The sequence below is a fragment of the Pseudomonas sp. F8002 genome, assembly GCF_013385495.1.
Classification (GTDB): Bacteria; Pseudomonadota; Gammaproteobacteria; order Pseudomonadales; family Pseudomonadaceae; genus Aquipseudomonas.
The window spans coordinates 112295-164853 of the sequence record NZ_JACAPW010000029.1 but is presented as its reverse complement, the minus strand read 5'-3'; the positions used below and the strand labels follow the sequence as shown (position 1 = coordinate 164853).

Annotated in this window: 38 protein-coding genes (1 of these 38 cut by a window edge); 20 read left to right on the top strand and 18 right to left on the bottom strand. The window is 63.0% G+C overall.

The annotated features are described in order from the left end of the window. Nucleotides 1-158: 158 nt before the first annotated feature. From HX811_RS32135 to HX811_RS21495, 3 genes are all read right to left on the bottom strand, one after another. Nucleotides 159-1859: an aspartate:alanine exchanger family transporter gene (locus HX811_RS32135; RefSeq protein WP_043224664.1), complete on the bottom strand. Its 1701-nt coding sequence runs from the start codon at nt 1857-1859 to the stop codon at nt 159-161. A gap of 69 nt (nt 1860-1928) precedes the next feature. Next, on the bottom strand, nt 1929-3359 hold the full coding sequence (locus HX811_RS21500; protein ID WP_008436222.1) for a glutamate decarboxylase: 1431 nt from the start codon (nt 3357-3359) through the stop codon (nt 1929-1931). 190 nt (nt 3360-3549) lie between these two features. Continuing rightward, on the bottom strand, nt 3550-4572 hold the full coding sequence (locus tag HX811_RS21495) for an AraC family transcriptional regulator (protein WP_087692663.1): 1023 nt from the start codon (nt 4570-4572) through the stop codon (nt 3550-3552). 168 nt (nt 4573-4740) lie between these two features. Between HX811_RS21495 and efeU the strand changes: the two genes are divergently transcribed. The 4 genes from efeU to efeO (HX811_RS21475) are packed head-to-tail and all read left to right on the top strand — an operon-like array spanning nt 4741 to nt 8970. Continuing rightward, on the top strand, nt 4741-5589 hold the full coding sequence (efeU, locus tag HX811_RS21490) for an iron uptake transporter permease EfeU (protein ID WP_003218412.1): 849 nt from the start codon (nt 4741-4743) through the stop codon (nt 5587-5589). Between the two features lie 10 nt (nt 5590-5599). Then, complete coding sequence (gene efeO, locus HX811_RS21485; RefSeq protein WP_008436219.1) at nt 5600-6802, top strand: iron uptake system protein EfeO; 1203 nt, start codon at nt 5600-5602, stop codon at nt 6800-6802. A gap of 14 nt (nt 6803-6816) precedes the next feature. Then, a complete protein-coding gene (gene efeB, locus HX811_RS21480; RefSeq protein WP_177047282.1) occupies nt 6817-8124 on the top strand; it encodes an iron uptake transporter deferrochelatase/peroxidase subunit in 1308 nt (435 codons plus the stop codon). Nucleotides 8125-8151: 27 nt separating this feature from the next. Then, nucleotides 8152-8970: an iron uptake system protein EfeO gene (gene efeO / locus HX811_RS21475; RefSeq protein WP_003218415.1), complete on the top strand. Its 819-nt coding sequence runs from the start codon at nt 8152-8154 to the stop codon at nt 8968-8970. Nucleotides 8971-9017: 47 nt separating this feature from the next. Here efeO (HX811_RS21475) and HX811_RS21470 read toward each other — a convergent pair whose 3' ends face one another. Genes HX811_RS21470 through HX811_RS21430 form a run of 9 tightly spaced genes read right to left on the bottom strand, consistent with a single transcriptional unit; the run spans nt 9018 to nt 26572 of the window. Continuing rightward, a complete protein-coding gene (locus tag HX811_RS21470; RefSeq protein ID WP_177047280.1) occupies nt 9018-10427 on the bottom strand; it encodes an isochorismate synthase in 1410 nt (469 codons plus the stop codon). Further along, nucleotides 10420-10734 (bottom strand): isochorismate lyase, encoded by a 315-nt coding sequence (locus HX811_RS21465; protein ID WP_003218417.1) that lies wholly within the window; start codon nt 10732-10734, stop codon nt 10420-10422. The genes HX811_RS21470 and HX811_RS21465 overlap by 8 nt, the downstream gene beginning before the upstream one ends. A 12-nt stretch (nt 10735-10746) precedes the next feature. After that, entirely contained in the window at nt 10747-11526 is a 780-nt protein-coding gene (locus HX811_RS21460) for a thioesterase II family protein (protein ID WP_003218418.1), read from the bottom strand. Further along, on the bottom strand, nt 11523-12611 hold the full coding sequence (locus HX811_RS21455; RefSeq protein ID WP_177047278.1) for a saccharopine dehydrogenase NADP-binding domain-containing protein: 1089 nt from the start codon (nt 12609-12611) through the stop codon (nt 11523-11525). Before HX811_RS21455 ends, HX811_RS21460 begins: the two co-directional genes overlap by 4 nt. After that, nucleotides 12608-18031, bottom strand: a complete 5424-nt coding sequence (locus tag HX811_RS21450) for a non-ribosomal peptide synthetase (protein ID WP_177047276.1) — start codon at nt 18029-18031, stop codon at nt 12608-12610. Before HX811_RS21450 ends, HX811_RS21455 begins: the two co-directional genes overlap by 4 nt. After that, the gene (locus HX811_RS21445) at nt 18028-21435 is read right to left on the bottom strand and encodes a non-ribosomal peptide synthetase (protein WP_177047274.1); all 3408 of its coding nucleotides are present in this window, start codon (nt 21433-21435) and stop codon (nt 18028-18030) included. Before HX811_RS21445 ends, HX811_RS21450 begins: the two co-directional genes overlap by 4 nt. Then, entirely contained in the window at nt 21425-23182 is a 1758-nt protein-coding gene (locus tag HX811_RS21440) for an ABC transporter ATP-binding protein (protein WP_003218423.1), read from the bottom strand. Before HX811_RS21440 ends, HX811_RS21445 begins: the two co-directional genes overlap by 11 nt. Further along, nucleotides 23179-24927 carry an ABC transporter ATP-binding protein gene (locus HX811_RS21435; protein ID WP_177047271.1) on the bottom strand — a complete coding sequence of 583 codons (1749 nt, stop codon included), beginning with the start codon at nt 24925-24927 and terminating at the stop codon, nt 23179-23181. The genes HX811_RS21440 and HX811_RS21435 overlap by 4 nt, the downstream gene beginning before the upstream one ends. Then, a complete protein-coding gene (locus HX811_RS21430; protein ID WP_177047270.1) occupies nt 24920-26572 on the bottom strand; it encodes a (2,3-dihydroxybenzoyl)adenylate synthase in 1653 nt (550 codons plus the stop codon). The genes HX811_RS21435 and HX811_RS21430 overlap by 8 nt, the downstream gene beginning before the upstream one ends. Nucleotides 26573-26924: 352 nt before the next feature. Between HX811_RS21430 and HX811_RS21425 the strand changes: the two genes are divergently transcribed. The 8 genes from HX811_RS21425 (at nt 26925) to HX811_RS21390 (ending at nt 35803) form a co-directional block, all read left to right on the top strand. Next, a complete protein-coding gene (locus HX811_RS21425) occupies nt 26925-27827 on the top strand; it encodes an AraC family transcriptional regulator (protein WP_003218429.1) in 903 nt (300 codons plus the stop codon). 133 nt (nt 27828-27960) lie between these two features. Continuing rightward, nucleotides 27961-30189 (top strand): TonB-dependent siderophore receptor, encoded by a 2229-nt coding sequence (locus HX811_RS21420; protein WP_003218431.1) that lies wholly within the window; start codon nt 27961-27963, stop codon nt 30187-30189. Nucleotides 30190-30215: 26 nt separating this feature from the next. After that, nucleotides 30216-31046 (top strand): PepSY domain-containing protein, encoded by an 831-nt coding sequence (locus HX811_RS21415; RefSeq protein WP_008436204.1) that lies wholly within the window; start codon nt 30216-30218, stop codon nt 31044-31046. Beyond that, a complete protein-coding gene (locus HX811_RS21410) occupies nt 31043-32158 on the top strand; it encodes an ABC transporter substrate-binding protein (RefSeq protein ID WP_003218435.1) in 1116 nt (371 codons plus the stop codon). Before HX811_RS21415 ends, HX811_RS21410 begins: the two co-directional genes overlap by 4 nt. Further along, complete coding sequence (locus tag HX811_RS21405) at nt 32155-33222, top strand: iron ABC transporter permease (protein WP_023658859.1); 1068 nt, start codon at nt 32155-32157, stop codon at nt 33220-33222. The genes HX811_RS21410 and HX811_RS21405 overlap by 4 nt, the downstream gene beginning before the upstream one ends. A gap of 26 nt (nt 33223-33248) precedes the next feature. Then, entirely contained in the window at nt 33249-34028 is a 780-nt protein-coding gene (locus HX811_RS21400; RefSeq protein WP_003218440.1) for an ABC transporter ATP-binding protein, read from the top strand. 3 nt (nt 34029-34031) lie between these two features. Next, complete coding sequence (locus tag HX811_RS21395; protein WP_003218442.1) at nt 34032-35252, top strand: MFS transporter; 1221 nt, start codon at nt 34032-34034, stop codon at nt 35250-35252. A 107-nt stretch (nt 35253-35359) separates the two neighbouring features. After that, entirely contained in the window at nt 35360-35803 is a 444-nt protein-coding gene (locus tag HX811_RS21390; RefSeq protein ID WP_008436193.1) for a hypothetical protein, read from the top strand. Between the two features lie 18 nt (nt 35804-35821). On the opposite strand, the gene pssA is transcribed toward HX811_RS21390, so the two are convergent. Continuing rightward, entirely contained in the window at nt 35822-37165 is a 1344-nt protein-coding gene (pssA, locus tag HX811_RS21385; protein ID WP_177047269.1) for a CDP-diacylglycerol--serine O-phosphatidyltransferase, read from the bottom strand. Between the two features lie 125 nt (nt 37166-37290). Here pssA and HX811_RS21380 point away from each other — a divergent pair, with 125 nt between their 5' ends. Both HX811_RS21380 and HX811_RS21375 read left to right on the top strand, forming a co-directional pair. Continuing rightward, nucleotides 37291-37842, top strand: a complete 552-nt coding sequence (locus HX811_RS21380; protein WP_177035623.1) for a TetR/AcrR family transcriptional regulator — start codon at nt 37291-37293, stop codon at nt 37840-37842. 32 nt (nt 37843-37874) lie between these two features. Then, on the top strand, nt 37875-38354 hold the full coding sequence (locus HX811_RS21375) for a nuclear transport factor 2 family protein (protein WP_177047267.1): 480 nt from the start codon (nt 37875-37877) through the stop codon (nt 38352-38354). A gap of 126 nt (nt 38355-38480) precedes the next feature. On the opposite strand, the gene HX811_RS21370 is transcribed toward HX811_RS21375, so the two are convergent. Then, nucleotides 38481-39641 carry a PQQ-dependent sugar dehydrogenase gene (locus HX811_RS21370; protein WP_177047265.1) on the bottom strand — a complete coding sequence of 387 codons (1161 nt, stop codon included), beginning with the start codon at nt 39639-39641 and terminating at the stop codon, nt 38481-38483. A 30-nt stretch (nt 39642-39671) separates the two neighbouring features. Continuing rightward, nucleotides 39672-39992: a hypothetical protein gene (locus HX811_RS21365; protein WP_003218454.1), complete on the bottom strand. Its 321-nt coding sequence runs from the start codon at nt 39990-39992 to the stop codon at nt 39672-39674. Nucleotides 39993-40188: 196 nt separating this feature from the next. Between HX811_RS21365 and HX811_RS21360 the strand changes: the two genes are divergently transcribed. Together HX811_RS21360 and ligD are read left to right on the top strand one after the other, a co-directional pair. After that, complete coding sequence (locus tag HX811_RS21360; protein WP_003218456.1) at nt 40189-41037, top strand: Ku protein; 849 nt, start codon at nt 40189-40191, stop codon at nt 41035-41037. Between the two features lie 11 nt (nt 41038-41048). Then, entirely contained in the window at nt 41049-43547 is a 2499-nt protein-coding gene (gene ligD / locus HX811_RS21355; protein ID WP_177047263.1) for a DNA ligase D, read from the top strand. 18 nt (nt 43548-43565) lie between these two features. On the opposite strand, the gene lpxO is transcribed toward ligD, so the two are convergent. Both lpxO and HX811_RS21345 read right to left on the bottom strand, forming a co-directional pair. Further along, on the bottom strand, nt 43566-44465 hold the full coding sequence (gene lpxO / locus HX811_RS21350; protein ID WP_008436177.1) for a lipid A hydroxylase LpxO: 900 nt from the start codon (nt 44463-44465) through the stop codon (nt 43566-43568). 262 nt (nt 44466-44727) lie between these two features. Then, complete coding sequence (locus HX811_RS21345; protein ID WP_177047261.1) at nt 44728-46071, bottom strand: LPS O-antigen chain length determinant protein WzzB; 1344 nt, start codon at nt 46069-46071, stop codon at nt 44728-44730. A gap of 403 nt (nt 46072-46474) precedes the next feature. On the opposite strand from HX811_RS21345, the gene HX811_RS21340 reads away from it, so the two are divergent. The 4 genes from HX811_RS21340 to HX811_RS21325 all read left to right on the top strand — a co-directional run bounded on the left by HX811_RS21340 (nt 46475) and on the right by HX811_RS21325 (nt 51768). Then, nucleotides 46475-46861, top strand: coding sequence for a TIGR03067 domain-containing protein (locus HX811_RS21340; protein ID WP_003218460.1), 387 nt, complete (start codon nt 46475-46477; stop codon nt 46859-46861). A gap of 384 nt (nt 46862-47245) precedes the next feature. Beyond that, nucleotides 47246-48484 carry an MFS transporter gene (locus tag HX811_RS21335; protein WP_177047259.1) on the top strand — a complete coding sequence of 413 codons (1239 nt, stop codon included), beginning with the start codon at nt 47246-47248 and terminating at the stop codon, nt 48482-48484. 162 nt (nt 48485-48646) lie between these two features. Next, nucleotides 48647-50236, top strand: a complete 1590-nt coding sequence (locus HX811_RS21330; RefSeq protein WP_008436174.1) for an ABC-F family ATPase — start codon at nt 48647-48649, stop codon at nt 50234-50236. Between the two features lie 347 nt (nt 50237-50583). Continuing rightward, nucleotides 50584-51768, top strand: a complete 1185-nt coding sequence (locus HX811_RS21325; RefSeq protein WP_102369155.1) for an MFS transporter — start codon at nt 50584-50586, stop codon at nt 51766-51768. On the opposite strand, the gene HX811_RS21320 is transcribed toward HX811_RS21325, so the two are convergent. Next, nucleotides 51762-52559, bottom strand: the 3' portion of a protein-coding gene (locus HX811_RS21320; RefSeq protein WP_008436172.1) for a dienelactone hydrolase. 240 nt of this gene lie beyond the right edge of the window; 798 of the gene's 1038 nt are visible here — the last part of the coding sequence; its start codon lies off the right edge, out of view — the gene reads right to left on this strand; its stop codon occupies nt 51762-51764. The genes HX811_RS21325 and HX811_RS21320 overlap by 7 nt on opposite strands.

Genomic DNA, 52559 nt, shown 5'->3' with positions numbered 1-52559 from the left:
GTGCCGGAGTGCGGGCATGCCGAGCCTAGGCGAGGCACCGAGTGGTGGGGCAAAGCGTTTTTTGGTTACTTTTTTAGGCGTTTGTAAAAAAGTGACCCGCTGTAAGAGCGGAACCATAAGTGGCCGTTACCGCAGCAACGGATATGTACCCAATACAGCTACCGCGCCAGCACCATGGCAAAATACCCAAACACCGTGAGCAAAATCCCCGACACCGCATACGCCACCGGAAACCCGATCCACGGCACCGTACTATCAATTTCCTTGGCCGCCTCCCGCGCCGGCCCCGAGTGACTCCGCGCCCCCGCAACACCGCCCATGAGAATCGCCGGGTTGATCTTGAACACATGAAAACCCACAGCCCAAACAATAAACGGTGGAATCGTACAAGCCACGAATCCAAGCAAAAAGATCTTCAACGCAATGATCGCGCTAATCTGCGAAACCAGATTAGCCCCGGCATTCACCCCCACAATCGCGACAAAGAATATCAACCCCATGTCCTCGAGAATGTTGCGGGCCGCATTCGGGGTATTGCCAAAGAACCGCACCCGCGACACCAGCGACGAGACGATAATCCCCGACACCAGCAACCCGCCCGCATTGCCCAGCCCCACCGCCGCACCGAACGCCGGCACCTGAATCAGCCCGATCAACAACCCCAGCACCATACCCAGCGACAGCGTCAGCAAATCCGTCGCCGTACTCGCCCGCCCCGCCTTGCCCAGCAACGCCGTGGCCTTGTCGATGGCACTGCGCAAGCCAATCAAGTGCATCACATCCAGGCGCTGCAACCGCGTTTCCAGCCCCACCGGAATCGGCGCACCACCCCGCTCAATCCCCACCAACTGCACCTGCCCGGCAATCGGCGACTGGCTGAATTCCTTGAGCGCCCTGCCCACGGCATCCTTGTGGGTCACCAGAATCACCGCCTCATCCAGCGGTATATTCAACGCCCGGGCATCCGGTACTTCCGGCCCGATCAAGCCCATGTGATCGGTCAGCGCATCCAGGCTGCCGCCCAGGGCGATCACATCGCCCAGCTGCAACACCAGCGTCGGATCAGCCCCCAGCAACTCTTCACCACGCTCGACGTTCTCGATCTGGTACAACGCAAAGCGCTGGCGAAACTGCGCGATGCTCTGCCCCACCAGCTCCGGGTTCACCAGGCGATAGGCCCGCAGGTCAAACGGCCGATACCCACTGAGCCCGGCATCGTCGACGTTCGGCACACCGTGCTCCACCTCGAATGCCTTGGCCGCCTTGCGCGCATCCACACCCCACCAGCGCGGCAGGTATTTGCAGATCAGGATGATGCCGACCGTGCCCCAGATATAGGTGATGCCGTAAGACAGCGCGATCATCGCGGTGGCCGCCGCCGCCGTGGTGCCCGGTGGCAGCGGCACTACGCCCGAGGTAATCGCCTGTTCGGCGGAGCCAATCGCCGCCGACATGGTTTGCGAACCGGCAAGAATCCCGCCCGCCGCGCCCACCGGCAGGGATAACAGCCGCACGCCGAGCACCACGATACCCAGACCGAGGAACGAGGACAGGATCGCCAGGAAGGTGAATTTCAGGCCATCACCCTTGAGACTGTTGATGAACGAAGGCCCGACCCGCAGCCCGACGCCGTACATGAACAGGTAATAAAACAGGCTCTTGGTAAAGTTATCGAGTTCGAAATGCACGCCGTAGTAAGACGCCCACGTCGCAATCGCGCAGCCGATCACGATGGCCCCGGCCACCGCGCCCAGGCCATAACCCTTGATGGTGCCGCGCCCGACCCAGACGGACAGGCCAACCACCAGGAACAGCAGGATGTAGGGGTTGTCGTGCAGGAAAGTAAAGAAGGCAGTCACGATGATTCGTACCTGGCGATGCAACGCTAAAGGCACCGGGCCTCGAGGCCCGGTGAGTGTTCAGTGCGTTCAGTCGAGGTTCGGGGTGTCGGCCGGGATGACCGGGTCGGCGATGGCGCCATGGCTGAAGCTGGGGCCCGCGTCGGAATGCTCCACCGGGTTTTTCTGCAGGTGGGCAACGGCCTTGCGCAGGTCTTCCAGCAGTAACGCCACCAGGTCACGACTCACGCCATGCCGTACCAGGATGCGCTGTACCACGACGTTCTGCCGATCGGACGGCAACGGGTATGACGCGATCTGCCAGCCGCGCATGCGCACGCGCTCCGACAGGTCGTAGAGGCTGAAGCCGTGGTCGACGCCGTCCTTGAGCTTGTAGCAGACAGCCGGCAGCCCATCCTTGCCGTCGTACACCAGTTCCAGCGGGGCAAACTTGGTGATTTCCGAGGCCAGCCATTGCGCCGTGTCGGAGCACGCTTGTTGAATCCGCGTGTAGCCGTCGCGCCCCAGCCGCAGGAAGTTGTAGTACTGGGCAATGATTTCACCGCCGGGCCGGCTGAAGTTCAGGGCAAAGGTCGCCATGTTGCCGCCCAGGTAGTCGACGTAGAAGATCAACTCTTCCGGCAGGTCTTCGGTGGAGCGCCAGATAACCCAGCCGACGCCCAGCGGCGCCAGGCCGTACTTGTGGCCGGAAGCGTTGATGGATTTGACGCGCTCGATCACAAAATCCCATTGCAGCTCTTGCTGGATGAACGGGGCGATAAACCCGCCGCTCGCCGCGTCGACATGGATCGGGATATCCAGGCCGAGGTCACGTTGCATCGAGTCCAGCTCGGCCGCCAGGGCTGCGACCGGTTCGTAGATCCCGGTGAAGGTCACGCCCAGGGTCGCGACGACACCGATGGTGTTTTCGTCGCAATATTCCCGCAGGTCGGCCGGGCGCAGGCCCAATGCGTCACCGCGCAACGGCACTTCGCGAATTTCCACATCGAAATAACGGGCGAATTTTTTCCAGCAGATCTGCACCGGGCCGCACACGAAATTCGGTTTGTCGGTGGGCAGCCCCGCCGCTTCGCGGCGCTTTTTCCAGCTCCACTTCAGGGCCAGGCCGCCAAGCATCGCCGCTTCGCTGGAACCGGTGGTGGAGCAACCCACGGTTTGCCACGACTTCGGCGCGTGCCACAGGTCGGCAATGATGTGCACGCAACGGTTTTCGATCTCGGCCGTCTGCGGGTACTCATCCTTGTCGATCATGTTTTTGTCGAGGGCATCGGCCATCAACTGCTGCACTTCGGGCTCGACCCAGGTGGTGCAGAAGGTCGCCAGGTTCTGCCGGGAATTGCCGTCCAGCAGCAGTTCGTCGCGCACCAGGTTGTAGGCGGCCGACGGCGTGGTCGAGTGGTCCGGGAGGCGGTACTTGGGCAGTTTGTGCTGGGCGGAGCCACTCGAATAGACGTCTTCGATGGCTTGGTCCTGGGTCTCTACGGTTCTGTGAAGTGCCATGAAATCCTGCTCTTGAATGAGGGAAATGGCGTAGACGTTGATCGCGACAAATGCCGATCAGGCTGCGTCAGGAAACGAACGATGGAGCGGTGGCGCCGAATATCACACGCACGGCGGCGCAGGAAAGTGACCCAGATCATTAAAGGCGTGGATAAGCAGGCAAACGTGCCGGGGGGTGCCTGGCAGTGACCTACTGGCTCAGTGCTTCGTTCAATATCAGGCTGCGATAGTGCCCGGGGTTGGAGCCCGACCACTTGCGAAACGCCTTGTAGAACGAGCTGGCATCGGCAAACCCCAGGCGGGTGGCGATCTCGGCAAAGCTGATGTCGGAATCGGCCAGCCAGACGATCGCCAGCTCCTTGCGCACGCTGTCCTTGAGGCCCTGGTAGGTCTGCCCCTCTTCCGCCAGGCGCCGGCGCAGGGTCGAGGCCGAAATGCACAGGGATGCGGCCAGGCCTTCGGTTTCCGGCCAGGTGTCGGCGGGCATGTGCCGCAGGTCGGTCTTGATGCGGGTGGCAAGGCTGTCCGGGTCGCGGTATTTGACCAGGATGTTGGCGGGCGCATGGGCCAGGAAGCGCTTGAGCTCCTCCGGGCTGCGCTTGATCGGCAGGTCGAGGCAGTCGGCGGAAAAGATCATCCGGGTACGCGGCCGGTCAAAGCGCAGGTTGTCGGAAAACATCACCTGGTAGTCGTCGCAGAAGTCCGGCTGCGGGCAACGCAGTTCAATCGCCAGGATCGGGATCCGGCGCCCCGCCAGCCAGCAGGCGACGCCGTGGACGATCATCCAGTAGGCGAAATAGGTGAAGGCGCGCCTGGGTGCGGGCTCCGGCTCCAACAGTACGATTTCCGCCAGGCTCTGCTGGCGCACCAGTTGCGCCGGCAGGCGCTCGAGCATCAGCGACAGGAACCCCAGGCCGGTTTCCAGCGCAGTGGCCAGGCTCGGTTGTGCCATGGAGGCCCGGCAGAGGAACTCCAGGCTGCCGGACTTGAGCTTGCGCGGGTCCATGCCAAAGAATTCATCGTCCATTCGCCGTGCCAGCAAGCGCCATAAGCGTGCGTAAGCGGTTGCCGGGACGCGTGCGGTTGGCTGGCCCAGCAGTGCTGGATCAATCCCGACCTTGGTCAACACTTCATCGCTCGCCGCACCCGGCGCACAGCTCTGCAACAGGGCTTCACGGACCAGTTGGATGGAAATCGTGTCTTTTTCCGACATGGGGAATGGCGCAATCCGGTGGCTGGGACGATGCCGCGCATTCTAGTGTCGGATGCGGTTTGCCACCACCGTTCAGTCAAGGTTCAGTAAAGGTCAATATTCCCTGTTTAGTAATGAGTATCATTATGTTACAACTTAGCATCCTATCTAGTGACGATTCGGTGCCGAATGCTTGTTCCCTTTTTAATCATGCTGCGCGAAGGCATAGAAGCCGCCTTGATCGTTGGCATTATTGCCAGCTACCTCAAGCAAACTGGCCGTGGCCAGTACATGCCCGCAGTGTGGATCGGCGTATTTCTGGCAGCGGCCCTCGCGCTGCTGGTCGGCGGTGGCCTGGAACTGGTGAGTGCCGAATTCCCGCAGAAACAACAGGAACTGTTCGAAGGCATCGTCGGCCTGGTGGCCGTGGGTATTCTCAGCTCCATGGTGTTCTGGATGCGCAAGGTCGCGCGCTCCATCAAGCATTCCCTGCATGAATCCCTCGATCATGCCCTGGCCGGCTCCAAACACCAGGTCACCGCACTGATTGCCATGGTGTTTTTCGCCGTGGCCCGTGAAGGCCTGGAAACCGTGTTCTTCCTGCTGGCCGTGTTCCAGCAAAGCGAAGGTCCGGGCGCGCCGATTGGCGCCCTGCTCGGCCTGATCCTGGCGATCATCGTCGGCTTCCTGATCTACACCGGCAGCATGCGCCTGAACCTCGGTGCGTTCTTCCGCTGGACCGGCCTGTTCATCCTGGTGGTGGCCGCCGGCATCCTCGCCAACTCGGTACAAGCCCTGCACGAAGCCGGAGTATGGAACCACCTGCAAACCGTACTGTTCGATTTCAGCGCGACGCTGCCGATGGATGGCCCGCTGGGCTCGGTGCTGGCCGGCATGTTCGGCTATCAGGATGCCCCGACCATCAGCACCCTCGGTGCCTACCTGATTTACCTGGTGGTGGCCCTGGTGATGTTCTTCCTGCCGGCGCCGCCGAGCAAGCCGGCTACCCGCACAACCTCTTCCGTTTCCAGCCAGTAAGGACCGCATCTTGTCCAACCAAACCCCTCAACCGGCTCCGCCCTCCCGCGCCTTGCGCTGGGCGGTGGGCGGCTCGGTGGTCGTGATGATCGCCGCCGGTGGCCTGTTCTACTACGCCTCGCAACTGGCCGCCTCCAAGCGCCAGGCCAACCACAATGAAATCGCCGTCACCATCCACGCCCACAGCTGCGAGCCGAATGCGCTGACGGTACCGGCGGGACGCGCCAGCTTCCGCATCATCAACCGCTCGGACCGTGCCGTGGAATGGGAAATCCTCGACGGCGTGCTGGTGGTCGAAGAGCGCGAGAACATCGCCCCGGGCCTGAGCCAGGTGATCAACGCCAACCTGCTGCCCGGCGACTACCAGATCACCTGCGGCCTGCTGAGCAACCCGCGTGGCACCTTGAAGGTGACACCGACTGCCGAGTCTGACGCCCAAGCCAAGGCCAAGCCGTCGATGGTCGCGTTTATCGGCCCGCTGTCGGAATTCCGCGTGTACCTGAGCAGCCAGGGTAGCGCCCTGGTCAAGGCCGTTACCGCGCTGGACCAAGCCATCGAAGCTGGCGACCTCGCCCAGGCGCAGGCGCTCTACGTACCGGCCCGCGAGGCTTACCAGCGCCTGGCCCCGGCCTCGCAACGCCTGGCGGAACTGGACAACGCGATCAACGCCCGCGCCGACTACTTTGAAAAGCGCGAGCAGGACCCGGCCTTCAGCGGCTTCCACCGTCTCGAATACGGCCTGTTCCAGCAACGCAATCTCGACGGCCTGGCGCCGATTGCCCAGCGCCTGGTCACCGACGTCACCAGCCTCAAGCAACAGCTGCTGGCCCAGTCGCTGCCGCCGGAGCAACTGGTGAGCATCGTGGTGCGCAACCTCAACAGCCTGGCCGACGTACGTGCCGCCAGCGGTGAGGAAGAACGCTACAGCCATACCGACCTCAACGGCTTCGCCGCCAACCTGGACGCCGCCCGCAAAGTGGTCGACCTGATGCGCCCGCTGCTGACCAAATCTGCCGCGCAATTGCTGCCGGGGATCGACAGCGCGATCACCGCCCTCGATGCCGAACTCAACGGTTTGAAAGTCGATGGCCGCTACGCCTCGTATGACAGCGTTACCGCCGATCAGCGCAAGCAGATCGCCGACAAGGCCAAGGCTCTGGCCGTTGCACTCGATGGAATCGACCCCGCCCTTGGCCTTTCCGGCCTGAAGTGAAGACGACCGTAGACATGAGTGATTCAGAACAATTTTCCGCCCAGCGTCGTCGTGTATTGCTGGGTATGGCCGCCACTGGCGCGGCCATTGCCGGCAGCAGCCTGAGCTGCCCGGCAATGGCTGCCAACGCGGCGGCACAAGTGACCACCGCGCCAAGCAGTGAAAAGACCCAGGACCACCACGATTTCCATGGCAAGCACCAGACCGGCATCGTCACTCCGCGCCCGGCCTGCGGCATGCTCGTGGCATTCGACGTATTGGCCAGCGACCGCGAGGACCTGGAGCGGCTGTTCCGCACCCTGAACGAGCGTATCGCGTTCCTGATGACCGGCGGCACCGTGGTGCAAGTCGACCCGAAACTGCCGCCTACCGATTCCGGCATCCTCGGCCCGGTGGTGACGCCAGACAACCTGACCATCACCGTATCGGTGGGCGAGTCGCTGTTCGACGAACGCTTCGGCCTGGCCGCGGCCAAGCCCAAGCGCCTGATCCGCATGGTCGGTTTCCCCAACGATGCACTGGAACCGGCGCAGTGCCACGGCGACCTGAGCCTGCAGTTCAGCTCCAACACCCCGGACACCAATATCCACGCCCTGCGCGATATCGTGAAAAACCTGCCGGACCTGCTGCTGGTGCGCTGGAAGCAGGAAGGCAGCGTGCCGCCCCAGGCCCCTGCCCGCCCCGGCGAGCCGGCGCAAAGCGCGCGCAACTTCCTCGGTTTTCGCGACGGTTCGGCCAACCCGAACTCCAACGACAACAAGGCGATGGATCAGATTGTGTGGGTCCAGCCAGGCAGCGACGAACCGGCCTGGGCCGCCAACGGCAGCTACCAGGCGGTGCGGATCATCCGCAACTTCGTCGAACGCTGGGACCGCACCCCGCTGCAAGAGCAAGAAAGCATCATTGGCCGGATCAAGACCAGTGGCGCGCCCATGGATGGCCAGAAAGAAACCCAGGTCCCGGACTACAGCAAGGACCCGGAAGGCAAGTTGACCAAGCTCGATGCCCACATCCGCCTGGCCAACCCGCGTACTGCACAGACCCAGGCCAACCTGATCCTGCGCCGGCCGTTCAACTACTCCAACGGCGTCAACAAAAACGGTCAGCTGGACATGGGGCTGTTGTTCATCTGCTACCAGGCTGACCTGGAGAAAGGCTTTATCAGCGTGCAAACCCGGCTCAACGGCGAGCCTCTGGAGGAATACCTGAAGCCGGTTGGCGGCGGTTACTTCTTCACCTTGCCAGGCGTCACCGAGGCCCAGGATTTCATCGGGCGCACGCTGCTTGATGCGACACATCCACAAACCACTGCCAAAACCTAAAACAAACCCCAGAGCGGAAATCGTCCCATGAAGAAGTCGTCTCTCGCATTGTCGTTGTTAATGAGCCTTTCGCCGCTGGCCGCCTTCGCCGCCACCGCGCCGCTGGACCTGGTAGGGCCGGTGTCGGACTACAAGATCTATGTCACCGAAGAAATCGGCGAGCTGGTCACCCAGACCCAGGCGTTCACCGACGCCGTGAAAAAAGGCGACCTGGCGACCGCCAAGAAGCTGTACGCGCCAACCCGCGTGCACTATGAGTCGATCGAGCCGATCGCCGAACTGTTCAGCGACCTCGACGCCTCCATCGACTCCCGCGTGGACGACCACGAGAAAGGCGTGAAAGCCGAAGACTTCACCGGCTTCCACCGCATCGAGTACAGCCTGTTCTCCGAGAACACCACCAAAGGCCTCGACGCCCTGGCGGACAAGCTAAACAGCGACGTACTGGACCTGAAAACCCGCGTGGACGGCCTGACCTTCCCGCCGGAAAAAGTCGTCGGTGGCGCTGCTGCCCTGCTGGAAGAAGTCGCCGCGACCAAGATCTCCGGTGAAGAAGACCGCTACAGCCACACCGACCTGTATGACTTCCAGGGCAACATCGACGGCGCGAAGAAAATCGTCGACCTGTTCCGTCCGCAGATCGAGAAGCAGGACAAGGCCTTCGTCGCCAAAGTCGACAAGAACTTCGCCACCGTGGACAAGATCCTGGCCAAGTACAAAACCAAGGATGGCGGTTTCGAGACCTACGACAAGGTCAAGGAAGCCGACCGCAAAGCCCTGGTTGGCCCGGTCAATACCCTGGCGGAAGACCTGTCCACACTGCGTGGCAAGCTTGGCTTGAACTGATCCAGACGCTGCATGCTCTCGCCCGGCCTGCCGGGCGAGAGCCTTCCTCAGGCTGACGCCACCTGCACTCCGTCCGAAGGCCGCAAGGCATCGCGGATAGTCCGCAGCTTCAAGCACGTTTCCTCGTACTCACTCCCGGGATCCGACTCGGCGACAATGCCGCAGCCGGCGAACAGGTGCGCCTCACAGCCTCTGATCAACGCCGAGCGCAACGCCACGGCAAATTCACCATCACCCTGCGCATTCATCCAGCCCACTGGCGCTGCGTACCAGCCACGGTCGAGCTGCTCGTGCTCTCGGATATAGGCCATCGCCTCACGTCGCGGCAAGCCACCCACCGCCGGCGTCGGGTGCAGGGCCTGCACCAGTTGCAGCAATTGCACCTGGGGATGCAAGCGGCCCATCACCGGCGTCAACAGGTGCTGCACGTTGGCCAGCCGGTGCAACTGCGGCTGGCTGGCAATGTCGAGCATCGCGCAATAGGGCTGCAATGCTTCGCGCAGGGTTTGAACCACCAGGGTGTGTTCGTGGCGGTCCTTGGGGCTGTCCATCAAGGCCTGGCCAAGTTCGGCATCGTGCTGCTCGTGACGACCACGCGGGCAAGTACCGGCCAACGCCACCGTGTTCAGCGTGCCACGAGTCACCCGCACCAGCCGCTCCGGCGTTGCGCCGAGAAAGCAGCTGTCACCACGGCTGAACGCAAACAGGTACGCCTGGGGATAGGCCGCCTTGAGGTTTTCCAGCAGCGGGCCACAGGGGATCGTCCGTGAGGTGGTCAACCGCACTTCGCGGGCCAGCACCACCTTGCGCAGGTCGCCGGCGTTGATGCGCTGCACGGCCGTCGCCACGGTGTCTTGCCATTGCTGCGCGCTGATGGTGTTTTCGTCGCTCGGTGTGCCGAGGGGAATCTCCTGGCGTGGCGCACTGGCGTAGCGGGACAGAAGCAACGTCCACTGGGTTTCCAGGCTCTGGGCGCAACGCACCGCGTCCGCCCCGGGCTCCAGCCACTGGCTGAAGATCACATGATGTTGCTCGGCTTCCCGCAGCAGCAGGATGCGCGACAGCACCAGGGAGGTGGCGGCGAATGACTGCCATTTGAGCGAGCGTGGGCCCTTCGGGTCAAACGCAAAGCCGCCACACAGCAACGGCTGGCGCGGCCCCACCTGATGGGCCTGGCTGAGCAACGCCTGCCACGCCAGGGCACTGGCGTTGAAGCGGTCATCGGCCCCGGGGCTGATTTCCTCGGTACAACCAAAGCCGGCCATGGCCAGTGCGCCCCGGTCACTTGACCAGAACAGGCTTTGCCCGAGTACCTGGCGGTTGGCGGCAAATAACCGCAGCGGGTCCAGGCGCTCCGAGGCCAGGCTGAACACCACCAGCACTGCGCCGCCCTTCTCGCGCGCCAGGCGTTCGCCCTCGGTCAGCGCCTGAAGCAATCCCGGCAGACGTTCACTCATGCTCCGCTCCTTGATGCTGCTGGCGCCAGTGGCGCACTTGCTGGTCGATATTCCATTGGATGATCTGCGCAAACAGCGGGACCACGAACATCGGGTCCAACCCTTCGCGCTCGGCCCAGCGGCGGCGATGGGGCAGCATGGCGGCCACCCGCTCGGGGGCGGCGATGCTGGCTTCGTCAGGCTTGAACTGCGCCGCAGCTTTCACATAGGCCAACCGCTGGCCGAGAGCGCGGATGATCTGTTCGTCCAACGTGTCGATACCCAGGCGGACGTCTTCCAGCCCGCTGCACTGCTCAGGTGTTTTCATAGGATTCTCCGGTCATGGGGTCGACGGCCAGCACTGCCACGCCGGTTCGGCGGGGCTGCCCAGCAACAGTTCCAGGTGCTCGATCAGGTCGGCCTGGCTGTCGCGCAGGTAAAAATGCCCGCCGTTGAAGGTTCGAAAGTCGGTGACCTGGCGCGTCACTTCCGACCAGGCATGGGCTTCCTCCCGATCGACTTCGCGGTCGGTGCTGCCCAGGCATACGCTCACGGGCACGTCCAGCAGCTCGCTGATATCGCCGCAGTAGTTTTCGATCAGGCGGTAATCATTGCGCAATGCGGGCAGGTAAAGTGCCTGCATCTCGGGTTCGTCCAGGGGTGATGGCGCACCACCCGACAGGCGCCGCACATCCGCCAGCAGACCGGCATCCGGGCCCTGGTGCAATTGGCTGTGACGTTGCCGGTGAGGGGCCGGATGGGCGGAGACGATCAGCCGTTGCAGGTCCTTGCCCTGGCGGTTCAGGCGCCGCGTCACCTCATAGGCCAGCGCCGCACCCATGCTGTGGCCGAACAGCACCAGCGGCCGGTCGGACAGGTCCCACAGCGCCCGGGTAATAGTGCCCGCCATCCATTCCAGGCTGCCGGGCCAGGTTTCACTCAGGCGCTCTTCGCGGCCGGGGTATTGCACGCTGACCAGTTCGATGTCAGCCGGCAACAGTGCCTGCCAACCGCTGAAAAATCCCGCGCTGCCGCCGGCGTGGGGCAGGCAGACCAATCGGCAACGCGGCGTTTGATGCTGCGGGTAACGTCGCAGCCATGGGCTGGGGATTTTCTTCATAACACGCCCTCCTCCAGTTCAGTGGTGACGTGGATCCGGGTCTGCGGCAACCAGCGCAGCACCTGGGGCAAGCAGTCATCGGCGTCCATCACCTGGGCAGCGTAGTGCGTGCCTTCGGGCAGTTTGGCCAGTTGCAGGGCGCAGATTGCCGCCACTGTGCCGGTCAACGCCGAGCCGTCGGCGGCACGCAACCAGGCGGTGGCCTGCTGCGGTTCGCCGTGTTGCAGGCCTGCCATTTCGACTGCGAGCAACTGGTAAGGCGTGCGCCCTGCCAGGTCCAGCGCACTGGCCTGTACCAGGGCGGCAATGTTCTCTGCCGTGTGTCGCAGAGCCGGTGGCGAGCCCTGAATGCGCCCGAGTGCGGCCCGCAGGTGGCCGCCGTCGAACAGGTTGTAGGCCTGGGCTTCGCGCACCCGCAAGTCAGTAAACAAGCGCTGTTGCTCAGTGGTTAGATACGGGTGGGCCGTTACGGGACCGCCCACCAGCCAGGGCCGCTCGAAGTGTTCATCGACGAGTACGGCGGACTTGATTGCACGGCCATCGCACCAGCCCATCGAGGCCTGGCCATAGCCGTTGCCGAGGCTCAATAGAAAGTCCTCGGCCGCCGTTGTCGACAACCGCCCAAGTCCGACGGCATAGCAATGCACGGCATCGACGCGCTCGAACGACGCCGCAAGCACCTTGGGAAACAACCCCGACAGCCCGGGCAACATGCCGGCTGATAACACCACACGACGACCCGGCGGCAACTGAGCGGGCAGCAACTGATGCAGCGGATCATCGCCGCCGACATCGATGTAATCGGCGCCACTGGCCAAAGCGGCCAGCGCCACCCGGTCGAGCACCTGGTAGCTGGGGCCCGCGCAATTGATCAGCAGGTCGCAGCCGCTGCAAAACGCCGCCAGGCTTTGGGCGTCCCACAGGTCCACTTCACGGATCTCGGCCTGCCCGTTCAACTCGCCGTCGTTAAAACGCTGCCCTTGCCCAGGGTCGCGACCGCCCAGGCGCAAGCGGCAATGACCGACCAGCACCCGCGCAACCTGCCGACCGACATGCCCATAGCCGCCTACAATCCCGACTCTCACGCCGCCACCTGCGCCAGCCGTTCGAACGCGCGGGCCACGGCTTCGACCTGGGGGCTCTGCATGCAGCTGAAGTGGTCGCCCGGCACGTCCACCACCTGCAATTCGCCAAGGCACAGGGCCTGCCAGTATTGGCTCATGTCGCGGTGCATGCCGGGCAGTACCTGGACTTCACCGCACTGGCGGATAAACACCATGTCACCGTCGTAAGGCGTGGCCTGATGCAAGGCGACGGCGGCCAGGCTGTGGCGCAGCACCTGCAGTTGCTCGCGCAGCCAGTCCAGGTCGCTCAGTTGCGAGCCGGCGTGGCGCATCGCGTCTGCAATTGCCTGCAAGCGCTCATCTGCCGACTTGGATGCCAGGGCCCGCAGGCAGGCCAGGGCCGTGGCACAGTCGGGCTCATCCTGCAGCGCCAGCAACGCACCTTGGGGCACGCGGCCCGGAGTTTGGCGCAGCACCTTGGCAATCGCCCGCTCCATCGCCTGTTCATCCACCGGGTAACCCAGGGTGTGCGGGTCGGCCTGCATCACGCGGGCGAACACGTACTCCGCCAGCAGGTCATCCTCGATCATGAACGGCACGCGGTAGCTGCTGATCACTGTCAGTTGCAGCACCTCGATGTCCCTCGCCGCGAGGCATGACGCCAGCTCCGTCGCCAGCAACCCGCCGAGGCAATAACCGACGATGCTCACCTGGCGCCGGCCTTCGGCGTGCAAGGTGTCGGCATAACGCTCGGCCAGTTCACGAATCGCCGTAGCCGGTGCCAGAGCCAGGTAACCCGGTACATCATTGAGCACCAGCCCCTCCAGTGGCGCTTCTTCCCCGAGTGCAGCAAACAGCGCGCGATACGGTGCCAGGGTGCCGCTGCCATCATGGACAAAGATCCGCGCCGGGCCTTGCGCCTCCTCACGAATCCGCACCAGCGGCGACAGGCTCTCGCTGCCCTGCCCCCGCAGGTAATCCGCCAGGGCCGCAACGGTGGGCTGGTTGATCAACTGGCGCAGCAAATCCCCCCAGGGCACGTTACGGGCCTGGGGCAGGCTTTCCCGCAGGCGACCAACCACCTGCGCCACCAGCAATGAATCACCGCCCAACTCAAAGAAGCCCTGTTCACGGCCCACACTGGGCACCCGCAACAGGGTTTGCCAGACCTCTGCGATACTGCGCTCCAGCGCATCCAGCGGTGCAGCCCCGCTGTTGGCCTGTTGCGTGGCCTGGGCCATGCCGAGGTTGGCCAACGCCTGGCGGTCGACTTTGCCGTTGACCGTCAGCGGCATTTCATCCAGTACCCGCCACTCGGTGGGTACCATGTAATCCGGCAGGCGCTGGCCCAGATGCGCGCGCAACGCCTCCGGCTCAAGGGTCTGGCGCTCGGTCTTGAAGCGCGTGATGAACAGGTGCTGGCCGATCTGTGACATCGCATCGTCAGCTGCCGGCATGCACAGCGGCGTCTGCGCGCCGGCTTCCTGCAACAGTTGCTGCCACTGCTCGCGGCGGATGAACGTGGTGTCCTGCTCGGCGCGGAAATCCTCGAACGCGGTCAGGCCCTCCTTGAACTCCATGGACGCCATGATCTGGTAGGTGTCGCGGGTGGCTTCGATAAAGATCAGCCAGCCGCCGGGGGCGAGCATTTCCCGCAGCCGGGCGAGTACCTGGCTGGCATGCCGCGAGTTGTGCAGCACGTTGGCACACAGAATCACATCCAGGGAGTTGGCGGCGATGCCTTGGGCCCAGTGGTCGAGGTTCAGGTCAAACAGCCCGTAGCTGACCCACGGAAACTCGACGAAATGCTCCCGCGCTTCGTTGAGGAAAAACTGCGACAGGTCGGTGAACTGGTAGTCCACCGCCAAGCCGTCCAGGGCCGGAATCAGGTCGGCACTGGTGCCGCCCACGCCTGCGCCGATTTCCAGCAACTGCAGACGCCGGCCCGCCGGTTGCAGTGCGGCGATTTCCTGCACCGCCGCACACACCGCCTGGTTCAGGTACTGGCTGATCAGGTTCTTGCGATAGGCGCCTTCGGCGGTGTCGGTACGGCCTTCGGGAAACAGCAAGTGCAACGGGTCGAGCCGGTCGCTCATCAGGGCAGGCAATTGCTCCTGGCTTTCCCGCAGGTAGCGCAGCACTTCAACGCCCCAGCCCACACTCGGTTCCAGCGCCTCGATGCGCTGCCACAGCTGACGGTATTCAGCACCCGAGACCCGCAGTGACGAATAGGCGCCGGTGCCTGGGTTGCGGTCTACCAGTTGTGCGCGATGCAGCGCTTGCAGCCAGCGGCGGATCAGCCGTTCGTTGCGTGGCGCCACTTCGCACAGGCTCATGATCTGGGCCAGGTCGTGCTCGACGCCCGGTTGATCAAACAGCCCCGGGCGTTGCAGGGCCAGGCCCATGGAGAGCAACGCGGCACGCTCGACGCAATCGGACATCTGCGTAATCAGCGCTTCCGTCAGTTGGCCTTTCACGCCGTTGGCCGCCGCCAAGGCGCTGGGTGCCAACCGGGCCGGCCAAGGCAGTGGAGTATCACGCAAAGTCCCGCGCACGCAGGCCTGCAAACGCCGCTCGAACGCGCCCTCGCCCGCAGCGACCACCACGGCCGATTCGACATGAGGATGACTGAGCAAGGCACTTTCGACTTCCGCCAACTCGATGCGATGCCCGCGAACCTTGACCTGGAAATCCTCACGGCCAAGGAACTCGATCAACCCGCTTTCGAGGTAGCGCCCCAGGTCGCCGGTGCGGTACAGCCGCTCGCCGCTGTGGGCATGCTCGATAAAACGCTCGGCGGTTTTCTCCGCGTCCCCCAGGTACCCCATCGCCAACCCCGTGCCGGCGATGAACAGCTCACCGGCAACGCCTTGCGGGCGATCGCGGCCTTGTTCGTCGAGCACCATGAAGCGTTGATTGGCCAGCGGCGCGCCGTAGGGAATGCTGCGCCATTGTGCGTCCACCTCGGTGATTGGATAGGCAATCGACCAGATCGCCGCTTCTGTGGCGCCGCCCAGGCTGATCAGTTGGAGCTCAGGCAACAACGCAGCGATTTCGGCGGGCAGGTTCAGCGGGATCCAGTCGCCGGACAGCAAGGCCAGGCGCAGGCTCTGAGGTGCCGCGGCCGGCACGGCTTGCAGGTAATGGGCAAGCATCTGCAACTGCGCGGGCACCGAGTTCCACAGGGTCACACCGTGCTCGCGGGCGCATTCGGCCCAGTGGGACGGGTCGGCGCGGCGTCCGGCGTCGGGCAACACCAGGGCGCCACCTACGGCCAGCAGGCCGAAGATGTCGTACACCGAGAGGTCGAAGCCCAGGCTGGCCAAGGCGAGTACCCGGTCTTCGGCGCCGATGGCGAAGCGCTGATTGATATCCACCACCGTGTTGAGGGCCGCCTGGTGACTGATCATCACACCCTTCGGAATCCCGGTGGAGCCGGAGGTGTAGATCACGTAGGCAAGTTGTTGCGGTGTCACCTGCGGCGCCGGCAGTTCACGTCCGGCACTGGCTGCGGCCTGATCAACGGGTATGCACTGGGTCACCTGGGCGGGCCAGGCCACGTCCTCGCTCAACCACGACTGGCTGAGCACCCGGCTGACCTCGGCGTTCTCAAGAATCAACGCGCGCCGCGCCATCGGCTGATTAGTGTCCAGCGGCAGGTACGCCGCGCCGGCCCGCAAGATCCCGAGTACACCGACCACCTGGTCGATGCCTTTTTCCATGCATACCGCGACCCGCTCGCCGGGCTGGCAACCGCCATCCAGTAACTGCTCGGCAATCGCCTCGGCACGGGCGGCGAGTTGCGCGTAAGTGAGCTGTCGCGCGCCCTGGATCAGGGCGACACGTTGGGGTTGCGCCCGGGCCTGGCGAAAGAACGGTTCATGCAGCAAGCCTGGGGGAATCGGCTGCGCCGTCTGGTTGATCAACTCCCGCACCAGTCGCTGGGGTGCCGGCAGTTCAAGGCAATCGTCCAGGGTCCAGGCCGAAGGCTCCCGCGCCAAGCGCTTGAGCAGACGTTCGAAGGTGTCGAACATCGCTTCCAGCATGGCCTCATTGAACACGCCCTGGCGAATGTCCCAATTGATGAACAGGCCGTTGTCGCGCTCGCTGACCTGGCAATCAATCAACACTTGCGGGGTCTGGCTGATGCCGTGCACCAGTTCTGCGCCGGGCATAAATGCCCCGCCGCCACTTTCGCCACCGGCGCCCAGGGTGCTGGTGAAGGCATAGGGCATCAAGGCCGCATCACGGCCTTTGCGCCGCGCCAGTTCGCGCAGTACTTCAATGCCGGAACACAGGCGGTGGTCCATGTCTTGCCACAGTCGCTCCTGCAACTGCTGGCTGCGTTCACCAAAGCTGCCGCCTTGCAGGGTCTGGACTTCCAGCAATTCCACCGAGCTGAAATCCCCCACCAGCCGATCGACCTGCGGGTGCAGCGACAGGCGATTGAGCAAGGTCAGGCTCAAGCAGAAATGCCCCTTGCGGCTCCAGCGCCCCAGGGTTTCGGCATAGCAGGAAAGAATCGCCGCCGACGCACCCACGCCGGCCGCCGCTGCATTCAGGCGCAGGGCGTTGAAATCCCGGGCCTCCAGGTTCAGGGCGCGGCGCTCGAAACGCGGTCCGCTGGGAGCGCCCTGCATGGGCAATTCCGGAGCACCGGGCAGGCTGTCGACCCGCGCCCACCAGTACTGGCGGTCACGCTGGTAACGCGGCTGTTCCCGCAACCGGCGCTCGCCCAGTACGTAGTCGCGAAAACTGATGGGCGCCGCCGGCGGCAAGGCTTCGCCACGATAGACCTGCTGCAACTCGGCCAACAGCATGCGCACGCTCTGGTAGTCGCACACCAGCAGATCCACTGAGAGATGCAGGCGCGCATGTTCACGGCCCTGGCTGACGCACAACTCGATCAGCGGCCACTGCTGGGGCGACGCCAGGCGAATTTCCATGCGTTCGCGCAGAGCGGCCAGTGCACGGCCGTCGTCTTCGCGCAGGTCATGCCGGGCGATCAGGTAATGCGGCACCTGGGGCAGGATTTGTTGGTAGCCGTCTTCCAGCACCACCGCCCGCAGCATGTCGTGACGCGCAATCAGATGGTTCCATGCCTGCTCCAGGCGCGCCGGGTCCAGTTCCCTGAGTTCAAATTCCAGGTAACCGTGGCACGCCACCCCGCCGTAGCTGAATGCCTGGGTGCGGCCCATCAGGTAAGCGGCCTGCACGTCGGTCAGCGGAAACGGTTCGCTGCGGGCAGCCAGGTCGGCCGAGACGGTGGGCATCACCGGTTCCATCAATTGCTGCAACAACGCGTCCTTGTGTTCGCGCAATTGTTGCAGGCGGCCTTCATCCATCACCCCGGCGGGCGCCCGGTAGCGCAGGCGGCCCTGCTCTTCCCAGAGTTCCACACCCAGTGCTTCGAGGTCCTGTTGCAGTTGCTGCAGTGTCATAGCGCACCCTCCACCATTGCGTTCCGGTTGACGTGGTCCTGTTCTCGTCGGGCGACAAGCCATTGGGCCTGGCGGGCGACGGTGGCCGCGTTGAAAAAGTCCTTCAGCGACAGTTCGACGTCGAACTGTCGGGCGATACGTTCGATCAGGCGAGCGGCCAACAGACTGTTGCCGCCGAGGGCGAAAAAGCCCTGGTTGCGTCCCACCAGGGGAATGTCGAGCAATTCGCGCCAGAGCCCGGCCAACAGTTGTTCGGCTTCGCCTTGAGGCGCGTCTTCATGCTCGGGTCTGGCGCCCTGGCGTTGCTCCTGCACCAGCCACAGCAGTGCGGCGCGGTCGACCTTGCCGTTGGCGCTCAGGGGCAGTTCGGTGAGGTTCAGCCAGTGGTCCGGCAACATGTGTTCCGGCAACCATTGGCAGAGCCACTGGCGCATGGCTTCGGCATCCGGCAGCGCGTCGCCCATCAGGGTTGCTGCCAACTGCGGGTTGGCCCCGGGCAACACCAGGGTGACGGCACGACTGACGGCCGGATGGCGTTCCAGGGCCACGTCGATCTCACTGAGTTCGATGCGGAAACCACGGACCTTGACCTGCTGGTCCATACGCCCGAGAAATTCGAGGCTGCCGTCGGGCCAATAACGGCCCTGATCGCCGGTGCGGTACCAGCGTTGCCCGGCGTGCTCGACGAAGCGTTGGGCGCTGAGATGCGTCAGGCCACGATAGCCCTGGGCAACCCCGGCGCCGCCGATCCACAACTCCCCCGCCACCCAGTCCGGGCAATCGCGGCCCTGGCTGTCGACGACTCGAAAGCTTTGGTTATCCAGGGGTTTGCCGTAGGGAATCGAGCGCCAGTGAGCCGGCACTTCGTCGACGTCCTGGACGTTGGACCAGATGGCCGCTTCAGTGGCGCCGCCGAGAGCGGCGAACCGGGCGCTTTCGCCGGCTGCCAATCGCAGGCGGCGTGGCAGGTCCAGCCCGACCCAGTCACCCGAGACCATCGCCAGGCGTAATCCGCTCAGGGCATTCGGCTCGCGGGCCTTGAGGGTCAGCATGTCGAGCAACGCCGGTACCGAGTTCCATAGGGTCACGCGCTGCTGGCGGATCAGCCGCAACCATTCAGACGGCTCCTTGCGCCGCGCATCCGCTGGCAGCACCACGGCGCCACCGACACTCAGCAGGCCAAACAGGTCGTACACCGACAAGTCGAAATCGAGGGCGGAAACCCCGAGCACACGGTCATCCGCGCCCACCTGATAACGCCGGTTGATCGCGGCGACGGTGTTCAACGCCGCCTGGTGGGAAATCTCGACGCCCTTGGGTTCGCCGGTAGTGCCGGAGGTAAAAATCACATAGGCCAGTGCGTCCGGCGCCACCTCGATCGGTTGTTTCAGGGCCGTGGCCGAACGCGCCTGGGCCAGGTCCACCACTTGCAAGTCCGCCAGCCATACACCGCGATCACGGTGGGCCGTATCGGTGATCACCACCTTGGCTCCGGCGCGTTGATAGATCATGTCGCGACGGGCTGCCGGCTGTTCGATACCCACCGGCACATACACCGCGCCCGCCGCCAATATGCCGAGCACCGCAACGATTTGCGCCTGGCCTTTGGGCAAGGTGATCGCCACCGCATCACCCGGTTCAATCCCCCACTGGCGCAGGGCACCTGCCACTTGCAGGGCCTGGGCCGCCAGCTCGGCGTAACTCAACTCAGCGTCCTCGGTGATCAGTGCCACCCGCTGCGGATGCACCTGCGCCTGTTGGAAAAAGCCATCGTGCAGCAAGCCTTTGTCATAGGCCCAGGGCGTATGGTTGACCGCTGCACGGACCTCTTGCTGGCCTTGGGGCAACGGCAGCGGCGCGGGTTGGCGCCAGTCACCGGTACACAGCCACGCCAGCAGGTCGCCATAGGCGGTGAACATTTCGTCCAGCAGGCCTTCGGGGAACAGCGCATCTACCCCGTCCCAGTTGAGCAACAGGCCATCGGGCAGCGGGTAGCTCTGGTGGTCAAGCCACACTTGGGGCGTTTGCGACAAGGCCCAGCCCGGTTCGCCCAGGTGCTGCCGGCAAGTGGCGTCGACAAACGCTTCGCCAAGGTTGCAGGCAAACACTACGGGGGCGCCGCCTTGCCGGGTGCGGGACAACTCACGCAGCACTTCCACACCAGGCCAGGCGCTGTGGGCGATGTCGCGGTGTAGTTGGCGTTGCAGGGCTTGCGCCTGCTGCGCGAAAGAACCCGCCTGGCGCTGGTCGATCTCCAGCAGCACCAGGTTGGAAAAATCCGCCAGCAGATGCGGGACGCAGGGGTGCAGCTCCTGGCGGTTGAACAGCGGCACGTTCAACAGGAAATGCTGGCTGGCGCTCCAGCGGCCCAGCACTTGGGTATAGGCGCAGCACAGCACGCTGGCCAGGGTCAGGCCGTGTTGGCGGGCCTGGTCTTCCAGGGCTCGCAACTGCGCGCGGCCGAGGCGCATCGCCAGGCGACGAAAACGCGGCGGGCCGAGGGATTGCGGCTCGTGTGCCAAGGGGAGTTGCGGGCCGTCGGGCAGGTCATCCAGACGTTGCAGCCAGTAGTCCCGCGCGCCGGCATCGCTGGTTCGGGTGGCGCCCAGGTAGTGGGCAAAATCCCATTCCAGACGTGGCAGCTGCGCCTCTTGCCCGCTGTAGATCAGCGCCAGATCCCGCAGCAGTACGCTGATACTCAGGACGTCCGCCACCAGCAAATCGATGTTCAGGTGCACCCGGCTGCGGCCGTCGGGCAAGCGGCTGAGTTGCACATCAAACACCTCGCCCTGGCGCACATCCAGGCAGCGGTGGGCCAGGCGCTCACGCAAGGCCAACTCATCCGGCCGTTCATGCACGGTCAACCCAGGCCACGGGCTGGTCGGCAGCACGCGCTGGCAAGTGGCGTTCGGGAAACAGGCGCGCAGCATGGGATGGCGGTGAGTCAGGCGCATCACCGCGCTTTCCAGGCGTTGAGCGTCGACCTGATACCCGTCCAGCTCCTGATACAGGTGACAGCCAACGCCCCCCAGCGGCATGGCCGGGTCGCGACCAAACCAATAAGCCTGCTGCAACGGTGTGAGGGCGAAATCGTTGTCGGCGGCGACGGGCTTGAGGTGCGTCGCCTGCCCGCGACGGCGGTCGATCAGCAACCACCAGGCCTCAAGGGTCGGCTGCTCAATCAGTTCGGCGAAGCTCACCTGCACACCTTCGCGGGCGAGCAAGGCCGGCAGGCGCATCATGCTCACCGAGTCCAGGCCCTGCTCGATCAGCGAGGCATCGGGCTCCAGGTCCTGGGGGGCATAGTCGAGCAACTGCGCGACACCGGCGCACAGCGCCTCGGGGCTGTGTGCGAGGCCGCCGGGTGCAGGATGAACGCATGCCAGTGATGGGTTATCGGTCATGGGGGACGGTCCTTTGGGGAACGGTAGGGTCTGGGCGCAAGCGCCAGCGATTGATCGCTTCGCGCTCGTGGAACAACTCGCGGTAACGGCCGGGCGTGGCCATCAACGCGTCATGGCGGCCGACCTGGGCCAACTGGCCGTGGTCGAGCAGCAGAATCTGGTCGGCATGGGGCGCCAAGGTCGGTTTGTGGGTGACCAGCACCACCGTGTGCCGGCGGGCCAGTTGCAACAGGGTCCGATTGACCCGCGCCTCGCTGATGGCATCGAGGGCGGCGGTCGGCTCGTCCAGCAGGATCAGCGACGCGTCCTTGAGCAACACCCGCGACAACGCCAGGCATTGGCGCTCGCCGCCGGACAGGCTGACGCCCTGCTCGCCCAGCACGGTGTGCCAGCCCTGGGGCAGGCGCTCGGCGAGGCGGTCGAGGCCGGTGGCGCGGGCGGCGTGCTGCCATTGCTCTTCGCTGGCGTCGGGGCGGCCCAGCAGCAGGTTGTCCAGCAGGCTGCCCGGCAACAGCGGGCTGTCCTGGAACATCAAGGCGACCTGGGTATCTCGGGCCAGGGCCGACAGTTGCCGCAGGTCGACACCGCCGAGGTGAATCGCGCCACTGCTTACATCGCTGAAGCGCGCCAGCAGGCGCAACAGGCTGGACTTGCCGGAGCCGGACGCCCCCACCACCAGGTTCAGCGAACGCTCCTGCAACGTGAAGTCGATGCCTTGCAAGATCGCCTGGCCCTGGCGGACCAGTCCTACGTCCCGCACTTGCACGTCGTAACCCAGGGCAGGTTGGGGTTCGAGAGGCTCAGGCAACCCCGGCATCTGCAGCAGGTGGCGCAGGCGATTCAAGCCGTGGCGGGTCTGGCGCAACGTGGTACCGAGGTTGACCAGCGCGCCCATTGGCTCCACCAGGCAGGTGGCGAGAATCGCCAGCGCCAGGAACTTCGCCGCATCGAGGGTGCCACCCAACACGGCATACAGGCCGCATAACAGGATGGCGCTGTAGCCGGCCTGCAACACCACCGCCAAACCCAGCGCGGCGGGAAAAGTGCGCCAGTGGGCGTGACGCTGTGCCTGTTGCTGCTGGGCCAGGGCCTCGGTGAGCAGGTCGAAACCTTGCTCGGTGCGCCCGCTGGAGCGCAGCAACGGTTGCTGGCGCAGAAACTCCATCACCCGGGCCGCCGCTTCATTGGCTGCGGCTTCGCTCAGTGCTTCAGCTTGCCCGCCCCAGCGCACGCCCCAGTGGTACACCAGCACCAGCAACGGCAACGCGGCCAGTGCCGCCAACGCCATGGAGCGGTCGTAGAAAAACAGCGCCAGCAGGAGTGCCAAAGGCGTCAACAGCGCATTGGCCATTGGCTGCAAAAGGTGCGCCGGGGTGCTCATGATTTGCAGCACGGTGTGAGTCACCAGGCGATTCAGTTCAGCGCTGCGCCGCTCCACAAACCATTCCAGCGGCAGTTGCACCAGCTTGTCACCAATGCGTCGGTTCAACGCCTGGGCTGCTTCGGCACCGGCGCGATAGCCCGCCAGCTGGGCATACCGGCGCAGCCAGAGGCACAACAAGGCCATGCCGGTGAAACCGATGGCCCAGGCCCAAGGCGTGGTGTTGCCGAACCACTGGGCAAAGGCCATCGGCAACAACGCCAACGCTGCGCCCTGGGCCAACGCACTCAACGCCATCGCCATCAGCGCACGCCGCAACAAGCCGGCTTCACGGGGTTGCAGGCTGCGTAACAGCGCGCGAATCATGCCCGTGCCCTCTTCAGTGCGGCCGTCGAAAACTGCTCAGCGGCCCACAGCCCGGCGTAAGTGCCCTGCTGGTCCAGCAAGCCGTGATGCGTACCGCGCTCGACAATCCGCCCGCCTTGCAGCACGACGATCTGGTCGGCGTCCTGGATGCTGCTCAAGCGGTGGGCGATTACCAGCACCGTGCGGGCACGGGCCAGGCGAGACAGCGCCTGCTGGATCGCGGCTTCGGATTCAGGATCACTGGCGGCGGTGGCTTCATCGAGAATCAGGATCGGCGCTTCACTGAGCATCGCCCGGGCAATGCCCAGGCGTTGCACTTCACCGCCGGACAGTTGCACGCCGGCTCCGAGGACGGTGTGATACCCCTGGGGCAGCGCGAGGATGCGCTGGTGAATCTGCGCGGCCCGGGCGGCGGCTTCCACCGCGATTTGCGTGGCGTCGGGGCGCGCCAGGCGCAGGTTGTCGAGGACGCTGGTGCGCAGCAGGCGCACATCCTGGAACACAAAGGCGACCTGGCGATACAAGGTGGCGCTGTGCATGTCCCGCAGGTCGACGTCGCCGATGCGGATCGCCCCGGCACTCACATCGGCAAAGCGCGCAAGCAAAGTGGCCAGGGTGGATTTGCCGGCGCCCGAGTCGCCCACCAATGCGGTCAGCGTGCCGGGCGGTAGATCCAGGTCAATGTCATGCAGCACCTGCGTGCCGTCGGGGTAGCGAAAGTCCACGCCTTCAAAGCTCACCTGGCGGCCCTTGGGCTCGCGGGATTCGCGAGGTTGCGTCAACGTCGCGCTGTTGAGCACGGTGGCGATACGGCTGGCGGCCATGCGGCCCTGCACCAGTGCATCCGCACCATGCCCGACGGCCGCGACCGGCGCTGCCAGGGCCGGCCCCAGCAGCAGGAACGGCAGCAGTTGCACCGGCATCAGCCAACCGCCAGCCACCAGCGACGCACCGCCCAACAGCACCAGGGCCAGCACCAGCAACGGCGAAAGCAGCACCTCGACACTCGCCCCAAGCCCGGCCCAGCGTTGGGCCCAGCAGGAAAAGAAACTGGCGAAACGTTCCACCGCACCGAAGAACTTTGACTGCACCCGATCGGCCCGGCCGAATGACTTGACCATGGCGATGCTCTGCACAAACTGCTGGGTGGCCAGGGACAGGTTGCCCAGCGCGGCGCCCAGTGCCTTCTGGTCATCCCGATAAGCCTGGGAGCGCAAGGCTCGCAGTCGCCACAGCGCCAGCGCTGGAGGCAGCAGCACCACAACGGTCATCGGCACACTTACCGTCAGCAGGTACAACAGGCACGCCAGGGGCGCCACCAATGCGGCGGCGAGGTTGTTTGGCAAGTGCGCCACCAGTTGATGCAGCGCACCTACGTCGTCGAGCAAAACACGGTCGACTTTTTGCCCACCACGGGCGCTGAACCAAGCCAGCGGAACCCGCGCCAAATGCGCGGCCAGCCGTTGGCGAACCTGGCGTTGCAGGTCGCTGTCGGCCAGGTGGGTCATCTGCAAGGCGGCAGCCAGCCCGAGCATGCGCAACAGCAAAGCGCCCGCACCGGCCAACAACCACCAGAACCCATCGTGCAGATCGAGTTTTCCGTCCAGCAACGACGGCGCCAACTCCGCCACCGCGATCAACGGCAGCAGGCCGATCAGGGTCGCCAGGGCTTGCAGCAGCATGGCGCAGATCAACCGGCCACGTACAGGCGCGAGCAGTTCACGCAGCGAGTCTTGATCAGCCACGGGCGGCGCTTCCCTCAGGTTGTTTTGCCCCGAAATACAGCTGCTGGATAGCCTCCCGCAGGTGCTTGCGGCTGACCTTGCCCACGCCGGTTTGCGGGAAACCGGGGATAAATTCGAAGCGGTCCGGCAGCTTGAAGGCCGCCAACCCTTGCTCACGCAGATGGCGCAGCAGTTCCGGCGGGCGCGGTGCCGTGCCACGGGGAATCACGAAGGCGCAGGTGCGTTCGCCGAGGTAGGCGTCCGGCATCGCCACCAAGGCCACATCGGCGACGGCAGGATGGTTGAGCAGGAGGTTTTCGACTTCTTCGGCGGCGATCTTTTCGCCGCCACGGTTGATCACGTCCTTGTCGCGACCTTCGACCATCAGGTAGCCGTCGTCGGTGAGCATTACCCGGTCGCCGGTGCGGTAGAAACCGTCAGTGGTAAACGCCTGGGCGTTGTGCGCAGGGTGGCGGTAGTAACCGCGAATCGTGTACGGACCACGGGTCAGCAATTGGCCGACCTGGCCCTGTATCACGTCCTGTTCGTTGTCGTCCACCACCCGGATTTCGTCGCCCGGGGACATGGGTTTGCCCTGGGTGTGCAGGACTCGTTGCGGTGGGTCGTTGGGGTCGGTATAGCAAATCAGCCCCTCGGCCATGCCGAACACTTGCTGCAAGCGGCAGCCGAGGGTGGGTTCCACGCGGCGGGCAGCCTCGAAGCTCAGTTTGGCGCCGCCGACTTGCAGCAGTTGCAATCCTGGCAGGCCCTGCCCGCGCGCCTGGGCGGCATCCAGCCAGACCAGCACCAGTGGCGGCACCAGCGCGGTATGGGTCACGCGTTCATGCTCGATCAGGGCGAAGCAGGTTTCGGCGCTTGGCGAGCCGCTCAGCACCACACGGCCGCCCATCAGCAAGGTGCCCATGAACCCCGGGCAGCACATGGGAAAGTTATGGGCCATGGGCAGCGCGGCGAGGTACACCGTGGCGTCGGTCAGGCCGCAACGTTCGGCGCTGGTCCGCACGTTGTAGAGGTATTCATTGTGGCGACGCGGGATCAGTTTCGGCACGCCGGTGGAGCCACCGGACAACTGGAAACACGCGACGGCATCCGCGGGCGGCGCAGAAAAGGTTGGCTGCGGGTCGTCCAGATAAAGGTCTTCGAGCGCGATGAATTCTTCAGCCTCACCGGCCACGATCACCCACGCAAGGTCGCCATGGGCCGCCTTCAAGCCACGGGCCATGCCCCGATAATCAAAACCTGCCGTGACGTCAGCGCAGAGGTATGCCCTGGCCTGGGCAAACTCGCAGAAGCGGCCGATTTCCAGATGACGATGGGCCGGTAACGCAAAGATTGGCCGTACGCCGAGGCGATACAGGGCGAAGCACACTTCGACAAAACCCACGCAGTTCGGCAGTTGCACCACCACGTTGTCCCCTGCCACCAACCCCAGCCGGGAGAACCCGCCGGCCAGTTGATCGACCCGTTGATCCAGTTGGCGATAGCTCACCCGCAGCGTTCCATCGGTGATCGCTTCACGCTCGCCAAAGGTGCGGGCGGCGTTGCGCAGCAGGTCGCCAAAGGTCTCGTCGCGCCAATAGCCTGCGTCGCGATAGCGTTGGGCAAACGCTTCGGGCCAATCGGGGCAGTCGTCAATGATAGTCATGGGGTCTCCAGAGTTTTTTTCGGCAATAAGGGGCCGATGCCGTGAACAAAAGGCCTGCGGGGCAAGGGTGAAAAGGGCTAGGGAGAATGGGTCATTGAGCGGTTCATCCATGAGTCGCCAAGGGCTGCGGAAATGAGAGTGATTATTAATAGGCAAAAGCCGCAGCACGGCAACCGGCAGGACATTCGTTTGCGCGGCTTTTTCTTTTGATTGCGCTACAGCGTGAGTTTCTGCGGCCTGCAGCGATGAGGCGTGGTCCGGGCTTTCGGCTAAAGGATAATCATTCTTAATTACAGGTAAGAAATTTCCTGCTAGCGTATGCCCCTCTTTTCCGGTTCACAGGGAGTCCGCCATGCTCAGCCCACACGCTGCGCCGCTACCGACCCAAAGGGATTTCACCCTCAATTTTCCCAACACTTTGAACACGGGTGCCGCCACCGTCGTGCCGGAAATCACCCTGTCCGCCGGGACTGTGTTGATGGACAGCCAGATGTGGATGCAAGAGCCGCTGTGGCAGGGTTTGAAGATCATCCTGGTGCTCAGCGGCCAGCTCAATTGCCGGGTCGAAGGCCAGCAGGAAGTGGAGATTCGCGGGCCGACCCTGTGCGCCGTGGCCAACCAGGGTGAACATTGTGGCGATCACCTGTTCGCCAGTGGTGTGCCGGTGCGCTACACCACCGTGCAGCTGGATTTCCCGTCGATCCGCAGCGTCGGCCTTGAGCCTGAGCGCCTGCTGGATAAACGCGGCGGCGGGCCGATGATGTTCTGCCAGCCCGCGAGCAAACCGTTGCTCGCCCTTGCCCAACAGATTTTCACCTGCCCGTTGCAGGGCCCTGCCCGCTCCTTCTATCTGGGCGGCAAGGCCCTGGAGCTGACAGCGCTGGGGGTGGAGGGAATTCTCGCGCAAACCGAGTCGCGCCCGGTGCAGGACGCCCATTGCAACTCAGCGGACATCGAACGCATTCATGCCGCCCGCGACCTGTTGCTCGGTTCGTTGCAGGCTTCGCCGTCATTGGCCGAGCTGTCTCGCGCAGTCGGCCTCAACCCGCGCAAATTGACCGCGGGCTTTCGTCAGGTATTCGGCACCAGTGTCTATGTGTACTTGCAGGAACAGCGCCTGGCCGAAGCCTATCGCCTGCTCGCCAGCGGTGAGACCAATGTGTCCAGCGCCGCGTACCGCGTGGGTTACAGCCCGGCGCATTTCTCCACGGCGTTTCGCAAGCGTTTCGGGGTTTCGCCCAAGGCGTTGCGCTGACGGGTTGTGAAAGTTCCGCCCTGCCCCGCAAACGAAAGAAATGATCGCTCGACCCAAAGCAATAGCCCTGCGTCACAACGCCTGGATGAGATACGTTTGCATTCGCATTGAACACCTCATCATGGAGTGAAGCATGGGCACCCGCGTTCTGTACCGAGACACCCCAGGTTTGCCAATCGATACCGCAGTCCCGCACTTGAAAACCAGTCGCAAGCCCTTGGCAACCCTGATCCATGGCGTTGCCCTGGGCCTGTCGCTGACCCAGATGAACCTTGTGCAGGCCGCCGAGGCGGACACCGATCACGCCCTGGTGCTCGACAGCAGCGTGGTCACCGGGACCCAAGCCGACAGCCCCACCGGACAACAGGCCGGCTACGTGGCCAAGCGTAGCCTCAGCGGGACCAAGACCGACACCGCGCTCAATGAAATCCCCCAGTCGATCTCCGTAGTGACCCGCGACCAGATGGACGCGCAGCAAGTGCAATCGGTGAGCGAAGCGTTGCGCTACACGGCCGGCGTGCAGGCCAACACTACCGCCGCCAGCCAGCGCTTCGACAACCTCTCGATTCGCGGCTTCGACGTGACCAGCACCGGCATGTTGCGCGACGGCTTACGTGGCACCACCACCCAGGCCTGGCCAAAAGCCGAAGCCTATGGCCTGGAACGCATCGACGTGCTCAAGGGCCCGGCCTCGGTGTTGTTCGGCCAGAACGCACCGGGCGGTGTGGTCAACCAGATCAGCAAGCGGCCACTGGACCAGTCGTTCCATGAAGTGCAGCTCCAGGGCGGCAGTTTCGACCGCGCCCAGGGCCAGTTCGACTTCAGCGGGCCACTGGATGACCAGAGGCAATTCCTCTATCGGCTGGTGGGCCTGGAGCGCAGCAGCGGCACCCAGTTCGATCACATCAAGGACGACAAAACCTTCATCGCGCCGTCGTTTACCTGGCGGCCGAACGACGACACCAGCCTGACCGTACTGGCCGATTACTCGGAGGATGAATTCGGCGCGCCCCGGGTGTTCCTGCCGACGGTGGGCACGCTCAAGCCGAACCCGAATGGCAAGGTCAAACACAACGTCTTTCTCGACGAACCCGGCCTGGACAACGGCCGCACGCAATACTCGCTGGGCTACCTGTTGGAGCACCGGATCAACGATGTGTGGAGCCTGAATTCCAGCGCACGTTATGGCCACGTCAACCTGCTGACCAACACCGCCAGCGGCATGTCCCTGGCGCCGGACCTGCGCACCTTGAACCGGTCGGCCTACCGCTTCCGCATCGTCGGCGACGTGTACTCCCTGGACAACAATGCCCAGGCCCGCTGGAACCTTGGCGAGGTGCAGATGGTGTCGCTGCTGGGGGTCGATTACCGGCGCACCCGTGAAGACTATTACCTCAACGGCGGCGCGGCATCGTCGATCGACATCTACAACCCGGTGCACGGGGGTGTGTTCGCGCCGAACACCCCGTTCGCCAGCACCTTGCAGCGCGCCGACCAGACCGGGCTCTACGCCCAGCAGCAGATGACGTTCAACGACCGTTGGGTACTGACCGTCGGCGGTCGCCAGGATCATTCGAGTGCGCGCACCGACAACCGCCTGACCGACACCGGGCAGAAGCAGGACGACAACAAGTTCACCTACCGTGCAGGCCTCGTTTACCTGGCCGACAACGGCCTGTCGCCGTACATCAGCTACGCCACCTCGTTCGACCCGGTGCTCGGCACTGATTTCTACGGCACCAGCTTCAAACCGAGCACCGCCAAGCAGTCGGAAGTCGGCATCAAGTACCAGCCGCCCGGGATCGACAGCTACATCACCCTGTCGCTGTTCGACCTGACCCAGCAGAACGTCAAGACCACCGACCCGAGCAACCCGCTGAACAGCGTGCAGACCGGTGAGGTCAACGTGCGCGGCGTGGAGCTGGAAGGCAAGGCCAGCCTCGCCAAGGGCCTGGACCTGCTGGCAACCCTGACCTACAACGACGCCGAAGTCAGCAAGAGCAACAACCCGCTGGAAAAAGGCAACCGCCCCACCGACACCCCGGAAAAAATGGCGTCGTTGTGGGCTGACTACACCCTGCCCTTTGGCCCGCTCACCGGGCTCGGATTTGGCGTCGGCGTACGCTATATCGGTTCCACCGAGGCCGATGCTGCCAACACTGTGAGCGTGCCCTCCTACACCTTGCTCGACGCGGCGGTGCACTACGATTTCGACAAGCTGATCCCGGCGGCCAAGGGCCTGCGCCTGGCGGTGAATGCCACCAACCTGACCGACAAGCACTATTACGAAGGCTGCTCCCTCTCCAGCTGCAGTGCCGGGTATGACCGCAGTGTCATCGCCAGCCTGCGCTATCGCTGGTAACTGCCATGCGTGGGTGGTGGCTTCGTGTGCATCGATGGCTGGCGCTGAGCGTCGGCCTGCTGCTGGCGCTGATTGGCTTGAGCGGTGCGCTGCTGGAACTCAAGGGGCCGATCCTGCGCTGGGAGGTCGGCAGCCAGGCCTTGGACCTGGCTCCGGTTGAACACGGCGCACTGCTGGATGACGCGCAGTGGATCAGCGCGGCACTGGGTGCCTACCCGCAATTTCAGAAAGTCTTTGGCGCCGCAAAACCGCGCCAGGGTTTCCTGGAATCGGACAACGCGATCGTCTTCGGAGCCCTGGAGGATCGGCCCGGCATCGGCATTGCGATGATCGATCCCTACAGTGCCGAGCCACGGGCATTTTTTGTGTTCGATGACCTGTGGCTGGCGAAGCTGGTGGCGCTGCACCGGGCACTGCTGTTGCCGCCGCCCATTGGCGCCGTCGCCCTGTTTGCCTGTGGCCTGGTGCTGCTGGGCTCGGTGGGCAGCGGCCTGTACCTGTGGTGGCCGGGGCGGCGCAGCTGGTGGAAAGCCGCCAGCTTGCGCCCGGGCAGCCAGGGCCTGCGCCGCCTGCGGGAATGGCACAACGTCGCAGCCGCCTGGCTGTGCCTGCCGTTGGCGGTGATTGCCGGCAGCGGCGCCTGGCTGGCCCGGCCCGACTGGTTCTTCGCCAACCCCGCCGCGATCAAACCGCTGTTCTCCGCCGCCCACGGCCACCTGTTGCTCGGGTTGCCCGGCGCGGCCCTGGCCTTTCTTTGCGGCCTGGCATTGCCGCTGCTCTATCTCACCGGGCTGTTGTTGTGGTGGCGCAAACGCGTCCGCCACGTGCGCCCAACTGTTCAAGGAAATTGTTCATGAAACACCCTCTGTTGTTGCAACGCGGCCTGCTGCTCGGTCTTGGCCTGTTAATGAGCGGCCTGGCCTGCGCCCACACCGTCACCGACCTGGCGGGGCGCAAGGTCGACGTACCGGACAAGGTCTCGCATATCCTGCTGGGTGAAGGCCGGATGATCTACTCGCTGTCGCTCCTTGAAGGCAAGAACCCGTTTACCCGCATCGCCGGCTGGCAAGGGGATTTTCGCGGCCTGGACGTGCAGGGTTACGCCGCGTTCCAGAAGCACTTTCCCGAAGCCGACAACGTACCGTTGGTAGGCGGCACCTCCGCCGAAACCTTCAGTGTGGAAAAGGCCCTGGCGGTACACCCGGACCTGGCGATCATGGCCTTGAGCGGCGGCCATGGCCCGAGCCCCGACAGCGAGGCGGTCAAGCAGCTGGAAGCGGCCGGCGTGGCGGTGATTTTCGTCGACTTCAGCGACCATCCGCTGAGCAACACGGTGCCGAGCATGCGCCTGCTGGGCAAGGCTCTGGACCGTAATCAACAAGCCGAGGACTACATCGCGTTTTACCAGGCCTCGCTGGCCAAGGTCACCGATACCCTGGCCAAGGCCGGGACGGTAAAACGGCCGAAGATCTTCATCGACATGCTCGCTGGCCTGCAGGATTGCTGTGGTTCGCCGGGCACCGGCAACTTCGGGGAAATGATCAAACTCGCGGGTGGCCGGAACATCGCCGACGGGCGCATTCCCGGCCCGATCGGCACATTGAACGTCGAATACATTCTGTCCAGCGATCCGGATGTGTACGTCGCCACCGGCGTATTCGGCCACGGCCAGGGCGGTGTGACCCTCGGCTATTCGGCCACGCCGCAGCAGGCCAACGACAGCCTCAAGCAAGTGTCCCAGCGCGCGCCGCTGAATGAACTGCGGGCGGTACGTGAAGGCAACGTGCATGGCCTCTGGCATATTTTCTATGACTCGCCGGAACACTTGATCGCAGTGCAGGCCCTGGCCAAGTGGCTGCATCCTGAGTTGTTCGCCGACCTGGATCCGGAACAGACCCGAGCCGAATTGTACCGGCGCTTTATGCCAATTCCGGCCAGCGGCGTATTCACCACGAGCCTTGTGCCGTGACGCAGGTGCAAGCCTGTGCGAGCGCCGATGGCGCAGGTGAGCGCTATCGCCACCGCCATGGACGACGGGTATTGCTGTTGTCGGCGCTGGCGTTGGCATTGGTGGTTTCCCTGGCGGTGGACATCACCACCGGGCCTTCCGGCATGAGCCTGACGCGCCTGTTGCAAGTGCTGTGGGACCCGGCTTCGATGCCGCGGGTGGAGGCGGTGATCGTATGGAATGTGCGCCTGCCTTACGCGTTGATGGCGGTACTGGTGGGCGCGGCACTGGCCCTGGCCGGCGCCGAAATGCAGACGGTGCTGGATAACCCGCTGGCCAGCCCGTTCACCCTCGGCGTTTCCGCCGCCGCCGCCTTCGGTGCAGCCCTGGCCATTGTGCTCGGGATGGGCATTCCTGGCGTGCCGGCGCAGTACCTGATTTCGGCCAACGCCTTTCTGTTCGCACTGGCATCGGTGGCATTGCTGTATCTGTTGGCACGCTGGCGTGGGTTTGGTGTGGAGAGCCTGGTGCTGTTCGGGATTGCCCTGGTGTTTGCGTTCAATGCGCTGGTGGCACTGCTGCAGTTTGTGGCGAGCCAGGACAGCCTTCAGCAACTGGTGTTCTGGACCCTGGGCAGCCTGGCCCGGGCGTCCTGGGAAAAGCTCGCGATCCTCGCTGCGGCGTTGCTGCTGTGCCTGCCGTTTTCCCTGCGTCAGAGTTGGGCGTTGACTGCCCTGACCCTGGGCGAGGAACGCGCCCGCAGTTTCGGGATTGATGTCGGCCGCCTGCGGGTGCTGTCGTTGCTGCGCATCAGCCTGCTGTCGGCGCTGGCGGTTTCGTTTGTCGGCACTATCGGTTTTATCGGGCTGATTGCTCCGCATATCGCGCGGCTGTTGGTGGGTGAAGATCACCGCTTGTTCCTGCCAGCGAGCGTGCTCAGCGGTGGCTTGATCCTGTCGATGGCGTCGATTGCCAGCAAGGCATTGATGCCCGGCGTGTTGATTCCGGTGGGGATTGTCACCGCACTGGTGGGAATTCCGTTTTTCATGGCGATTGTGATGCGTAACCGCCGAGGTGCTCTGTGACCGGATTAAGCACACAAGCATTGAGCATGCACTACGGCAGTCGCAGCGTGCTGCAGGACATTCATCTGCCGGCGTTGCTGCCCGGCACCATCACCGCGCTGATCGGCCCCAACGCTGCCGGCAAGTCGACCTTGTTGCGTGGCATCGCCGGACTGCACAAGGCGCACGGCCAGATCTGGCTGGAGGGTGTCGATCTCAATCGCCTGCCGCAAGTCGAGCGCGCGCAACAAGTGGTGTACCTGCCTCAGAGCCTGCCGGAGCGTACGCGCCTGTGCGCCTTCGAAGCGGTACTGAGTGCGGCCATGGCCGGCCATCGCGGCGCGGGTTTTGCGCCTGGGCGGCCGAGCCCGACGGTGCTCAAGGGCGTGGAAAAAATCCTCGCCGACCTCGACCTGACCGCCCTCGCCGACCGCCCGATCGATGCACTTTCCGGTGGCCAGCGCCAACTGGTGGGCCTGGCCCAGGCCCTGGTGCGCCAGCCTCGGGTGTTGCTGCTGGACGAACCCACCAGCGCCCTGGACCTGTATCACCAGTGCCAGGTGGTGGAAGCCATCACCCAGGCCACCCGCGAACGCAACCTGATCACCCTGGTGGTGGTGCACGACATCAACCTCGCCCTGGGCTTCAGTGATCAGGTGGTGGTGTTGCACAACGGTCAGTTGGCCGCTGCCGGGCCACCGCAAGTGGTGATCAATCAGGCGTTGCTGAAAAACGTCTATGGTGTGAGTGGCCGCCTGGAACAGGTGCATGGCCGCCCGCTGGTGATGGTGGATGCACGACTGCCCTTTTCTCCTGCCCTTGGATAACCGATGAACAGCTCCCAAGACGCTGCACTCGCGACTTTGCACACTGACCGCCCATTCAACCTGAGGCCGCTGCTGTTGGCCAACATGGCCTGCACCATGGCGATGATGGCATTTGTCTCGCTGATTGGCCCGATCGCTCGGGTGCTTGGCCTGGCCACCTGGCAGGCAGGTGCGGCGGTCACCGTGTCCGGGGTGATCTGGATGCTTCTGGCTCGTCCATGGGGCCAGGCCAGTGACCGACTGGGCCGGCGCCGTGTGCTGCTGCTGGGCACCGGTGGTTTCACCCTGGCCTACTGGGCGCTGTGCGTGTTTATCGATGCGTCCCTGCAACTGCTGCCATCGGCCATGTTGGCGTTTATCGGGCTGATTCTGGGTCGTGGCCTGATCGGCGTGTTCTACGCTGCGATACCGGTGGGCGGCTATGCGCTGGTGGCCGACAACATTGAGCCTGAGCACCGCGCCAAGGCCATGGCTTCCCTGGGCGCCGCCAACGCCTGCGGCCTGGTGCTGGGCCCGGCGATTGCTGCGCTGTTGGCGCGTCACAGCCTGAGCCTGCCGTTTTATGCGATGGCGGTGTTACCGCTGTTGGGATTCTTGTTGCTGCTGGCCAAATTGCCGCGCCAGGAGCTGCACCTCAAGCAGCCGCCCAAGCCGGTCAACCTCTCGGACCCACGCCTGCGTCGACCGTTGGTGGTGGCGTTTGTCGCGATGCTGTGTGTGTCGATCGCGCAGATAACCGTGGGTTTTTTCGCGTTGGATCGCTTGAAGATGAACCCGGCCGATGCGGCACAAACTGCCGGTATCGCCCTGACCATGGTCGGGCTGGCGTTGATCTGTTCGCAACTGGTAGTGCGCAAACTGGAGTGGCCGCCGCTGCGGATGATTCGCATCGGTGCGGTGGTGTCAGCCCTGGGATTTGCCGGCAGCATGTTCGCTGATACGGCCTGGATCCTGTGGCTGTGCTTTTTTGTGTCCGCGGCCGGCATGGGCTGGATCTTCCCGTCTTTCGCGGCACTGGCGGCGAATGCGGTGGATGCGTCGGAGCAAGGCGCCACGGCAGGTTCGGTGGGTGCGGCCCAAGGCCTGGGCGTGGTGGTCGGGCCGTTGGCCGGGACCTTGATCTACGCGATCGAACCTCGCCTGCCCTACTTGGTGGCGGCGGCGCTGCTGCTATTGATCGCGTGCTGGCCGGCGGCACGGCAACCAGGTAACACCCCAGGTTGAGCTACCTGTTATTTCTGACAGTAGACGTCCATCCCTGAAAAGCCTCTGATAAAGCGCGTGGCCACAGCATTAGCTGAGGCCACCTACCTTTTCTGGAGACAAGCACCATGAGCGACGACCTGAATGACTTGACGACATTTACTGACAGAAATTGGAATGGCTGGCACCCGGACCGCCCAGACACCGCAAAGCTTGAGCCACGGACGCCTGGGAACGATCACGAGTTCTACCTCACCAATGCATCCGATGCGGTTCATGAGATGGGTATCTCCAAGTCCTACTCATTCATAAAGGGCACTGAATACACAGTGATCTTTGAATACCGGACCCTATCGGAAACGGACATCATCGTGTTGGCGGGAGGCTTGGAGCAAGCATACGGGCCACATCCACCGTCTCCCGGCTGGACGCGCCTGACTGTCCCTCTTCCGTACGTGAAAGAGGACGGAGGCACTCACCCAATCTCAATCAGACTCTGGTCAAGAAGTGCAGGCAGCGAACCCCATCGCTACGACTTGGACAACATTCTTGTCAGGTCGATTCCGGATTAACCTGCAAGGTCTCGGGCCCTACAAAATCCGATACAGCAAACGCTCGATCCGCACCCGGCTGACCCGGCGCAAGAACTTGCCGACGGCCGCCGGGTACTCCACCAGGGTTTCCAGCTGCTGGTAGCGTTCAATACGCGAGGTGTGCTGGAAAATCTCGGCAAGCTCGGTGCGCCGTGGCCCTGCCCACTCACCCTTGGGATCATCGATCAGCAAGGCGTTTTCCAGGTCGAGGCGAAACGCTCGTGGGTTGATGTTGTTGCCGGTCAGCAAGGTGTAGCGCTGGTCGACCCACATGCCCTTGAGGTGGTAGGTGTTGTCGCCGTCGCGCCACAGGTGCAGGTTCAGCTGGCCGCTGTCGATCATGCGCTGGTGGCGCTTGGCGAAGCGACGCAGGCTGATTTCGTAGAGGTACGGCAGCGCGGCGATGACCTTGAACGGTTCGCTCGGCGGGATGTAGAAGTCGTTGGCGGTCTTGTCGCCGACAATGATGTCGATCTTCACCCCCCGGGCCAGGGCGCGGTTGATTTCCCGGGTTACCGGCAGCGGCAGGTTGAAGTACGGCGTACAGATAGTCAGCTGGTGCTGGGCGCTGGCAATCAGCTCGCAGATCACCCGGCTCAGGGGGTTGTTCTTGCACACGCCCAACAACGGACTGACCGTCAGGTTGCCGTTGGGCAACTGCCCCGCCGAGGTGTCATACACCGCGTGTTTGAGGCGGCTGCGCAGGTCGCCGATGTCGTTGCGCAGGCTGCGGGTGGTCGGTGGGTTGGGCAGGTCCAGGCGATGCACCGCCTTGGCGGCCACCAGGCCGTGCTCCACCAAGTGCTGCATCGAGTCGGCCAGCGCCTTGTTGTGGATCAGGTGATAACGGTCATAGCGGTACTTGTCGAACTTGTGCAGGTACACGTTATTCAGGCTGGCGCCGCTGTACAGCACGCTGTCATCGATCACGAAGCCCTTGAGGTGCAGCACGCCGAACAGTTCGCGGGTTTGCACCGGCACGCCGTACACCGGCACTTCGGTGCTGTGGGACTCGGTCATGGCCTGATACCAGGCGCTGTTGCCCGGTTGCTTGCCGGCACCGATCAAACCGCGCTGGGCCCGCAGCGAGTCGACCACCACCACGATATCCAGCCCGGGCCGGGCGGCCTTGGCAGCGTGCAACGCGTCGTAGATCTCTTGCCCCGCCTCATCCTGCTGCAGGTACAACGCTACGATGTAGATGCGCTGGGTGGCCTGGGAAATTTTCTCCAGCAGGCAACGGCGGTACTCGGCGGCGCCGGACAGCACCTCGATCGCGTCGGGCGTGAGGGGAAAACCGCGCAGCTTGGGCAACAGGGAGCGTTTGAATAACGACGGCATAGGGCTCGCAATGGGTCGAATCCGAAGGACTCCAGAGCTTACACCATGGGCTGGCTCAGGTCTTCCCGCCCAGGGTTAAAAATAATTAATTGACCAAGGAGAACGATCGTTCTACTGTAATCTCCATGAACGATATCACTCGCGACATTATCCTCGACGTTACCGAAAAGTTGATCTACCGAAATGGCATCGCTGCCACCGGCATGGATCTTCTGGTGAAAACCGCCGGCGTCTCCAGAAAGAGCGTCTACCGCTACTTCGCCAACAAGGACGAACTGGTGATTGCCGCCCTGCAACGCCGCGACGAGCGCTGGATGCAGTGGCTGCGCAGCGAAGTTGAACACCACTCCACCACGGGCGAGCGCCTGCTGGGTGTGTTCAGCGCGTTGAAAACCTGGTTCGGCTCCGATGACTTTCGCGGCTGCGCCTTCATCAACACCAGCGGCGAGACCGGCGACCCGCACAACCCGGTGCGCCAACTGGCCAAGGCCCATAAACAGAAACTGTTCGAGTACGCCCTCGAACTGTGTCAAGCACATGGCACCCCCGACCCGGAACGCCAGGCCGCGCACCTGCTGATCCTGATTGATGGCGCCATTACCGTTGCCCTGGTGATGGGCGACACCACCGCTGCCGATAATGCGCAATCCATCGCGCGAACCCTATTGCAACTTTGACCTGACTTTTAAACCTGTGAAGGAGCCGTCCCATGTCATCCACTGCTGAAATACGCCCGCCGTTGCCGCCGTTTACCCGTGAGTCGGCGATTGAAAAAGTTCGCCTGGCCGAAGACGGCTGGAATTCCCGGGACCCGCAACGGGTCTCCCTGGCCTATACCCTGGATACCCAATGGCGCAACCGCGCCGAGTTCGCCCACAACCGCGAAGAGGCCAAGGCCTTCCTGACCCGCAAATGGGCCAAAGAGCTGGATTATCGGTTGATCAAGGAGTTGTGGGCGTTTACCGCCAACCGCATTGCGGTGCGCTATGCCTATGAATGGCATGACGACTCCGGCAACTGGTTCCGCTCCTACGGCAACGAGAACTGGGAGTTTGACGAGAACGGCTTGATGGCGAACCGGTTTGCCTGCATCAACGACATGCCGATCAAGGAAAGCGAGCGCAAGTTCCACTGGCCGCTGGGACGGCGTCCGGATGAGCATCCGGGGTTGTCGGAGCTTGGGTTGTAGGCTGGACGCTACCCAACTGTGGGAGCGGGCTTGCTCGCGAAGGCAATGGCTCAGCCAACATCTCCAGCGACTGACCCACCGCTTTCGCGAGCAAGCCCGCTCCCACATTGGTATTTGCCGTATCCGTCAGTCCTGGTTCAAACCCACCCGATACAACACGCCGTTATCTTCATCCGTGAGCACATACAGGTAACCATCCGGGCCCTGGCGCACATCGCGGATCCGCGCTTTCAGGCCACCCAGCAGTCGCTCTTCGTGGATGACCTTGTCACCGTCGAACTGCAAGCGAATCAACTCCTGGCTCACCAGTGCACCAATAAACACGTTGTGCTGCCAGGCCTTGAACCGGTCGGCGTCGTAGAACGCCATGCCGCTCACACCCGGGGATTTTTCCCAGACGTGGTGCGGTGCAATGGTGCCTTCGACCGTCTTGCCCTTGGCCTCGGGAATCGGCGTCAGGGAATAGTTGATGCCATGGGTTGCCAGGGGCCAGCCGTAGTTTTTGCCCCGCTCGATGATGTTGATTTCATCCCCGCCGCGCGGGCCATGTTCGTTTTCCCAGAGTGTGCCGTTCCACGGGTTCAGTGCCGCACCCTGGGGGTTACGCTGGCCGTAGGACCAGATTTCCGGCCTCACGCCTTCCTGGCCGACAAAGGGGTTGTCTTCCGGTATACGACCATCCGGGAAGATCCGCACCACTTTGCCTTGCAGCTTGTCGAGGTCCTGGGCGGTGGGCCGGTCGTTGTTTTCCCCGAGGGTCACGAACAGGTAACCATCGCGGTCAAACACCAGCCGCGAGCCGAAGTGGTTGCCCGTGGACAGCTTGGGCTCCTGACGCAGGATCACCTTGAAGTCTTGCAGGCCGCTCAGGTCATCGCTCAAGCGCCCACGCCCGACTGCGGTGCCTGCAGTGCCATTCGTGCCGCCGCCCTCGGCGTAGGACAGGTACACCAGGCGGTCCTCCTTGAAGTCCGGCGACAGCACCACGTCCAGCAGGCCGCCCTGCCCTTTGGCAAACACCTTCGGCACGCCACTCAGGGGCGCGGACAGTTTGCCGTCCGGGCTGACAAACCGCAGGTTGCCGGGACGTTCGGTGACCAGGAAGCCTTGCTTGTCCGGCAGGAACGCCACCGCCCACGGGTGATCGAGGCCCTTGGCAATCGGGGTGACGGTGATACTCCCTTGCTCGCTGGGAAACTGTTGGGTGGCGGCCGCCGAGACAGGCAGCGCCAGGGGCAGCAAGGCAGCGGCGCAGAAGGTCGCTAGAAGGGTTTTGCGTAACAGCATACGGTGGGTTTCCTTGTCGTCTTTACACACTCAATCGCCGCGATTGCCATTGGCGTCACGGGTGGGAGTCTTGGGCTGGATAGCCGGCGGGGTCTGCGCGCCGTCACGGCGCTGGACGCTGTTGCCGATACCGCCGTTTTGCAGGGTCGGCGGCCGCTGTGCCGGCGGAATATAGGTGCCTCGCGCTGCCGGCGCGTTGGGCTGGGTGCCCTGCATGCTGTTGGGATTGGCCTGGTGGATGGGGCCGTTGTAGGGGTTGTTGCTGGTGCCGGGCAGGTTTTGCGCCTGTGCCAACGAACTCAAGGCCAGGCCCAACGCCAATACGGCAAGGTTGCGCAAACGGGTGTTCATGACAAAGCCTCTCTGGACGCAAGTAATACGTGCTTTCGATAACACGCTACGCCTTGGGTTCGACGTTGGTAACTAAATAGTTTCTCATCAGGTGTAACACGATCTGTCTGAAACCCTGGTGCCAGCCGGCTGGCCAGGGAAACTTTTGCCGAATCCGCCCTGTCACCTGAAGACCACACACTTCAGGAATACCGACATGCCACGGGCTATCTGGAAAGGCGCAATCAGTTTTGGCTTGGTGCACATCCCCGTGTCACTGGTCTCGGCCACGTCCTCCCAGGGCGTCGACTTCGACTGGCTGGACAAACGCAGCATGGACCCGGTGGGTTACAAGCGCATCAACAAGACCACCGGCAAGGAAGTCACCAAGGAGAATATCGTCAAGGGCGTGGCCTACGAGAAAGGTCGCTACGTGATCCTCAGCGAAGACGAAATCCGCTCGGCCCACCCCAAGTCCACCCAGACCATCGAAATCATCGCGTTTGTGGCCAGCGACCAGATCCCGTTGCAGAACATCGACACGCCCTACTTCCTGGCCCCCGACAAGCGCGGCGGCAAGGTGTATGCCCTGCTGCGCGAAACCCTGAAGAAAACCCGCAAGGTCGCCCTGGCCAACGTGGTGCTGCACACCAAGCAGCACCTGGCGGCACTGATGCCGCTGGAGTCGGCGCTGGTGCTGGTGATGCTGCGCTGGCCTGCCGAAGTGCGTGGCCTGGACGAGTTGGAATTGGGCAGCGACGTGACCAAACCGACATTGGCCAAGGGCGAACTCGACATGGCCAAGCGTCTGGTGGAAGACATGAGTGCCGACTGGCAGCCGGACGAATACCGCGACAGCTTCCAGGAAAAGATCATGGCGCTGGTGGCGAAGAAGGCCAAGGCCGGCAAGATCGAAGACGTGGAATCCAGCGAAGGTGTCGACGAGCGCAAATCTGCGGACGTGATCGACCTGACGGAGTTGCTCAAGCGCAGCCTGGCCGGCAAGCCCGCGACCAAGGCTGCAGCCAAGAAACCTGCCGCGAAAAAGACCAGCAAGGCTTCATGAGGTAGACCGCCATGGCCAAGCCCCTGAGTGAATACAACGCCAAGCGCGACTTCGATGTGACCGCCGAACCCGCCGGCAGTGCGCCTCGCGCCAGGAACCGGGCGCATGCCCTGTCGTTCGTGATTCAAAAGCACGATGCGCGCAACCTGCATTATGACTTTCGCCTGGAGCTCGACGGCGTCCTCAAAAGCTGGGCGGTGCCCAAGGGCCCAAGCCTCGACCCGAGCCAGAAGCGCCTCGCGGTGCATGTGGAAGATCATCCATTGGGCTACGGCAGTTTCGAGGGCAGCATTCCGGCAGGCCAATACGGCGCTGGCGATGTGATCGTGTGGGATCGCGGTGTATGGCAGCCCCACGATGACCCGCACAAGGCCTACGCGGCCGGCAAGCTGAAGTTCAGCCTGATCGGCGAAAAACTGGCAGGCGACTGGACGCTGGTGCGCACCCGACTCAAGGGCAGCGGCGACAAGGAGCAGTGGTTGTTGATCAAGGAGAACGATCAGCAGGCACGCCCGGTGGCTGACTACGATGTGGTCCAGGCTGAACCGAAAAGCGTGCTGAGCGACGCAACGGTGGGGGCTGCGAAAAAGCCCGCAACACCGAAGAAAGCCAGGCGCAAGCCCTCAACCGCCCTGCCCGATCAACTCGCGCCACAGCTGGCGACACTGGTGGACCGTGCACCGGAAGGCGATTGGGTGTACGAGATCAAATTCGACGGCTATCGCATCCTCACGCGGATTCGCGATGGCGAAGTTCGGTTGTTCACCCGCAATGGCCATGACTGGACGGATCGCCTGCCACGCCAGGCCAAGGCCCTGGAAGCCCTGAAGCTCAAGGACAGTTGGCTCGACGGTGAGGTGGTCAGCCTGAACGCCGACGGGCTGCCGGATTTCCAGGCGCTGCAGAACGCCTTTGATATCGGCCGCAGCCTGGACATTGTCTATTACCTGTTCGATGCGCCGTTCCTGGACGGCCGCGACCAGCGCGAAGCCGCTGTCGAAGAGCGCCGCACCGCACTGAAGGACGCGGTTAGCCGCAGCAAGAGCAAGCTGCTGCGCTTCTCCGAGTCCTTTGCTGCCAACCAGCGGGATATCTTCGAAAGTGCCTGCGACCTGGCGCTGGAGGGCGTGATCGGCAAACGTGCCGGCAGCCCCTACGTTTCCAGGCGTAGCCCGGACTGGATCAAGCTCAAGTGCCGGCTGCGCCAGGAATTCGTGATCGTAGGGTTCACCCGCCCGCAAGGTTCACGCAGCGGGTTTGGCGCGCTGTTGCTGGCGGTCAATGATGACAGCGGCCTGGTGTATGCCGGGCGCGTAGGTACCGGATTCGATCAGGCCGCGCTGAAAAAGATCAGTGCACAGTTGAAGGCGCTGGAACGCCAGACTTCACCGCTGGCCAAGCCCCTGACCAGTGCCCAGGCACGCGGCGTGCACTGGGTCGAGCCGCAGCTGGTGGGCGAAGTGCAATTTGCCGAATGGACCCGCGAAGGTGTGGTGCGCCAGGCGGCGTTTGTCGGGCTGCGCACCGACAAGCCGGCGGAGCAGATTGTGCATGAGCAGCCGCGGACGGCCAAATCGCTGAAGGAAAAACCCCGCAAAAAGGCGGCGGGCACCGGCGCCGTGGCTGGGGTCAGGATTACCCATCCGGACCGAGTCATCGATGCCCAAAGCGCTACACAGAAACTGCAACTGGCACAGTTCTATGAGGGCATCAGCGAATGGCTCCTGCCCTTTCTGCGCAACCGGCCGGTGTCCTTGCTCAGGGCACCGGAAGGCATTGCCGGCGAACAGTTTTTCCAGAAGCACTCCGAGCGCCTGGCGATCCCGAATATCAAGCAACTGGACCAGGCCCTGGACCCGGGCCATGCGCGGCTGATGGAAATCGACAGCCCGGCCGCGCTCATCGGTGCCGTGCAGATGGGTACCGTCGAGTTGCATACCTGGGGCGCTACCGCTGACAAGATTGAAACCCCGGACCTGTTTGTGCTCGACCTCGACCCGGACCCGGCACTGCCGTGGAAAAGCATGCTTGAAGCGGCGCAACTGACCTTGTCGGTACTCGATGAACTGGGGCTTGAAGCGTTCGTCAAGACCAGCGGCGGCAAAGGCCTGCACCTGGTGGTGCCGCTGGCGCGCCGCGACGGCTGGGACTCGGTAAAAGCCTTCGCCAAGGCCATCGCCCAGTTCATGACGCTGCAGTTGCCTGAACGCTTTACCGCAACTTCGGGCCCGAAGAATCGCGTGGGCAAGATCTTCATCGACTACCTGCGCAACGCCCGGGGCGCCAGCACGGTAGCCGCCTACTCGGTGCGGGCGCGGCCCGGCCTGCCGGTATCGATACCGGTGAGTCGTGATGAGTTGAAGAGTTTGCACAGCGCCCAACAATGGACGGTGGCTAACCTGCACGAGCGTTTGCAGGGTTTGAAGAAGGACCCGTGGGCGGGTTATGCCAATCGGCAGAAGATCAGCAAGAAGATGTGGGAGAAGCTGGGGGCGCATCCGCCAGGCTGATGCGCTCCGCTGCCCGGTTCAGATGAGGATGAAGATCGCGGCCAGGCCGGCAAAGATCGCCCACTTTTCCAGGTAGTAACGGGTGCGGTTGCGTTTCTTCAACTCCTTGCCCCGCAGGCGAATCTTGTACAGGCGGGTAAACGCACGGTTCAGGCCGCCGGTCTTGTCACCGGCATCGTTGGGCGAACCGGCCGCGGCCATCACATTGCGGCTGAACCAACGGTTGAACGCGGCCGCCCAGCGGTACTTCATCGGGCGTTCGATATCGCAGAACAGAATGATCCGGTTCTGCTCGGTGGTGTTTTCGGCGTAGTGGATGAAGGTCTCGTCAAACATCACCGGTTCACCGTCGCGCCAGTAGTAGTTTTCACCGTCCACGTTGATGTAGCAGCCCGGGGAGTTGGGCGTGTCCAGGCCCAGGTGGTAACGGTAGGAACCGGCATACGGGTCACGATGGCGTACCAGCTTTGAGCCCGGTGGCAGCTCGGCAAACATCGCGGCCTTGATCGAGCCGATGCTTTGCACCAGCTCGGTGGTGCGCGGGCACAGCTTCATCGCCGAAGGATGGCTGTCGCCGTACCACTTCAAATAGAAACGCTTCCAGCCCGACTTGAAGAACGAATTGAAACCCACGTCATTGTACTGGTCGGAGCGCTTGATCTCGCCTGCGCGCAGCAGGTTCTGGCCTTCCTCGCGGATCTCTTGCCAATGCTCCTGAAGCGGGCTCAGGTCCGGAAAGTCGCTGGGGGACAGGTACGGTCGGCTGGGCAGTTTGGAAAAGAGGTAGAGAAAGCAGTTCACCGGAGCCAGGAAGGTCGAGTGATCGCTGAGCTGGCGCCCCAGCTTGTGGCGCACCCGGCCACGCAGGTGGACATACGCAATAGAGGCAACGTAGAGAGCAACAATGATGAGTTTCAAGGTATTCGTCACAAGTCAGAAGAGAACAGGCTGCTCCCGCGTGCCCACAACGGCCGAGGATTGAAGATGCAGCACCTGAAATCACAATTCACAAAACCGGCAACACGAACGGCTGGGTGACAATCCGGTCGTGGCCATTGGCAGCTATTTTAGCCACACTTTGTAACCAAAGGTTAATCAAGATTTGTGAAAAGGTGTCCAGTGAGTGTGCCAGGAAGAGCAGCAGCGGGCTTGCCGGGCGGCCTGCCCGCTGCTGAAGGCGTCAGATTTTCGGTTCGTCATCCTTGCGTGGACGCAGAGCAAGCCGATGTTCATCCAGCTGCGAGTAGGGTACGGCTTCGCGTCGTGCCAGGATGAAATGGCGGACCAGTGCAATCAGCATACCCAGGATCAACCCCGCAACCACGCTCAGCATTATCACCAGGCCTTTTTTAGGCTTGATCGGGCTGAGTGGCTCCTGGGCACGACGGTCAATGGTGACCAGTTTGAGGTCACTCATGTCGATATTGAGGCTCCGCAACCGCGCGACTTCCGCGCGTAACGGTTCAACATCCTGCAAGAAAATGTCTTCATTCCCGCGTTTTTTCAGGACCTCGACTTCTCGGTTGACCTCCAGCATCTGCAACTCTTTGCCAATCTGCGCAACGCGACCGTTAGTGAAGTCGTCGCTGGTGCGCGCCAGCAAGGCCGTACGTTCCGCCTCAAGCGCTTCTGTCCCGAGGAAGTACAGCGGGATTTTCTGATTATTGACCTCGGTGCGCATCATTTGATTGGAGCCGCCACGAGAGGCATCCGCCATGGATGACGGGGTAGTCGGCGTCTTGATGCCCATCGACTTGGCGATGGAGATGGCCTCGGCCAACTCCGCCAGTCGGTTCGTTCGCTCCATTTTCATCTGCAAGCGCAGGGCAACCAATTCGTCTTCTAATTGAGCGCGCTTGAGCCGGTCGGCCTCAAGCAGCTTGGCAATTTTCGACTCCTTATCGGTTTCGTAGTTGGAGCGCGCTGCGTCAATCTTGCCCTTGAGTTCGTTCAGGCGGTTATTGACGATCACTTTAAGGTCTGCACCCACTTGGGCGCGTTCCGACGCGATGGCGTAGTCCACAAAGCCGTTGAGAATGGCAACGCCGTCGATGTCTTTGGGGTATTGCAACTCAAGCCGGATATAACTGCTCAGGGAGTCGGCTTTTTTTGGATCCGGCAGAATAAGGTTGATCGAGTTTCGATTGAATGCTTCAAAACTCTGCTCCAGGCTTTGCCCGGTTTTCTGGAACGCCTTGAACAGGTCCTCATGCGACTTGAAGAACCCCAGGCGGGCTTCGTAGGAGTCCAGTTGTGCGCCGACTTTATTCAGCGCGTCCGCCGGGGGCAACTTATAGACTTCGGAGCGGTTCAGTGCATCCAGTTCATTGATGGCTGCAGGGCGCAGCACACTGCTGACCTCATACTCCCGCGGTGCCAGAAATGCGTAGCCAGCGCCCAGGACTCCCGCGAGAATTGTACAACCCAGCACTAACTTCTTTTGTCGCCAGATACCATGACACAGTTCAAACAGATCAATTTCGTCCGATGCCGCATGAGCGTGGAGCCGAGGAGTTTTATTCAAAACTGATGCACCTTAAAAAATCGACAGTCAGCGGTCATACATATTCATCAAATACTGAATGACCGCTTGAAAATCAGGGACAACGCCCTGTACACAAGACACACACGGTCTACCGATGGTCATCGGACCACCTCGGTCACGGAAAAATCCCACATCACCGTAGATTGTTTTCGTTCAGATACCCAGGAATCCCTACCCTGGTGCTGAGCGTAGACGAACTTGTAAAGAACCGTTTCCGAATCAACGCATAAAATGGCGCTAAATACCCGTGAATATTGGGAAAATTCGTACGCAACCTTGAGAAAACAGACAATTCTCACAAAATCGATTCAGCTCATCCGTCAGGCGCCTACACCCCGAGGCATTGACTGATCATTTTTCAACCAAAAAAAAAGGAATTTGTATGACCTCTGTTTCAATTGATGACTTTGAGGCGCTCCAGGGCGCATGGGAGCAAACGGCACTGGAAGACAATGGTGTGCTCAATCCCACGGATGAACACAGCGCGCCAGGCGCCATCACGACAATCTCGGGCGATCAATTCCAGGTGGTGACGGTCGACGGCGAGGTTTTACTGGCAGGCAGCTTCACGCTCGATGCCAGCACGGCACCCAAAAGCATTACCTGGGTTGACTCGATGGGAGAGGATGCCGGCAAGCAGTTACCCGCGAGTTACCGGCTGGAAGGTGATCACTTCGTGTTTATTGCGGCAGATGAAGGCATGCCCCGCCCTACCCGCTTCAGTACCGGCCCAGGGCAAACCATGCGCACGTTCGTGCGCAAACCCTGACACGGATATACATCCGTTCCTGCGACATGGTTTTCACATGGCCTTCACTGGGCTGACAGCATGTCCATTGCGTCTCCAATATGTTCCGGTCATTGCGACAAAAGAAGTCCGCCCTACACCGAAAGCCTCGCCATCCTTGAACCGGTAAAGAGCCTTCACTGTAGGGCGAACGGACGGAAAATAAGCCAGGCTTATTGGATGTTCAACTGTTAACAATAAAAAGCCCTGAAAAAACCTCGATAAGCGCTATTTTTCGATGCAAATGGCTCCACTTTGTAAATGTTTTTGCTTGTATTGCCATACGAGTGCAACGCCGCCTTCAGAAACTATACCTTCACGCCATGGGTCACTACTGCTACCGACCTCTTGCCTGAAGACCGTGCCATGGCCACTCGCTCTGACCTGCGCAACACCCTGTCCCTGGACAGCCTGAACTTCTTCCTGGCAGACGTGCGTGACGGACTGGGGCCGTACCTGGCGATTTATCTGCTGGCCGTGCACCACTGGGACCCCGCCAGCATCGGCGTGGTCATGACCCTGGCCGGCGTCGCGGCCCTGCTCACCCAGACGCCGGCCGGCGCATTGATTGACCGAACCCGCAGCAAACGGGCAGTGATCGTGATCGCCGCGCTGCTGGTGACTGCCAGTTGCCTGCTCCTGCCCTTCGTCAGCTCCTTCAGCCTGGTGGCGCTGACCCAGGCGGCCAGTGCAGCGGCGGCCTCGGTGTTTGCGCCGGCCATCTCGGCGATTTCCCTCGGGATCACCGGGCCGCGCGCTTTTACCCGGCGCACCGGCCGCAATGAAACCTTCAACCACGCCGGCAACGCGGTGGCGGCCCTCCTCGCCGGTGGATTTGCCTACCTGTTCGGCCCGGTGGCGGTGTTCTATCTGATGGCAGTCATGGCTGCGGCGAGTGTCATCGCGGTCAGCTGCGTGTCAGCCCAGGCAATCGACCACGAAGTCGCACGGGGTTTTGACCCTGCGCATGGCACCGGCCATGAACAACCGTCGGGGTTGGCCGTGCTTCTGGCGAACAGGCCCTTGATGCTGTTTGCCATCTGCTGCGCGCTGTTTCACCTGGCCAATGCGGCCATGCTGCCGTTGGTCAGCCAGAAGCTGTCGCAGATCAACCTGCAGATGGCCACGCCGCTGACCTCGGCCTGCATCGTCGCGGCCCAGTTGGTGATGGTGCCGGTGGCCTGGCTGGTGGGCGTGAAGGCCGACGTGTGGGGGCGCAAGCCGTTGCTGCTCGCCGGTTTCATGATCCTGCCGCTGCGGGGCGTGTTGTATACGCTGTCCAGTGATCCTTATTGGCTGGTGGCGGTGCAGATGCTTGACGGGGTCGGCGCCGGGGTGTTCGGCGCGCTGTTTCCGGTGATAGTCAAAGACCTCACCCAGGGCACCGGACGCTTCAATGTCAGCCTGGGCGCGCTGTCCACGGCATTCGGCCTCGGGGCGGCCTTGAGCAGCAGCCTGGCAGGTTTTGTCGTGCAGTGGGCGGGTTACAACGCGGCGTTCCTGACCCTGGCCGGCGTGGCGGCCGTCGCATTGGGGCTGGTGTGGGTGGCAATGCCGGAGACTCGGGCGAATCCATCCGTGCAGCGCCATACAACTCCCGCCTGACATATGCGACAATGCGCGCCAAATTCCAACATGCACCCATTTTTCTGCTCAGCGACTGGGCCCCAAGCCTTGATGTCGCTGCCGACGTATGCCCGTTGGCCTGGGCCACAAAATGGGCCCGGCTCAAATTAGCGCACTCCAAGCTATTGATAGGTAAAGTAATTGATCTCCACAGCTAACATCACCATGCAGTTCGGCGCCAAGCCGCTATTTGAGAACGTTTCGGTCAAGTTCGGCGCAGGCAACCGTTATGGCCTGATCGGTGCCAACGGTTGCGGCAAGTCGACTTTCATGAAAATCCTCGGTGGCGACCTCGACCCGTCGGGCGGCCAGGTCATGCTGGAGCCGAACGTGCGCCTGGGTAAACTGCGCCAGGACCAGTTCGCCTACGAAGAATTCACCGTACTCGACACCGTGATCATGGGTCACGAAGAGCTGTGGAAGGTCAAGGCCGAGCGCGACCGCATCTACTCGCTGCCGGAAATGACCGAAGACGACGGCATGGCCGTGGCCGAGCTGGAAACCGACTTCGCCGAGATGGACGGCTACACCGCCGAATCCCGCGCCGGTGAGTTGCTGCTGGGCCTGGGTATCGGCATCGAGCAGCACAACGGCCCGATGAGTGAAGTGTCACCAGGCTGGAAGCTGCGTGTATTGCTGGCCCAGGCGCTGTTTTCCGACCCGGAAGTGTTGCTGCTCGACGAGCCAACCAACCACCTGGACATCAACACCATCCGCTGGCTGGAAAACATCCTGACCCAGCGTAACAGCCTGATGATCATCATCTCTCACGACCGTCACTTCCTGAACAGCGTCTGCACCCACATGGCCGACCTGGACTACGGCGAGCTGCGCCTGTTCCCGGGCAACTACGACGAATACATGACCGTGGCGACCCAGTCCCGCGAGCAGTTGCTGTCGGACAACGCCAAGAAGAAAGCGCAGATCTCCGAGCTGCAATCCTTCGTCAGCCGCTTCTCGGCCAACGCCTCGAAAGCCAAGCAGGCCACTTCCCGTGCCAAGGCGATCGACAAGATCCAGCTGGCCGAAGTCAAGCCATCGAGCCGCGTCAGCCCGTTCATCCGCTTCGACCAGACCAAGAAGCTGCACCGCCAGGCGGTCATCGTCGATCGCATGGCCAAGGGCTTTGACGGCAAGACGCTGTTCAAGGACTTCAGCTTCCAGGTTGAAGCCGGCGAGCGCGTGGCGATCATTGGCCCGAACGGTATCGGCAAGACCACCCTGCTGCGTACCCTGGTCAACGAATTGACCCCGGATGCCGGTACAGTCAAGTGGACCGACGCGGCTGAACTGGGCTATTACGCCCAGGACCATGCTTCGGACTTCGAAGACGAGTCCAACCTGTTCGACTGGATGGGCCGCTGGACCAAGGAAGGCGAGCAAGTGGTTCGCGGTACCCTGGGCCGCATGCTGTTCTCCAACGACGAGATCCTGAAGTCGGTGAAGGTGATTTCCGGTGGCGAGCAAGGTCGCATGCTGTTCGGCAAGCTGATCCTGCAAAAGCCGAACGTGCTGATCATGGACGAGCCGACCAACCACTTGGACATGGAGTCCATCGAGGCGCTGAACCTGGCGTTGGAGAACTACCCGGGTACGCTGATCTTTGTCAGCCATGACCGGGAGTTTGTGTCGTCCCTGGCCACCCGCATCATCGAGCTGAGCCCGAGTGGGGTGATCGACTTCAGCGGGACTTATGACGATTACCTGCGTAGTCAGGGTGTGGTTTTCTAAGAGCCGCTGGTAGTTTGAAATGCGAAAGCCCCGTCCAGTGTGATGGGGCTTTTTTTGGGGATATGGCTCTGCTTTTCTGTGGGAGCCGTCGAGCTTTAGCGAGGCCGCGATAGCGGTGTGCCAGGCAACCTCTTTATTGACCATGCCGCCGCCTTCGCAGCCTCGCTACAGCTCGACAGCTCCCACACTTTACCGCGTCCGCTTTAGTCGTCCCGGGCCAGGGAGGCCCCATGGATCCAAAGCCGGATAGGCACGGGCCGCAATATCATCAAATATAGTTAGCCTGCTTCCTTTTACCCCAAGCCCTTGCCATGATGCCCTCACCGCCCGCCCGCGAACGAGTCCCCATGCCTGCCACACAGCCTGCCACCCCCAGCTCCTTGTCGATCACCCTGCAGATCGTTTCCATCGTTTTCTACACGTTTATCGCGTTTATCTGTATCGGCCTGCCGATTGCCGTCATCCCCGGCTATGTCCACGGTGAGCTGGGTTTCAGCGCGGTGGTCGCCGGGATAACCATCGGCTCGCAATACCTGGCCACGCTGCTCAGCCGCCCCATGGCGGGGCGCATGTCGGACAACGTGGGCACCAAGCGCGCTATCGTGCTGGGCCTGAGCGGGATTCTGCTGAGCGGGGTGCTGACGTTCATCGCCACGCTGGTGCAAAGCCTGCCGTTGCTGAGCCTCGGCATATTGATTGTCGGCCGGCTGTTACTCGGCGTCGCGCAGGGCCTGATCGGCGTCGGCACTATCAGTTGGTGCATGGGCGCAGTCGGTGCCGAACATACGGCACGATCGATCTCGTGGAACGGCATCGCCTCCTACGGCGCGATTGCCATTGGTGCACCGCTTGGGGTGGTGATGGTTGCCGACTACGGCTACACCAGCCTCGGAATCGCCCTCACGGCACTTTCCGCCCTGGGCCTGCTGCTGATTCGCAACAAACCTTCGGTGCCCGTGGTGCGCGGCGAGCGGCTGCCCTTCTGGGCGGTATTCGGGCGTATCGCGCCGTTCGGCGCCAGCCTGTGTCTGGCATCGATTGGCTACGGCACCCTCACCACGTTTATCACCCTCTACTACCTGAGCCGTGGCTGGACCGGCGCCGCCTGGTGCCTGACGGTATTTGGCGTGTGTTTCATCCTGTCACGGCTGGTGTTTATCTCTGCCATCAACCGCTTCGGCGGCTTCACCGCGGCGATTGCCTGCATGACCATCGAAACCCTGGGCCTGACGCTGCTCTGGCTGGCACCGTCCACCGGCGTGGCCTTGATCGGCGCCGGGCTGACCGGCTTTGGTCTGTCGCTGGTGTACCCGGCGCTGGGCGTGGAGGCGATCAAGCAGGTGCCCAACAGCAGCCGGGGCGCCGGGTTGAGTGCATATGCGGTGTTTTTTGACCTGGCGCTGGCCATTGCCGGGCCGGTGATGGGTGCGGTGGCGCTGAACCTGGGCTACTCGTGGATCTTCTTCTGCGCCGCCCTACTTTCCATCAGCGGCCTGGGCCTGACGTTGCTGCTCAAGCGCCGCGCTTACTGATCAGCCGTCTGCAAGCCCGCCCGGGTGGATTGCCCGAGGGTGTGATTAAAGAACCGCCCGGCCTCGGAAATCAGGTCGCGGTGGATGCTTTCACGGTCAACCCCGTCAGCATCGGTGCACATGGCGGGCATCGCGGCCAGTTGGCTCTCGTCGCAAGGCGCCATGAACACAAAGTGCCCTGCCCCGGCCAGCAGCTTGAAGTCCGGCGGCTCCGGCAGTTTGCGCGCCAGGGCCTCGGCGTTCTTGTCCACGGCCACCAGCTTGTCGCCGTCGCCGCTGTAGAGCAGCACCGGTACATGCACGTCCGCCAGGGTGTGGCGGCCAAACATCAGGCTCAACGGCGCCATCAACATCAAGGCATGGATACGCGGGTCGGCCTGCGGTTGCAGGTCGTCGCGGTCGACGATCAACTCGCCCTTGGTGGTGCAGGCGTCGCGATCTTCCGGGCGTTGCTGGCAGTAGCGGCGCAGGCGGTCGAGGTCCGGCTTGGCGCCGGCGAGGATCAGCGCGGTTTCGCCACCGGCCGAATAACCGATGACGCCTACCTGGTCGACGTTGACGAATGGCGACAGCATCGGGTCGCCGAGGGTGGCGGTGATCGCTTCGGAAATCTGGATCGGGCGCCCGTACAGGTTGCTCAAGGTGCCCAGCCGGCTGTGATCCTTGTAGTTGTCGCCAGGGTGCAGCACCGCCACCACCACAAACCCCTTGCGCGCCAGGGAGGTGGCGAGGTCGTGCAGGGCCAGGGGCGTGCCGGTATTGCCGTGGGACAGCATCAGCATTGGAAAGCG

Bases quoted from the DNA above. Each gene is read 5' to 3' on its own strand.
- HX811_RS21460 (WP_003218418.1), bottom strand. From the start codon at position 11,526: ATGAAGAAAATCCCCAGCCCATGGCTGCGACGTTACCCGCAGCATCAA.
- HX811_RS21495 (WP_087692663.1), bottom strand. From the start codon at position 4,572: ATGTCGGAAAAAGACACGATTTCCATCCAACTGGTCCGTGAAGCCCTG.
- HX811_RS21420 (WP_003218431.1), top strand. From the start codon at position 27,961: ATGGGCACCCGCGTTCTGTACCGAGACACCCCAGGTTTGCCAATCGAT.
- HX811_RS21410 (WP_003218435.1), top strand. From the start codon at position 31,043: ATGAAACACCCTCTGTTGTTGCAACGCGGCCTGCTGCTCGGTCTTGGC.
- HX811_RS21465 (WP_003218417.1), bottom strand. From the start codon at position 10,734: ATGAAAACACCTGAGCAGTGCAGCGGGCTGGAAGACGTCCGCCTGGGT.
- HX811_RS21360 (WP_003218456.1), top strand. From the start codon at position 40,189: ATGCCACGGGCTATCTGGAAAGGCGCAATCAGTTTTGGCTTGGTGCAC.
- HX811_RS21425 (WP_003218429.1), top strand. From the start codon at position 26,925: ATGCTCAGCCCACACGCTGCGCCGCTACCGACCCAAAGGGATTTCACC.
- HX811_RS21375 (WP_177047267.1), top strand. From the start codon at position 37,875: ATGTCATCCACTGCTGAAATACGCCCGCCGTTGCCGCCGTTTACCCGT.
- HX811_RS21470 (WP_177047280.1), bottom strand. From the start codon at position 10,427: ATGAGTGAACGTCTGCCGGGATTGCTTCAGGCGCTGACCGAGGGCGAA.
- efeO (WP_003218415.1), top strand. From the start codon at position 8,152: ATGAAGAAGTCGTCTCTCGCATTGTCGTTGTTAATGAGCCTTTCGCCG.
- HX811_RS21445 (WP_177047274.1), bottom strand. From the start codon at position 21,435: ATGACCGATAACCCATCACTGGCATGCGTTCATCCTGCACCCGGCGGC.
- HX811_RS21325 (WP_102369155.1), top strand. From the start codon at position 50,584: ATGCCTGCCACACAGCCTGCCACCCCCAGCTCCTTGTCGATCACCCTG.
- HX811_RS21450 (WP_177047276.1), bottom strand. From the start codon at position 18,031: ATGACACTGCAGCAACTGCAACAGGACCTCGAAGCACTGGGTGTGGAA.
- HX811_RS21400 (WP_003218440.1), top strand. From the start codon at position 33,249: ATGCACTACGGCAGTCGCAGCGTGCTGCAGGACATTCATCTGCCGGCG.
- HX811_RS21380 (WP_177035623.1), top strand. From the start codon at position 37,291: ATGAACGATATCACTCGCGACATTATCCTCGACGTTACCGAAAAGTTG.
- efeB (WP_177047282.1), top strand. From the start codon at position 6,817: ATGAGTGATTCAGAACAATTTTCCGCCCAGCGTCGTCGTGTATTGCTG.
- HX811_RS21395 (WP_003218442.1), top strand. From the start codon at position 34,032: ATGAACAGCTCCCAAGACGCTGCACTCGCGACTTTGCACACTGACCGC.
- pssA (WP_177047269.1), bottom strand. From the start codon at position 37,165: ATGCCGTCGTTATTCAAACGCTCCCTGTTGCCCAAGCTGCGCGGTTTT.
- efeU (WP_003218412.1), top strand. From the start codon at position 4,741: ATGCTTGTTCCCTTTTTAATCATGCTGCGCGAAGGCATAGAAGCCGCC.
- HX811_RS21365 (WP_003218454.1), bottom strand. From the start codon at position 39,992: ATGAACACCCGTTTGCGCAACCTTGCCGTATTGGCGTTGGGCCTGGCC.
- HX811_RS21500 (WP_008436222.1), bottom strand. From the start codon at position 3,359: ATGGCACTTCACAGAACCGTAGAGACCCAGGACCAAGCCATCGAAGAC.
- HX811_RS21335 (WP_177047259.1), top strand. From the start codon at position 47,246: ATGGCCACTCGCTCTGACCTGCGCAACACCCTGTCCCTGGACAGCCTG.
- HX811_RS21440 (WP_003218423.1), bottom strand. From the start codon at position 23,182: ATGATTCGCGCGCTGTTACGCAGCCTGCAACCCCGTGAAGCCGGCTTG.
- HX811_RS21340 (WP_003218460.1), top strand. From the start codon at position 46,475: ATGACCTCTGTTTCAATTGATGACTTTGAGGCGCTCCAGGGCGCATGG.
- HX811_RS21390 (WP_008436193.1), top strand. From the start codon at position 35,360: ATGAGCGACGACCTGAATGACTTGACGACATTTACTGACAGAAATTGG.
- ligD (WP_177047263.1), top strand. From the start codon at position 41,049: ATGGCCAAGCCCCTGAGTGAATACAACGCCAAGCGCGACTTCGATGTG.
- HX811_RS21370 (WP_177047265.1), bottom strand. From the start codon at position 39,641: ATGCTGTTACGCAAAACCCTTCTAGCGACCTTCTGCGCCGCTGCCTTG.
- HX811_RS21430 (WP_177047270.1), bottom strand. From the start codon at position 26,572: ATGACTATCATTGACGACTGCCCCGATTGGCCCGAAGCGTTTGCCCAA.